The sequence below is a fragment of the Rhodococcus sp. ARP2 genome, assembly GCF_001029585.1.
GTDB lineage: Bacteria > Actinomycetota > Actinomycetes > Mycobacteriales > Mycobacteriaceae > Rhodococcus_F > Rhodococcus_F erythropolis.
Genome location: NZ_LEKE01000001.1, coordinates 114,299 through 171,969, shown reverse-complemented (window position 1 = coordinate 171,969; position 57,671 = coordinate 114,299). Strand labels below are relative to the sequence as shown.

Annotated in this window: 55 protein-coding genes, 1 pseudogene and 1 riboswitch (1 of these 57 cut by a window edge); of the genes and pseudogenes, 28 read left to right on the top strand and 28 right to left on the bottom strand. The window is 63.6% G+C overall.

What is annotated here, in order from left to right; all coding sequences use genetic code 11:
* The 3 genes from crtI to ABX74_RS00865 all read left to right on the top strand — a co-directional run.
* Positions 1 to 858 carry the 3' portion of a phytoene desaturase family protein gene (gene crtI / locus ABX74_RS00875; protein WP_047888006.1) on the top strand. Its footprint begins 735 nt before the window's first position, so only the last 858 of its 1,593 coding nucleotides appear in the window; its start codon lies beyond the left edge, outside the window; the stop codon is at positions 856 to 858.
* Positions 859 to 956: 98 nt separating this feature from the next.
* Positions 957 to 2,534, top strand: a complete 1,578-nt coding sequence (locus ABX74_RS00870) for an alpha-(1->6)-mannopyranosyltransferase A (RefSeq protein WP_139148524.1) — start codon at positions 957 to 959, stop codon at positions 2,532 to 2,534.
* Between the two features lie 10 nt (positions 2,535 to 2,544).
* Positions 2,545 to 3,489, top strand: coding sequence for a phytoene/squalene synthase family protein (locus tag ABX74_RS00865; RefSeq protein WP_047888004.1), 945 nt, complete (start codon positions 2,545 to 2,547; stop codon positions 3,487 to 3,489).
* Positions 3,490 to 3,509: 20 nt separating this feature from the next.
* Here ABX74_RS00865 and ABX74_RS00860 read toward each other — a convergent pair whose 3' ends face one another.
* Positions 3,510 to 3,878 carry an Rv2175c family DNA-binding protein gene (locus ABX74_RS00860; RefSeq protein WP_020969869.1) on the bottom strand — a complete coding sequence of 123 codons (369 nt, stop codon included), beginning with the start codon at positions 3,876 to 3,878 and terminating at the stop codon, positions 3,510 to 3,512.
* Positions 3,879 to 4,226: 348 nt separating this feature from the next.
* Between ABX74_RS00860 and pknB the strand changes: the two genes are divergently transcribed.
* Both pknB and ABX74_RS00845 read left to right on the top strand, forming a co-directional pair.
* Positions 4,227 to 6,290, top strand: coding sequence for a Stk1 family PASTA domain-containing Ser/Thr kinase (gene pknB / locus ABX74_RS00850; protein WP_024487850.1), 2,064 nt, complete (start codon positions 4,227 to 4,229; stop codon positions 6,288 to 6,290).
* A gap of 27 nt (positions 6,291 to 6,317) precedes the next feature.
* Positions 6,318 to 6,746 carry a protein-tyrosine phosphatase family protein gene (locus ABX74_RS00845; RefSeq protein ID WP_047888002.1) on the top strand — a complete coding sequence of 143 codons (429 nt, stop codon included), beginning with the start codon at positions 6,318 to 6,320 and terminating at the stop codon, positions 6,744 to 6,746.
* A gap of 83 nt (positions 6,747 to 6,829) precedes the next feature.
* Here the strand turns inward: ABX74_RS00845 and ABX74_RS00840 are convergent, their stop codons facing one another.
* From ABX74_RS00840 to ABX74_RS00805, 8 genes are all read right to left on the bottom strand, one after another.
* Entirely contained in the window at positions 6,830 to 8,215 is a 1,386-nt protein-coding gene (locus ABX74_RS00840; RefSeq protein ID WP_007730070.1) for a class II 3-deoxy-7-phosphoheptulonate synthase, read from the bottom strand.
* A gap of 90 nt (positions 8,216 to 8,305) precedes the next feature.
* Positions 8,306 to 8,797: a polyadenylate-specific 3'-exoribonuclease AS gene (locus ABX74_RS00835; RefSeq protein WP_003941683.1), complete on the bottom strand. Its 492-nt coding sequence runs from the start codon at positions 8,795 to 8,797 to the stop codon at positions 8,306 to 8,308.
* Between the two features lie 66 nt (positions 8,798 to 8,863).
* Entirely contained in the window at positions 8,864 to 9,670 is an 807-nt protein-coding gene (locus ABX74_RS00830) for a lysophospholipid acyltransferase family protein (RefSeq protein WP_020969874.1), read from the bottom strand.
* Between the two features lie 94 nt (positions 9,671 to 9,764).
* Entirely contained in the window at positions 9,765 to 10,805 is a 1,041-nt protein-coding gene (locus ABX74_RS00825) for an ROK family protein (RefSeq protein WP_020969875.1), read from the bottom strand.
* A 124-nt stretch (positions 10,806 to 10,929) separates the two neighbouring features.
* Positions 10,930 to 11,325: a hypothetical protein gene (locus tag ABX74_RS00820; RefSeq protein ID WP_047888001.1), complete on the bottom strand. Its 396-nt coding sequence runs from the start codon at positions 11,323 to 11,325 to the stop codon at positions 10,930 to 10,932.
* The gene (locus ABX74_RS00815; RefSeq protein WP_021344584.1) at positions 11,322 to 12,590 is read right to left on the bottom strand and encodes an ArsA family ATPase; all 1,269 of its coding nucleotides are present in this window, start codon (positions 12,588 to 12,590) and stop codon (positions 11,322 to 11,324) included. Before ABX74_RS00815 ends, ABX74_RS00820 begins: the two co-directional genes overlap by 4 nt.
* Positions 12,591 to 13,028 (bottom strand): SRPBCC family protein, encoded by a 438-nt coding sequence (locus tag ABX74_RS00810; protein WP_019748898.1) that lies wholly within the window; start codon positions 13,026 to 13,028, stop codon positions 12,591 to 12,593.
* Positions 13,029 to 13,091: 63 nt separating this feature from the next.
* Positions 13,092 to 13,478 carry a polyketide cyclase / dehydrase and lipid transport gene (locus ABX74_RS00805; protein ID WP_047888000.1) on the bottom strand — a complete coding sequence of 129 codons (387 nt, stop codon included), beginning with the start codon at positions 13,476 to 13,478 and terminating at the stop codon, positions 13,092 to 13,094.
* 159 nt (positions 13,479 to 13,637) lie between these two features.
* Between ABX74_RS00805 and ABX74_RS00800 the strand changes: the two genes are divergently transcribed.
* Positions 13,638 to 15,449 (top strand): AMP-dependent synthetase/ligase, encoded by a 1,812-nt coding sequence (locus tag ABX74_RS00800; protein WP_047887999.1) that lies wholly within the window; start codon positions 13,638 to 13,640, stop codon positions 15,447 to 15,449.
* Between the two features lie 85 nt (positions 15,450 to 15,534).
* On the opposite strand, the gene ABX74_RS00795 is transcribed toward ABX74_RS00800, so the two are convergent.
* From ABX74_RS00795 to ABX74_RS00780, 4 genes are all read right to left on the bottom strand, one after another.
* A complete protein-coding gene (locus tag ABX74_RS00795) occupies positions 15,535 to 16,662 on the bottom strand; it encodes a glycosyltransferase family 4 protein (RefSeq protein WP_021334103.1) in 1,128 nt (375 codons plus the stop codon).
* A 106-nt stretch (positions 16,663 to 16,768) separates the two neighbouring features.
* Complete coding sequence (locus ABX74_RS00790; protein ID WP_223257793.1) at positions 16,769 to 18,127, bottom strand: hypothetical protein; 1,359 nt, start codon at positions 18,125 to 18,127, stop codon at positions 16,769 to 16,771.
* 74 nt (positions 18,128 to 18,201) lie between these two features.
* The gene (locus ABX74_RS00785; RefSeq protein ID WP_020969878.1) at positions 18,202 to 19,254 is read right to left on the bottom strand and encodes a C40 family peptidase; all 1,053 of its coding nucleotides are present in this window, start codon (positions 19,252 to 19,254) and stop codon (positions 18,202 to 18,204) included.
* A gap of 324 nt (positions 19,255 to 19,578) precedes the next feature.
* Complete coding sequence (locus ABX74_RS00780; RefSeq protein WP_019748904.1) at positions 19,579 to 20,136, bottom strand: C40 family peptidase; 558 nt, start codon at positions 20,134 to 20,136, stop codon at positions 19,579 to 19,581.
* Between the two features lie 14 nt (positions 20,137 to 20,150).
* A riboswitch (cyclic di-AMP (ydaO/yuaA leader) is annotated at positions 20,151 to 20,329 on the bottom strand.
* A 521-nt stretch (positions 20,330 to 20,850) separates the two neighbouring features.
* On the opposite strand from ABX74_RS00780, the gene ABX74_RS00775 reads away from it, so the two are divergent.
* Together ABX74_RS00775 and ABX74_RS00770 are read left to right on the top strand one after the other, a co-directional pair.
* Positions 20,851 to 22,611, top strand: coding sequence for a DEDD exonuclease domain-containing protein (locus tag ABX74_RS00775; protein ID WP_189637300.1), 1,761 nt, complete (start codon positions 20,851 to 20,853; stop codon positions 22,609 to 22,611).
* Between the two features lie 78 nt (positions 22,612 to 22,689).
* Positions 22,690 to 22,965 carry an Lrp/AsnC family transcriptional regulator gene (locus tag ABX74_RS00770; protein ID WP_003941677.1) on the top strand — a complete coding sequence of 92 codons (276 nt, stop codon included), beginning with the start codon at positions 22,690 to 22,692 and terminating at the stop codon, positions 22,963 to 22,965.
* A gap of 8 nt (positions 22,966 to 22,973) precedes the next feature.
* On the opposite strand, the gene trpD is transcribed toward ABX74_RS00770, so the two are convergent.
* Both trpD and ABX74_RS00760 read right to left on the bottom strand, forming a co-directional pair.
* Entirely contained in the window at positions 22,974 to 24,065 is a 1,092-nt protein-coding gene (trpD, locus tag ABX74_RS00765) for an anthranilate phosphoribosyltransferase (RefSeq protein WP_047887998.1), read from the bottom strand.
* Between the two features lie 139 nt (positions 24,066 to 24,204).
* The gene (locus ABX74_RS00760) at positions 24,205 to 24,693 is read right to left on the bottom strand and encodes a hypothetical protein (protein ID WP_037134446.1); all 489 of its coding nucleotides are present in this window, start codon (positions 24,691 to 24,693) and stop codon (positions 24,205 to 24,207) included.
* Between the two features lie 127 nt (positions 24,694 to 24,820).
* Here ABX74_RS00760 and ABX74_RS00755 point away from each other — a divergent pair, with 127 nt between their 5' ends.
* The 4 genes from ABX74_RS00755 (at position 24,821) to ABX74_RS00740 (ending at position 29,151) form a co-directional block, all read left to right on the top strand.
* A complete protein-coding gene (locus ABX74_RS00755; protein ID WP_020908101.1) occupies positions 24,821 to 25,432 on the top strand; it encodes a heme-copper oxidase subunit III in 612 nt (203 codons plus the stop codon).
* A 64-nt stretch (positions 25,433 to 25,496) separates the two neighbouring features.
* Positions 25,497 to 26,348: a cytochrome c gene (locus ABX74_RS00750; protein WP_020908102.1), complete on the top strand. Its 852-nt coding sequence runs from the start codon at positions 25,497 to 25,499 to the stop codon at positions 26,346 to 26,348.
* The gene (locus tag ABX74_RS00745; protein WP_020908103.1) at positions 26,345 to 27,487 is read left to right on the top strand and encodes a ubiquinol-cytochrome c reductase iron-sulfur subunit; all 1,143 of its coding nucleotides are present in this window, start codon (positions 26,345 to 26,347) and stop codon (positions 27,485 to 27,487) included. Before ABX74_RS00750 ends, ABX74_RS00745 begins: the two co-directional genes overlap by 4 nt.
* Before the next feature lie 59 nt (positions 27,488 to 27,546).
* On the top strand, positions 27,547 to 29,151 hold the full coding sequence (locus ABX74_RS00740; protein ID WP_044480654.1) for a cytochrome b: 1,605 nt from the start codon (positions 27,547 to 27,549) through the stop codon (positions 29,149 to 29,151).
* A gap of 148 nt (positions 29,152 to 29,299) precedes the next feature.
* On the opposite strand, the gene ABX74_RS00735 is transcribed toward ABX74_RS00740, so the two are convergent.
* Entirely contained in the window at positions 29,300 to 29,596 is a 297-nt protein-coding gene (locus ABX74_RS00735; RefSeq protein WP_020908105.1) for an antibiotic biosynthesis monooxygenase family protein, read from the bottom strand.
* A 66-nt stretch (positions 29,597 to 29,662) separates the two neighbouring features.
* Here ABX74_RS00735 and ABX74_RS00730 point away from each other — a divergent pair, with 66 nt between their 5' ends.
* Positions 29,663 to 30,052, top strand: a complete 390-nt coding sequence (locus ABX74_RS00730) for a DUF3224 domain-containing protein (protein WP_047887997.1) — start codon at positions 29,663 to 29,665, stop codon at positions 30,050 to 30,052.
* Between the two features lie 107 nt (positions 30,053 to 30,159).
* Here the strand turns inward: ABX74_RS00730 and ABX74_RS00725 are convergent, their stop codons facing one another.
* Together ABX74_RS00725 and ABX74_RS00720 are read right to left on the bottom strand one after the other, a co-directional pair.
* On the bottom strand, positions 30,160 to 30,576 hold the full coding sequence (locus tag ABX74_RS00725; RefSeq protein ID WP_003941723.1) for a cytochrome c oxidase subunit 4: 417 nt from the start codon (positions 30,574 to 30,576) through the stop codon (positions 30,160 to 30,162).
* A gap of 39 nt (positions 30,577 to 30,615) precedes the next feature.
* The gene (locus ABX74_RS00720) at positions 30,616 to 31,680 is read right to left on the bottom strand and encodes a cytochrome c oxidase subunit II (RefSeq protein WP_019748910.1); all 1,065 of its coding nucleotides are present in this window, start codon (positions 31,678 to 31,680) and stop codon (positions 30,616 to 30,618) included.
* Positions 31,681 to 31,998: 318 nt separating this feature from the next.
* On the opposite strand from ABX74_RS00720, the gene asnB reads away from it, so the two are divergent.
* Positions 31,999 to 33,924, top strand: a complete 1,926-nt coding sequence (gene asnB, locus ABX74_RS00715) for an asparagine synthase (glutamine-hydrolyzing) (RefSeq protein ID WP_019748911.1) — start codon at positions 31,999 to 32,001, stop codon at positions 33,922 to 33,924.
* Between the two features lie 63 nt (positions 33,925 to 33,987).
* On the opposite strand, the gene ABX74_RS00710 is transcribed toward asnB, so the two are convergent.
* The 3 genes from ABX74_RS00710 to ABX74_RS00700 all read right to left on the bottom strand — a co-directional run bounded on the left by ABX74_RS00710 (position 33,988) and on the right by ABX74_RS00700 (position 36,729).
* The gene (locus tag ABX74_RS00710) at positions 33,988 to 34,965 is read right to left on the bottom strand and encodes a carbohydrate kinase family protein (protein ID WP_003941700.1); all 978 of its coding nucleotides are present in this window, start codon (positions 34,963 to 34,965) and stop codon (positions 33,988 to 33,990) included.
* A 196-nt stretch (positions 34,966 to 35,161) separates the two neighbouring features.
* Positions 35,162 to 35,512 (bottom strand): HesB/IscA family protein, encoded by a 351-nt coding sequence (locus ABX74_RS00705; RefSeq protein WP_007730053.1) that lies wholly within the window; start codon positions 35,510 to 35,512, stop codon positions 35,162 to 35,164.
* Positions 35,513 to 35,661: 149 nt separating this feature from the next.
* Positions 35,662 to 36,729 (bottom strand): glycerate kinase, encoded by a 1,068-nt coding sequence (locus ABX74_RS00700; RefSeq protein WP_047887996.1) that lies wholly within the window; start codon positions 36,727 to 36,729, stop codon positions 35,662 to 35,664.
* 134 nt (positions 36,730 to 36,863) lie between these two features.
* Between ABX74_RS00700 and ABX74_RS00695 the strand changes: the two genes are divergently transcribed.
* The 6 genes from ABX74_RS00695 to ABX74_RS00670 all read left to right on the top strand — a co-directional run bounded on the left by ABX74_RS00695 (position 36,864) and on the right by ABX74_RS00670 (position 41,981).
* Positions 36,864 to 37,520: a DUF3043 domain-containing protein gene (locus ABX74_RS00695; protein ID WP_007730051.1), complete on the top strand. Its 657-nt coding sequence runs from the start codon at positions 36,864 to 36,866 to the stop codon at positions 37,518 to 37,520.
* A 2-nt stretch (positions 37,521 to 37,522) separates the two neighbouring features.
* On the top strand, positions 37,523 to 38,110 hold the full coding sequence (gene cobU, locus ABX74_RS00690; protein ID WP_020969887.1) for a bifunctional adenosylcobinamide kinase/adenosylcobinamide-phosphate guanylyltransferase: 588 nt from the start codon (positions 37,523 to 37,525) through the stop codon (positions 38,108 to 38,110).
* A 23-nt stretch (positions 38,111 to 38,133) separates the two neighbouring features.
* Positions 38,134 to 39,279, top strand: coding sequence for a nicotinate-nucleotide--dimethylbenzimidazole phosphoribosyltransferase (gene cobT, locus ABX74_RS00685; protein ID WP_047888022.1), 1,146 nt, complete (start codon positions 38,134 to 38,136; stop codon positions 39,277 to 39,279).
* A gap of 2 nt (positions 39,280 to 39,281) precedes the next feature.
* A complete protein-coding gene (locus ABX74_RS00680; RefSeq protein ID WP_082148435.1) occupies positions 39,282 to 40,049 on the top strand; it encodes an adenosylcobinamide-GDP ribazoletransferase in 768 nt (255 codons plus the stop codon).
* A gap of 9 nt (positions 40,050 to 40,058) precedes the next feature.
* The gene (locus ABX74_RS00675) at positions 40,059 to 41,033 is read left to right on the top strand and encodes a GlxA family transcriptional regulator (RefSeq protein ID WP_047887995.1); all 975 of its coding nucleotides are present in this window, start codon (positions 40,059 to 40,061) and stop codon (positions 41,031 to 41,033) included.
* 126 nt (positions 41,034 to 41,159) lie between these two features.
* On the top strand, positions 41,160 to 41,981 hold the full coding sequence (locus ABX74_RS00670; protein WP_082148434.1) for a dienelactone hydrolase family protein: 822 nt from the start codon (positions 41,160 to 41,162) through the stop codon (positions 41,979 to 41,981).
* Here ABX74_RS00670 and ABX74_RS00665 read toward each other — a convergent pair.
* Together ABX74_RS00665 and gcvT are read right to left on the bottom strand one after the other, a co-directional pair.
* Positions 41,975 to 43,078, bottom strand: coding sequence for a branched-chain amino acid aminotransferase (locus ABX74_RS00665; RefSeq protein WP_003941766.1), 1,104 nt, complete (start codon positions 43,076 to 43,078; stop codon positions 41,975 to 41,977). The genes ABX74_RS00670 and ABX74_RS00665 overlap by 7 nt on opposite strands.
* A gap of 32 nt (positions 43,079 to 43,110) precedes the next feature.
* Positions 43,111 to 44,211, bottom strand: a complete 1,101-nt coding sequence (gene gcvT / locus ABX74_RS00660; RefSeq protein ID WP_047887993.1) for a glycine cleavage system aminomethyltransferase GcvT — start codon at positions 44,209 to 44,211, stop codon at positions 43,111 to 43,113.
* Between the two features lie 159 nt (positions 44,212 to 44,370).
* Between gcvT and ABX74_RS00655 the strand changes: the two genes are divergently transcribed.
* Positions 44,371 to 45,888, top strand: a complete 1,518-nt coding sequence (locus ABX74_RS00655; RefSeq protein ID WP_020908114.1) for a leucyl aminopeptidase — start codon at positions 44,371 to 44,373, stop codon at positions 45,886 to 45,888.
* A 55-nt stretch (positions 45,889 to 45,943) separates the two neighbouring features.
* Here the strand turns inward: ABX74_RS00655 and ABX74_RS00650 are convergent, their stop codons facing one another.
* Positions 45,944 to 46,294, bottom strand: a complete 351-nt coding sequence (locus ABX74_RS00650) for a hypothetical protein (RefSeq protein WP_003941713.1) — start codon at positions 46,292 to 46,294, stop codon at positions 45,944 to 45,946.
* Positions 46,295 to 46,658: 364 nt separating this feature from the next.
* Between ABX74_RS00650 and sucB the strand changes: the two genes are divergently transcribed.
* The 5 genes from sucB (at position 46,659) to ABX74_RS00625 (ending at position 52,100) form a co-directional block, all read left to right on the top strand.
* A complete protein-coding gene (sucB, locus tag ABX74_RS00645; protein WP_047888020.1) occupies positions 46,659 to 48,407 on the top strand; it encodes a 2-oxoglutarate dehydrogenase, E2 component, dihydrolipoamide succinyltransferase in 1,749 nt (582 codons plus the stop codon).
* A 120-nt stretch (positions 48,408 to 48,527) separates the two neighbouring features.
* Complete coding sequence (locus tag ABX74_RS00640; protein ID WP_047887992.1) at positions 48,528 to 49,415, top strand: TIGR01777 family oxidoreductase; 888 nt, start codon at positions 48,528 to 48,530, stop codon at positions 49,413 to 49,415.
* 29 nt (positions 49,416 to 49,444) lie between these two features.
* Positions 49,445 to 50,206 (top strand): lipoyl(octanoyl) transferase LipB, encoded by a 762-nt coding sequence (lipB, locus tag ABX74_RS00635; RefSeq protein ID WP_029538295.1) that lies wholly within the window; start codon positions 49,445 to 49,447, stop codon positions 50,204 to 50,206.
* Between the two features lie 51 nt (positions 50,207 to 50,257).
* On the top strand, positions 50,258 to 51,268 hold the full coding sequence (gene lipA, locus ABX74_RS00630) for a lipoyl synthase (RefSeq protein ID WP_003941610.1): 1,011 nt from the start codon (positions 50,258 to 50,260) through the stop codon (positions 51,266 to 51,268).
* Positions 51,269 to 51,344: 76 nt separating this feature from the next.
* Complete coding sequence (locus ABX74_RS00625; RefSeq protein WP_003941625.1) at positions 51,345 to 52,100, top strand: DUF4191 domain-containing protein; 756 nt, start codon at positions 51,345 to 51,347, stop codon at positions 52,098 to 52,100.
* 72 nt (positions 52,101 to 52,172) lie between these two features.
* Here ABX74_RS00625 and ABX74_RS00620 read toward each other — a convergent pair whose 3' ends face one another.
* Positions 52,173 to 52,646 (bottom strand): RDD family protein, encoded by a 474-nt coding sequence (locus tag ABX74_RS00620; RefSeq protein WP_047887991.1) that lies wholly within the window; start codon positions 52,644 to 52,646, stop codon positions 52,173 to 52,175.
* A 213-nt stretch (positions 52,647 to 52,859) separates the two neighbouring features.
* Between ABX74_RS00620 and glnA the strand changes: the two genes are divergently transcribed.
* A complete protein-coding gene (glnA, locus tag ABX74_RS00615; RefSeq protein ID WP_003941609.1) occupies positions 52,860 to 54,296 on the top strand; it encodes a type I glutamate--ammonia ligase in 1,437 nt (478 codons plus the stop codon).
* Positions 54,297 to 54,440: 144 nt separating this feature from the next.
* Here the strand turns inward: glnA and ABX74_RS00610 are convergent, their stop codons facing one another.
* The gene (locus ABX74_RS00610; protein WP_047887990.1) at positions 54,441 to 55,058 is read right to left on the bottom strand and encodes a YdeI/OmpD-associated family protein; all 618 of its coding nucleotides are present in this window, start codon (positions 55,056 to 55,058) and stop codon (positions 54,441 to 54,443) included.
* 122 nt (positions 55,059 to 55,180) lie between these two features.
* On the bottom strand, positions 55,181 to 56,146 hold the full coding sequence (locus ABX74_RS00605) for a helix-turn-helix transcriptional regulator (RefSeq protein WP_020969896.1): 966 nt from the start codon (positions 56,144 to 56,146) through the stop codon (positions 55,181 to 55,183).
* A 110-nt stretch (positions 56,147 to 56,256) separates the two neighbouring features.
* Between ABX74_RS00605 and ABX74_RS00600 the strand changes: the two genes are divergently transcribed.
* Entirely contained in the window at positions 56,257 to 57,198 is a 942-nt protein-coding gene (locus tag ABX74_RS00600) for an alpha/beta fold hydrolase (RefSeq protein ID WP_047888019.1), read from the top strand.
* Positions 57,199 to 57,284: 86 nt separating this feature from the next.
* Here ABX74_RS00600 and ABX74_RS00595 read toward each other — a convergent pair.
* A pseudogene (locus ABX74_RS00595) lies at positions 57,285 to 57,567 on the bottom strand (ATP-binding protein); the annotation flags it as partial.
* Between the last annotated feature and the right edge of the window lie 104 nt (positions 57,568 to 57,671).

Genomic DNA, 57,671 nt, shown 5'->3' with positions numbered 1-57,671 from the left:
ATCGCCGAGTCGATGGCCGACGCTTTCACCGAGGCCGGCGGAATTCTGCATCTCGGCCGCACGGTCGAACGACTCGAGGCGAGCGACCGTCGCGTGCGTGCCGTACACACACGCGACGGTGAGAGCTACGACTGTGATGTCGCAGTCCTCACCCCCGACATGGCCGTCACGGACTCCCTCTTGCGCCCGCATACGCGATTGCGCACGCGACCGGTGCGTACATCGCCGTCCGCGGTCGTGATTCACGGCACTGTTTCTTCAGCCGTCGCCGACGGATGGCCCGCGCAGCGACACCACATGATCGACTTCGGCGAGGCGTGGAAGCGCACCTTCGCCGAGATCACGGCACGCCGCGGCCGCGGGCAATTGATGAGTGATCCGTCACTGCTCGTCACCCGACCGGCGCAGACCGACCCGAGCCTGGCCTTCTCGCGAGACGGCCGGATCCGTGAACCGCTGTCAGTCCTCGCGCCGTGCCCGAATCTGGACAGTGCGCCGCTCGACTGGGCAGTTCTCGGCCCGGCCTACGTGCGTGAAATCATCCTCACGCTGCAAGAACGTGGCTATACGGGACTGGTCGAGGGGTTCGATATCGATCACGTCGACACCCCGCAGACCTGGCTCGAGAAGGGCATGGCCGCGGGTAGCCCGTTCGCGGCGGCACACACCTTCACCCAGACGGGGCCGTTCCGACGCAAGAACCTCGCCCGCGGCTTCGACAACGTCGTTCTCGCCGGATCGGGAACCGTTCCGGGGGTGGGAGTACCGACCGTTCTGCTGTCCGGCCGGCTCGCCGCCGAACGTATTACCGGTACACGCGAGCGAGCCAGCGCGGTGGGCACTCGTGCGAGCAACTAAACTAGCCCCTCGTAACCGACAATTCATCCACGATTCACCGACTCGGGCGCTGCATGCGCCGATCGACACCGATCTCCTCGGGGGAGGAACCTGCACCGATGACGTCCTCTGCCGCAGCCACTGAAAGACCGTGGCACCTAAGGGCCGCCAATTTCCTTCGGACTCCCGAAGGTCACAGTGCACTGCTCGGTTTCTTCGGCGCAGTCATGATCACGTTCGGCGGATTCGGTGCCGGTAGCGTCCGGCGCCAAGATCCGCTGCTCGAGTCGATGCATCTGTCCTGGCTCCGTTTCGGACACGGATCGATTCTGTCGGCGGCCATCGTCTGGATCGGTGTCCTGTGCATGATCGCTGCCTGGGTTCGACTGGGCCGCTCGACTCTGCGCGGTGACGTCTCGTTGCGCGGCCTGCGCTACGTCGTCCCGGTCTGGACGTTTCCGCTGCTGTTCGCGGTGCCCATGTTCAGCCGTGACGCCTACTCCTACCTGGCACAGGGCGCCTTGTTACGCAACGGCTTCGACCCGTATGCCGTCGGCCCCGTCGTCAATCCGGGAATCCTGCTCGACAACGTCTCCAACGTGTGGACGACGACAACTACCCCGTACGGCCCGGTTCACCTTCTCCTTGCCGACGCCATCGTTCGGCTGACCGGCGAGAACGTCATCGCCGGCACGATGCTGTTGCGGATCACGATGCTGCCCGGACTCGCCCTGATGATGTGGGCCGTTCCCCATCTCGCGACGAAGCTCGGCGGAAACACCTCGATCGCCCTGTGGCTCGCAGTACTCAATCCCCTCGTCCTGATCCACCTGATCGGCGGCGTTCACAACGAGATGCTCATGGTCGGCCTCATGGCCGCGGGCATTGCGCTCGCTCTCGAACGCAAGCACCTGTTCGGAATCGGGCTGATCGCACTCGCCGTCGCGATCAAGGCAACCGCGGGCGTCGCACTTCCCTTCATCGTCTGGATCTGGATGATCCACGAGCGGGAGGACGCGGCCGCGGCCGGGCGAGAACCGGCGTCACCGATCCGATCGTTCGTCAAAACGGCCGGTGCAGGTTTCGCGGTATTCGTGGCGGTACTCGGATCCACCTCACTGATCGCCGGCGTCGGCCTCGGCTGGACGACCGCACTCTCGGGTTCGGCAAAGATCATCAACTGGCTCTCGCTGCCCACGATCGTGGCGCACATCGGAACCATGGCCACCTCCTGGTTCGCCGGTGACCATTTCAACGACATCCTCGAAGTCTCCCGGACCATCTCGGCGGTTGTGTTGATCGCGATCATCGCCGTCGTGTGGTGGCGCTACCGCAAGTCCGAGCGCGACGCCGTCATGGGCATCGTGATCGTGATGGTCGCCATCGTCGTTCTGTCCCCCGCAGCACTCCCCTGGTACTACTCCTGGCCGCTGGCAGTAGCGGCCGGTTTCGCAATGTCGCCGACGACTCTCGCCGTACTGACAGGGCTGTCCACCTGGCTGATGCTGGTGTTCCAGCCTGACGGATCGATCGGCCTCTACACCTTCCCGCATGTGGCTCTGGCCATCGTCGCTGCCGTGATCGCGGCTATGTCCTTGCAGACGGAAGATCCACTCAGACTTCGTGGACGCAAACACGAGAAACCGATCGAAATGACGTCAGCCGCCTCGGCGCCCTCGACGTCAGAATCTGCGTGATCCGCGTGTCATGAACGCATTGTCTGCGTCCTATGAATTCTGCGAGGACGTGACGAGGGAACACGGCCGAACGTACTTTCTGGCCACTCGGTTGCTGCCCGAGCCTCGACGCCGCGCAGTTCACGCTCTCTACGCATTTGCTCGCGTCGTCGACGACGTCGTGGACGAACCCTCGGGTCCACATGAACGAGGCACGGTGCTCGCCGACGTCGAACGTGCAGCCGTCACCGCACTCGACAACCCCACTGCGACAGGTGGCTTGCCGTCGACGGTTCCCCTCGACCTGACACGCGTACTCCCTGCCTTCGCCGATGCTGTGAAGACGTTCGACATTCCGCGTGCATACTTCGACGCCTTCTTCGAGTCCATGCGGATGGACGCCCCCGACACCGCGAAGTTTCGACCCGTCTACAACACGATGGACGAGCTTGCCGAGTACATGTACGGCTCCGCCGTCGTCATCGGTTTGCAGATGCTCCCGATTCTCGGAGTGAGCGTTCCGCAGCAGGAAGCTGTAGTGCCCGCGTCGAATCTCGGTGAGGCGTTTCAGCTGACCAACTTCATCCGCGACGTCGGTGAAGACCTCGACCGGGGACGTCTGTACCTCCCGGCGGGCGAGTTCGCCGCATTCGGGGTCGACATCGAGATGCTCGAGCACGGGCGCAGAACCGGAACGGTGGACGTTCGGGTCAAGCGCGCGCTGGCACACTTCATTGCCGTGACGCGGGGGCGGTATCGGTCCGCCGAATCCGGCATCCCGATGCTCGATCGGCGGGTCCAGCCGTCGATCCGCACGGCTTTCGTGTTGTACGGAGCAATTCTCGACCAGGTCGAGCGCGCCGACTTCCGGATACTGCATCGACGAGTGTCCGTTCCCGGACGCACGCGACTTCGAGTCGCTGCGCCGGGTCTGGTCCGGTCGGCAACCTACGCGGCGAAAAACCGCATGAGGTGAGTTGTCAGAAGGCCGGCATCTCAGAAAGCCATGGCCTGTGCGCGGCGGATGACCTCACGCGCGAGATCACCATGCAGTGCGTCCACCGGGCGCCCCGGCAGGGAATCGTCGGCCAGGAACAACCAGCGGAGGATTTCGATATCGGTGTAGCCGCCGTCGTGCAGCACCGCCAGCAGACCGGGCAACCACTTGACGATCTGGCCGTCCTCACCGAAGAACACTTCGGGGACACCGAGAACGCCATGCCGCTTGACTGCGATGATCTTGTGATCGCGAAGCAACTGGTGAACCTTGCTCACCGGCAACCCGACGTTCTTCGCCACATCCACCAGCTGGAACAGGGAAACCGAAGAATCCAGGACATCATCACAATAAGGAATCGCGCTCACCGCGAGAAGTTTATCCGGTCCGGCGAGCCCGCTGTGTACCGCCCGGTGCAGTGCTCGAAACCGCCGCTCCGCTTGGGTCACAGCGCTCTGTGACGTTCTCGAGACTTCCGCGTCGGTATCGCTGGCTACGATGGACGGGATGCGGCGTATCAGTAACCGGGATTTCGTGAACCGGGATTTCGTGAACCGGGATTTCGTGGTGACCGCGAATCGGCGCCCGTACGGCGGGGGCCACTACTTACATGCTGACAGCTACCGCCCAGAGCACAACCACACAGAGCACAACCACACAGATCGCAACCACACAGATCGCAAGCACGGAGGAATAGTCATTACGGAGGTCGAGGGTTGATCGGCGAAATGCTCGAGCGCCGCTATCGAGTGGACGCACCGATCGCGCGCGGCGGTATGTCGACCGTGTATCGAGGCCTCGATACACGGTTGGATCGACCTGTCGCTATCAAGGTGATGGACCCGCAATTTGCCGGCGATCCAGCGTTCCTGACTCGTTTCGAGTTCGAGGCCCGGGCCGTGGCCAGACTCAAGCATCCGTCCCTTGTGGCCGTCTACGACCAGGGCAGCGATCGCAATCACGTGTTCCTCGTGATGGAACTCGTCGACGGTGGAACTTTGCGCGAACTCCTTCGTGAGCGCGGACCGATGCCGCCTCACGCCGTCGCTGCAGTCGTGGCACCTGTCCTGGACGCGTTGGCGGTGGCGCATCGAGCGGGACTGGTTCACCGTGACGTCAAACCCGAGAACATCTTGATCTCGGACACCGGCGAAGTGAAGATCGCCGACTTCGGATTGGTGCGTGCAGCCGCGGCAGCAACCACCACCTCCAACAGCGTGATCCTCGGCACCGCAGCCTATCTGTCGCCGGAACAGGTGACGTCAGGAATTGCCGACACTCGAAGCGACGTCTACTCGACCGGCGTGTTGATGTTCGAACTTCTCACCGGTACAACACCGTTCACCGGTGATACGTCACTCTCCATCGCCTACCAACGCATCCACGACGATGTCCCGCGCCCCGGTTCACGCATCCCCGGTGTACCGGCACAGTTCGATCGCCTGGTTGCCGAAGCCACTCACCGCGAGCCGGCACATCGTTTCGCCGACGCTGGTGAGATGGCAGCTGCACTTCGCAGTGTGAGCGAACAACTGGAACTTCCGTCATACCGCGTTCCGGCTCCGCGTCGAAGCGCCCAGCACCAGAGCGCGCAGGTTGCCCCGGCTCGGCCACAACCGGCGCCTGCGCCCCCGACGGATGTACACCCGAACTCTGCTGCGCGCCCGAACCCTGGTGCCACGACGGTATTGGCGTCCGGCGTGGCCCCGGCTGCGGCAGCCACTACGGCGCTCGGCACGGGCTCTCCTCCCCCCGGCGGCATTCAGCACACTCGCGCGGTCACCGCACAAACTGCTCGTCCGGCGACGGTCGACGGCGACTCGGATTTCGACGACGGTTCCGATTTCGGCGACGACCAACTGGGACCTGACGATCCGCACGCTCATTTTGTCGAAGCACGACGCAAGTCTCGACGAGCCACCCTGATCTGGCTGCTCGTCATCGCGGTCCTCGCGCTTGCGTTGGGCTTCGGCGGATGGTGGATGGGCTCGGGCCGCTATACAGCTGTTCCCTCGATCGACGGGCTGACCAAGGACACTGCGGTCACCGCTCTGCAGGACGCCGGGCTCTCCCCCGAGGTCCAGGGTCAGTACTCCGACGCCCAACCCATCGACACGGTGATCGGGACAGACCCGGCCTCCGGCTCCAGGGTTACCAAAGGCTCGACCGTCGCGCTGCTGACTTCGCTCGGGCGTCCGACTGTTCCGCCCATTCCGGCCGGCGGCGACGTCTCGGCCCTGGGCGCACAACTCGCCGACCGTACTCTCGTCGCGGTCGACGGCGGGGACACATTCAGCTCCAAGATCCCGATCGGCGGCGTGGCGGCGCTCGACCCGGCGCCGGGAACCGAGGTTGCCGTGGGCTCCTCGGTCAAGGTCATCACGTCCAAAGGGTCACCGCCCGTTGACATTCCCGATGTGAAGGGCATGTCCGAGAACGCTGCGCGCGCCGCCCTCGACAAGGTAGGTATCTCCGTCAGCACCACCAGAACAACGTTCGACGACGCCGTCGAGGGCGGTAGCGTGATCGGCACAGATCCCGCAGTCGGGTCCTCCGTCAACGCCGGCACCTCCGTTGTTCTCCTCATCTCCGACTCCGTCAAGGTTCCCTCGCTGATCGGCCGCTCCGTCTCCTCAGCACGCGAAGAACTCGGCCGCCTCGGCCTCGAGATCACCGTGCGTCAGCTCACCCAGAACGACAGCTCGGTCATCATCAGCCAGAGCGTCAAGAACGACCTCGTTGCCAAGGGCACCGACATCAGCGTCGTCGCAATTCCCTGACAGTCCGCTTCGGCCTAGTCTGAATTCATGGCCACGTGGGAACCCGAGAGCATAGGGATACTCGACTTGCCGTCGGGGAGATCGATTCGGGGTCGAGGACTCCGCAATCCACTTCCTTCCGGGCCTCTCCCCACCTTCGGTGTCTACCTGACCGGTAAAGAACCTCCCGCCACCGAGTGGAATTCGGTGTGGGTCCGCTGGCGAGATTTCTGGTTGCCGAGCGATCCCGACGCGCTGCGCAGCGCCTTGCACGAAGTGTGGGTGCGTTCGGAAACCGAAAGAGTCGAGATCGCGTGCGGTGGCGGATTCGGCCGCACCGGAACAGCTTTGGCCGCTCTTGCCATTATGGACGGAGTGCCGAGTAAGGACGCCACCGCGTACGTTCGCGCACGCTACTCACCTCGCGCCGTCGAAATGCCCTGGCAGCGCCGATTCGTCACACGATTCATGACATAGCGAACGCCCCCACCTGCGCGAGCGGGTGAGGGCGTTTGCCGAAAATCAGTGCCGGTGCGAATCAGCTTCGGCGAAGCAGGGTTTCAGCCTCGCAGCATCTCGGCCACGAGGAACGCGAGCTCCAACGACTGTTGGGTGTTCAATCGGGGGTCGCACGCCGTCTCGTAGCGACCACCGAGATCGAGGTCGGAGATGTCCTGTGCGCCGCCGAGGCACTCGGTGACGTTCTCACCGGTCAGCTCGACGTGGATACCACCCGGATGCGTGCCGAGGCCGTTATGGACCTCGAAGAAGCCCTGAACCTCGTCGACGATGCGATCGAAGTGGCGCGTCTTGTACCCGGTGGAGGCTTCGTGGGTGTTGCCGTGCATCGGATCGCACTGCCAGATGACCTGGTGGCCGGTGGCCTGGACCTTCTCGATGATCGCCGGCAGCAGGTCGCGGACCTTGCCGTTGCCCATGCGCGAGATCAGAGTCAGTCGACCCGGCTTGTTGGTGGGGTCGAGACGCTCGACATATTCCACCGCCATTTCCGGCGTGGTGCTCGGACCGATCTTGAGGCCGATCGGGTTGGAGACCAACTCGGCGAAGGCGATGTGCGCGCCGTCGAGCTGACGGGTGCGGTCACCGATCCAGAGGAAGTGGGCCGACAGGTCGTAGAGCTTGGGGTGGTCGCTGTCGTTGTCGAGACGCAGCATCGCGCGCTCGTAGTCCAGAACCAGGGCCTCGTGGCTGGCAAAGATCTGTGCCTGGTGCAGGCTCGGATCGGTGACGCCACACGCGTTCATGAACTGCAGGCCGCGGTCGATCTCGGCTGCCAGTTGCTCGTAGCGTGCGCCCGCCGGCGAAGCTGCGACGAACTCGCGGTTCCAGTCGTGCACCTTGTGCAAATCGGCCATACCGGCGCCGGTGAGCGCGCGAACCAGGTTCATCGCGGCGCTGGCGTTGGCGTATGCGCGCACCAGACGCGAAGGATCGTGCGCACGGACTGCCTCGTCGGCGACGAGCGAATTGATCATGTCGCCGCGGTACGACTTGAGCCCCAGCGAGTCGATGTCGGCAGAACGCGGCTTGGCGTACTGGCCGGCGATGCGAGCAACCTTGACGACCGGCATCGAGGAACCGTAGGTGAGCACGACGGCCATCTGCAGCAACGTGCGAATGTTTCCCTTGATGTGCGGCTCGGTGTTGTCCGCAAATGTCTCGGCGCAGTCACCGCCCTGGAGCAGGAATGCTTCACCACGCGCGACCTGCGCGAGACGCTCTTGCAGCGCCTCGACCTCGCTGGCCACCGTGATGGGAGGCACGCTCTCGAGCACAGTCCGCATGGCGGCCGCCTGGTCAGCGGGCCACGAGGGCTGCTGAGCAGCGGGCTTCGCAAGTGCCTCGTCGAGCTGCTTACGCAGTCCGGCAGGCAGCGGCGGGAGTTCGGGCAAGCGGTCGATCGGCACGTCGACAGTCCAGTTCACCTCTACAGGATATTCGCTCGCCCGTCGGCGCGTCACACAGGCTCTCGATCGCAGCCCAATCGGGACACTTCTCGCGCACCGAAACCTGAGTCAGCGAAGTGAACGTGCTGCCGAAATCGCGTCGAACTTCACGAGGTTGTGCCTGGCGTCGGCAAGTGCGTCGTGTGCGTCGGCGGGCGCTGACGGGAGGGCAGGACTGCCGTTGTCTTCCCAGAACTGTCGGAGTTCGCGGGTGTACCGCGGCATCGACTGCGGTAGTTCGGTCATATCGCCCCACAACTGGCACAGCGCGACGTGGTCGTATGCGGCTACCCACGCCCAGAGCTCCGGAACGACCATCGGCCGCGGAACGAAGAATTTCAGAAGATCGTCGCGGATCTTCTCGCGTGATTTCCACAGCGGCGACGAAGGCTGCGGCAACTTCGGCAGCACGTTCTTGCGCACCCAACTACCGGCACGGGCGGGATCGAACTCCGTCGAGACCGCGTAATACTCTCGGCCGTCCTCGCAGACAACGCCGATGGACACGAGATCGATGGTTCGACCGTCTTCGATGAATTCACAGTCGTAGAAGTAGCGCACGTCCGAAAACTATGCCGCACGCGCAGGCTCTGGAGCCAATGCGCGTGCGGCAGGTGTGGGAAATCTCTAGCTGGCCTGTGCGTCCGGGAGCGAATCCTTGTCGGTCTTCGCGGACTCCTTCGACTCGGCCGAGACCACGAGATCAACAACCGACTCGCCGCCTTCCGCCGGAACATCGACGGCAGCTTCGGGTTTCGTGGGCGCCTGGTTCTTGAGGCTCGCCGCGTAGATGTCCACGTACTCCTGACCGGAGAGTTTCATCAGCTTGTACATCACTTCGTCGGTCACAGCCCGCTCGACGAAGCGGTTTCCGCCCATGCCTTCGAAGCGGGAGAAATCGATGGGTTCACCGACGATCACGGTGACCTTCGCGGGGCGCCACATCCGTGAGCCGATCGGATTCATCTTGTCGGTACCGACCATCGCAACCGGGATCACCTTGACGCCCGATTCGAGCGCGAGGCGCGCCATTCCGGTCTTGCCCTTGTAGAGACGACCGTCAGGCGAACGCGTTCCTTCGGGGTAGATACCCAGCAGACTGCCCGAACCGAGAACCTTGAGACCGGCGTTGAGCGCATCCTGCGCCGCGTCCGCGCCGGTTCGGTCGATGGGGACCTGTCCGACCGCGGTGAAGAACCACTTCTGGAAGGCGCCCTTCAGGCCGGAACCGGTGAAGTACTCGCTCTTGGCAAGGAAGGTGATACGGCGGTTGACGCGAAGCGGAAGGTAGAACGAGTCCAGAACCGCCTGGTGATTGCTGGCCAGAATGGCCGCGCCGTCAGTCGGAATGTTCTCGTGACCTTTGACCGTCGGACGCCCGAGCAGCCAGAGAATCGGCCCCAGCAACACATACTTGAAGAGCCAATACCACACGGCGTCCCTCCCATTCACAGCTGAATTTCGCTGAGTACGACCTTACTGCCGACCGGTAACCCCCGCTACACACGCCCCTGGAGGATCGACCCGATCACAGTCCGGCAGACGTGGTTCCAGCGCCGTCGACCCCACCGAGATCCTGAGGCACGACCGAACGCGCCAATGCGGCGGCGCCCACCATGCCCGCAGCTTCGCCGAGTTGAGCCGAACGGATTCGTGCCAGCGGGCGGTGCTTCGCGCCGGTCAACAATGTCGCGTACTGCTCACGGGCGTCGTCGAGAAACAGTGGGGCAGAACTCGCGACGCCGCCTGCGATCACGACCAGATCGGGATCGTAGACGTCCCCGACCATCGCCAATCCGACGGCCAGCCAACGGGTGAACTCGGCAATGGTTGCCAGAGCGAGTGGGTCACCGTCCTGCGCGGCGTTGGCGATCCGGCGACCGGTGAGGGAACCCGGATCCACCGCTACTTCGCGCGCCAGAACCGTCGACGCAGCCGGGTCGGCGGCCAGCAGTTCGATTGCCGTGTCCACGAGCGCCGTTCCGCTGCAATAGCGCTCCCAACACCCACGCTTGCCACACGCACACTGACGCCCGCCTGGCACGACCTGGATGTGGCCGAGTTCGGGGGCGACGCCGTGACTGCCCCGGTACAGCTCACCGTTGATCAGCAGCGCGCCGCCGATTCCGGTCCCGATTGCCACCATCACGACATTGCGGCCACCTGCGGCCGCGCCGAATCGGTGCTCCGCGAACGCCGCTGCATTGGCGTCGTGCTCGAGAACGACCGGCAATCCGAGCCGCTTGCTCAAGTCACTGCCCACCGGCGCGTCCACCCAGGGCAAGTGCGGCGCGAACCGAACCGAGCTTCGATCGGAGGTGATGAAACCGGCGACCGCCAACCCCACGGCAGATACCTCGTGCCGGGTGACCAGTTCGCGTACGACGCGATCGAGGCCGTCTTCGAGAGCGCGTGCGGACTGCGGGGTCGGGGCTTGAATCATCTCGAGCACTTGTCCGTCGACGTCCACGACGGAGGCCCTGATGCTCGTTCCGCCGACGTCGATGCCGACCGTCAAGATGTCGTCCATGGTGGAGTCGGAGACCGCTTTCAAGCGGCGCGCGCTCATCGCGCCAATTCCCGCGCGAGCGGCGCCCGCTGGAGTGCGCACCCTGTATCGGTGCCTCGTGCGTCGGTGACCATTGTGTCGATTGTGCTCATCTCGGGCCGTCAGCTCTACCCGGGGTACTAAGTCAGTCCTTGACCGTCACGTTGATCGGGACAAATGCCGCCGTTCGAGTTCGCTCGGCACCTGGCGTCGTCGCTCCGGTGTCCGGTCCGCGATCCGGGCCGGACGGCCCCCCGAGAAACTCGTCGAGAATCTCGCGAAGCAATGCGAGGAACGCGGCTGCGTGACCCGCGAGAAACGCCAGTAGTTCGTGGTGCTCACCGCGAACCAGTGCAGCGAGAGCGCACACCGGGCACCAACTGCAGCCAGTGAACACCGGCTGCGTGTCCGCTGACGCCGAGTCACCCGCAACGTCGGCCGTCGCTGCTGCAGCCTTTTGCAAGACCGGTTCCAGGCGCGTCAGAACGGTATCCGCCAGCGCGCGAAATTCCGCGACGAGGCGCTCGTGCTCTTCGCTCATACTGGCCACACCGCGGGATCCGGGCTGAACCGGATGATCAGGTAACTGCCGTCCAACTCCGCCCCGTTCACGACACAACGACGCAGCACCGACGCCAAACGAACTCTGCGTCGTACGCCGTCTGCTCCCACCAGCACATCGTCCTCCACCCGGCCCAACGACAACGACGACGGATCCACGAGCGGAAGGTACATCCGCATCACGTACACCGAATCGACTCCGGCCCCCGACTCCAACGACACCACGATGTTGTCCGCGGTGTCGACAGCGTCGATTGTGTCGACGGTGTCCGAATCCGTGCCCGTTCCACCCTCGAACGTGGCCGCGATCTCGCCCAGAGCCGCCAACCCTACCGGTTCGGCGCAGGCGCGCTCGACCGTTGTGACGGACATTCCATCAGTCGATCCACGCAATTCGTCGACGACGAGTGCCTGTGACGCCCTGATCGAAGCGAGCCATTGTGCCGCCGGCGAATCGTCGACACCCTTCCCGGCCGACGAGTTGAACTGCGGGACAATGTTGTTGACCATAATCCCGTCGACTCGCAATCCGGCCAGAGCCAGACCGGACAGCGTCCGGCGAGTCGCCGCGGCCGACACGCCATCGGCCGACGTCACAACGCGCACGCTGGTGTTCTCCCGATCCGAGAGGTGAACGGCGATTCGATCCACCGACGCGAGCACGCGTTCGATGACGGACACGAGTAGCAACACTCGCATGTCCGAGCCTGTCACGGCGACCATCCGCCTGTGCCGCGGCCACAATCGCTCGAGATACTCCGACACCATCGACGGCGACCCGAGGATCCGCAGCGCTTCGGCTGCGGCCGGACAGTCCACGATCACGAGGTCGTAGTCACCGCTGCTCGAGATATCGACGATCTCGGAGAGTCCGAGTATGTCTTGGATCCCCAGGGATCCCGTCAACTCTTCCGGTTCCAACCCTTCGAACGACGAACCGTGTTCGTGATCTCCCGCTCCGAAATTTCCTGCAGCATCGATCAATCCCGACAGTCCTCGGAACTTTTCCTCGAGGAGCTCGGAAGTGTCGAGTTGCCGGACGTCGAGGCGCTCGGTGAGAGGTGTAGTCGTTCGCAGCGCCGGCACGCCCACGACATCCGCGAGAGAACCTGCCTGATCGATCGACACCAAAAGCACTCGTGCCCCGTCGGACGCAGCCGACACAGCCGTCGCCGAGGCAAGCGTCGTCGTGCCTGCTCCGCCTTTACCGACGAACAGTTGGACGCGAGATCGTTGCTCCGGCACTCAGCCCTCGACTCGCTTCTTCAGTTCTTTCAGAGCTGTGTCGGTAATGATCTTCTCGGCCTTGCGCTTGAAGAGACCGATCATCGGGATCGTCAGGTCGACCGTCAACTCGTAGGTGACAGAGGTGGTGCCGTTCGGGCCGGGCTCGAGTGTGTACGAACCGAATTGGGACTTCTGGATCTCACCCGAGATCAGCTCCCAGCTCACCGCCATACCGTCCGGCGCCCACGAATACTGCAGTTCGTAGGTGTCCTTCACCATCCCCGCGTCGAGGACAAAACGCACTCGGTCCGCGCGGCCGCCCTGCCCCGGCGCCGTCACCTCGACGGACTTCGCCGCGGCCACCCATTCGGGGTACTGCGCGAAATCGGCGATGACGTCCATCACGGCGTCGGCAGGGGCGTCGATGCTGATCAACCCCTTGGTCTTCTCGGCCATACGACTGCGCTACCTTCCTTCGTCAAAAGTCCAGAACCTGCACAACGAGCACTACTTCGATTATCAGTCCGGTGCTACCCCGGCGGCACGTCCCGCTTCGAGTTCGCGCTTGAGCTGGAAGGACATGACCTTGCCGTCGACCCGACGCTCTCGGTTCATCCCGGCGAGGTCGAGGTTCGCCAGATCCGACGGTGATACGCCGACCGGTTCACAGTGCAGGAAGTAGTGCGCGATCGTCCCGTCCATGACCGGTTCGAGCCACACCTCCATGGTGCCGACCAGCTGACCGGACACTCCCCAACGGAATCCTGCGGGACCGCGATCTTCCCGGACTTCGAGCGCAAGATCACTGAACCAGCGACGCCACCGCGCGCGCGAGGACAACAGTTCGGCGACCCGCTCGGGCGGGGCGGCGATGAAAGTCTGGTCTGCGACCTGAATGCTGCTCACCGAAGTAGCTTCACATATCGCGTCGGCGAAGCGTCGGGGGGTGTCGCACCACTACATACCGGACAGACTGTAAGCCTGGCCACAACTGCGTCGGACATGCGACTACAGTAGGAGACGAAAACCCTACTCGTCAGTATTTCGCAGTGTCGGAGGTATTTCGTGCCTGAGTTCAGCGCACCCCAGACGTTCACCATTCCCGAGGATGCCTCCGCGGTCGACTCGGTCTTCGCCTTCGCGAAGACGAAGCCGGCGGCGGTTGTCTACAAGCGCAAAGTCGGAAATGCATGGGTCGATGTCACTGCAGGCGATTTCGCCGCCCAGGTGACTGCAGTCGCCAAGGGCCTCATCGCGATCGGCGTCAAGCAGGGCGACCGCGTCGGCCTCATGTCGGCGACGCGTTTCGAATGGCCGCTCGTCGACTACGCCATCTGGGCAGCCGGTGGCGTGACGGTTCCGATCTACGAAACCTCCGCAGCCGAGCAGGTTCGTTGGATTCTCGAGGACTCAGAAGCAATCGACCTCATCGTCGAGAACGACACGCACGCCGCGACCGTGAAGGACGTCGCTGCAGCCGCACCCGCGCTGCGCACGGTCTACCAGATCGATGCCGCGGCGGGCGGTAAGGGTGTCGTCGAGGAATTGACCGCACTGGGCGCCGACATCTCCGACGAGGACGTCCACGCCCGCGTCGCTGCACTGAAGGCCTCCGATCCCGCGACCCTGATCTACACCTCGGGCACCACTGGCCGACCCAAGGGCTGCCAGCTGACGCACTCCAACCTCATTGCGGAGTCGAAGGGCATCCTCGACTCCAACCTCGGGACGCTGCTCAAGACTCCCGGCGTTCGCACCCTGATGTTCTTGCCGCTCGCGCACGTTCTCGCTCGCGCAGTCAGCATCGCGTCGTTCGATGCCGGTGCAGCGCTTGGACACACGAGCGACATCCCGAACCTCGTTCCGACGTTCGGCGAGTTCAAGCCCGACTTCATCCTCTCGGTGCCGCGCGTATTCGAGAAGGTCTACAACAGCGCACGCGCCAAGGCGCACGGTGACGGCAAGGGCAAGATCTTCGACGCGGCCGCAGACACCGCGGTCGCGTGGAGCGAGGCTCAGGACAAGGGCGGCGCGGGCATCGTTCTCAAGGCCAAGCACGCCCTCTTCGACAAGCTCGTGTACTCGAAGCTGCGCGCTGCACTCGGTGGACAGTGCCAGCTGGCCATTTCCGGTGGTGCACCCCTGGGCGCTCGACTCGGCCACTTCTTCCGCGGTATCGGCGTCACGATCTACGAGGGCTACGGACTGACCGAGACCACCGCAGCGTTCGCCGTCAACACCATCGGCGCACAGAAGGTCGGCTCTGTCGGAAAGCCGTTGGCCGGCAACTCCGTTCGCATTGCCGAAGACGGCGAAATCCTCCTCTCGGGACCGGTGGTCTTCACCGGCTACTGGCGCAACGAGAAGGCGACCGCCGAGTCGATCGAGAACGGCTGGTTCCACACCGGAGACCTGGGCACCGTCGACAAGGACGGCTACATCACGATCACCGGTCGCAAGAAGGAAATCATCGTCACGGCAGGCGGCAAGAACGTCTCCCCCGCTCAGCTCGAAGATTCCCTTCGCGCACACCCCCTGATCAGCCAGGCCATCGTGGTCGGCGACCAGAAGCCTTTCATCGGCGCTCTCATCACCATCGACGCCGAGGCACTTCCCGCCTGGAACGAGCGCAACAACAAGGCCGCGGGAACCACAGCTGCCGACCTGGTTTCGGACGGCGAACTGGTCGGTGAAATCCAGGACGCCATCGACGAGGCCAACAAGCTCGTCTCACACGCCGAGGCGATCAAGAAGTTCCGCATTCTTCCGGTCGACTTCTCCGAGGACACAGGCGAACTCACGCCCACGATGAAGCTCAAGCGCAACGTCGTGCACGAGAGCTTTGCCGCCGACATCGAAAAGATCTACGCCAAGTAGGTTTTCGGCAAGCAGCTTCTCGCAGCCGCAACGAACGGCCCGCACCGAATTCGGTGCGGGCCGTTTGCGTTCGAGTCCCGGTGGCTCAGCCGAGCAGATTACGCAGCTTCGAAGCGAGCGTGTCCCACTTCCAGTCTTCGGCAACCCACGCCCGGCCGGCGGCTCCCATCGCGGCCGCTCGATCACGATCGGACAGCACCTCGATCACGGATTCGGCGACGTCGCGAACAGAGGTGCCGTCGACCACGAGCCCGGTCTTGTTCTGCTGCACGGTTTCCGGAGCGCCACCACTGCGGCCGGCGATGACCGGAACGCCGGTCGCCGAGGCCTCGAGGTAGACGATTCCCAGTCCTTCGACATCCAATCCCGCGCCTCGCGTGCGACACGGCATGGCAAACACGTCGGCAATCGTGTGGTGAGCCGCCAACTCTGCGGCGGGCACCGTGCCGGTGAAGACGACGTGATCGTCCATCCCGGTCTTACGTGTCAATTGACGGAGGTGGTCCTCGTACGGTCCACCGCCGACTATCACCAGTACCGCCCCGTCGACGCTCTTGCGAATGGTCGGCAGCGCCTTGATGAGCATGTCCTGCCCCTTGCGTGGCACGAGCCGCGACAGGCACAGGATCGTGGGCCGCTCCCCCAGCCCGTATCGCTTGCGCAGTTCTGCGCGGGCGACCGAGTCCGGGTGGAACACCGACGTGTCCACTCCGGACGGAAGGTGCTCGAGCGCCGCTTGCGGGCCGAAAGCCGCCGAGAACCGTCCACGGGTGTATTTGCTGACAAACGTCACCGCATCCGTGTGATCGCCGATCACACGCAACGACTGCCGCGCACCGGGAATCATCGACCACCCGACCTCGTGGCCGTGAGTACTCGCGATCACTCGGCTCGCTCCGGCGCGTCGAACAACCGGCGCCAACAGCGCCAAGGGCGCTGCCGCACCGAACCACACCGACTCACAGTCGTGCTTCTTGACCAGCTTCGCGGCCCGACGAGCAACAAAGGGCGACGGCAGCATCAGTGTCGTCGGGTGCCGAACGACCTCGAAAGGCTGTGCCGCATCGAACTTCTTGTGCGAGTCGCCCCGCCACCGCGGTGCGTACACCACCAACTTGTCCGCCGGCAGGTGCCCGGCAAACGTGTGGAGATAAGACTGGATACCTCCGGGGCGAGGAGGAAAATCGTTGGTCACCAAGAGGGTCCGGCGCATCCGTCCACCGTAGGGCACGCTGTGCTTGGAGTCGTGACAAGGGCACGCAGTGCTTCGAGACTTGCGAAGCTCACCTCGCCGAGTCGAACGTCCAGCCGCAAACCGCTCAGCCCAGATGGCTGTTGGTCCAGTCGACCCATCCGACTCGCAGTTCCTCGGTTCCGACGCCGAGGACCGCTCGGATCCGCGAGTCGAGGTCTTCGGCCGTCATCTTTCCGGAGGCGAGGGCGCGAAAGAGGTCGGTCAGCTTCGCCTCGCCGAATCGATCAGCGATATACGCGTTGATAGACCACGCCGATTCGTACGCCAGTGAACTCACGACCGGGACACCGCCGAACTGTGTGTCGTCCGGAAACTCTGTCGGAGTATCGCCGGAGCGGACCGCTGCTGCCAGAGTCGGCGCGATCTCACCCCAGGCCCGCGAGGATCCACGATTTCCCGCGTATTCGGCGAACCCTTCCAACACCCACATCGGCGACCCGTCACGGGTTTTCGATCGGGCGGCTATGTGCATGAGCTCGTGGCGCAACACCGTTCGCCTGGTGATGTCGGTCAGCCTCGAAGCCGCGGCAGGTGAGAAGACCACCCGCTGGCCGCTCACGTCGGAAGACCCGTCCGCCGTTGCATCCGCGACCGACACTGCGGCAATCGAAGCGCCGTCGTGATGGGAGCCGACCAGTGCGGTGAACTCCTCCGCGGACCCCGCCACCATGAGCACCGCGCGCTCGGACCACCACGGCCCCCACAACTGCGTCGTGTTCTCGATGGCTGAGTCCACATCGGCCGCCAAAGCGTCGACGAACGCCTGCTGACCCGGGTGACCGATCACGAGTGCATTGCCCGCGGTATTTTCGGCGACGGCCAGCGGCCCGAAGTCCCAAGGGCCGTTCCAGGATTCGCCCGCCGTTCGGGCTCCGTCCAGTCCGACGATCGACCCGTCCGCAAGAACCGACCACTGATCGCCGCGTTTCGCGAGCGTCATGGACACTGCCTTGCGAGTGGGCAATGCGTCAACGCCGTCGAGGGCGTATCGCAACAGGACCTGCGCATTCCAGACCTCGACGTCTCCGTCCGGTGCACCGGTTCGCGGCGCCGGTGTCAGGCCGCCGCTGGGAATCTCGTATCCCCAGTCGGCAAAGTCGAGCGCTCCCGCAGCGGTGGCTCGTCGAACTTCCGCTTCGAGCACACCGGGTGCCGCAGCACTGTCGACGAACTTCGCCAGCCCCGACGGATCGTCGGACATCTGCGCCGCAGCCCATGCATCGAGAAATGCTTGTACCTGCGCGGTGCGTTCGGCGTCCTGTTCACTGGCCACATTTTCGTCGGAATCGGACCTGTTCGTCAGGAAGATCGTCAAACCGAGCACGAGCACCACGGCAACGCCGAGCGCCACGAGGGCTGGATACTCCCAACGGCGTGGTCGATCTGCGCCGACGTCGGGCGTCGTCATCGGTTCAGTCGGCACGGTGCCGAGTGTAGGAGAACTCGACTCGACGCTTCACGGCGGCTGGCCACACGCCGCTCGGGCGCAGCAAGCCGTCAGTAACGACGCGCAGTGGAGAACTCCATGCCTGCCATCGACTGAACCTTCACCGGTACGCCGAACGTCGACGCATGCAGAATGTTTCCGTCGCCGGCGTAGATACCGACATGCGAGTTGTCGCTGTAGAAAGTCACGACGTCACCGGGCTGTAGTTGGTCCCTCGACACCGGTACGCCGCCCTGCGCCTGCGCCTGGCTCGAACGCGGCAGAGTCTTCCCGATTTGCTTGTAGGCCCATACGACCAGACCTGAGCAGTCGAACTCGTTCGGGCCGGTCGCGCCCCAGACATACGGGTCACCGATCCGCGTGAGGCCTGCCTGCAGAGCAGCAGCACCCGAACCAGGCGTCAAGTTAGCTAGAATTTTGCTGAGATCGACGTCCGGCGGGAATGGCGTACCGCTCAGTTGGTTACGCTCGTCGTCGGTGAGGCTCTGGAAAGCTTTGGTCACGTCGGCGATCTGCGTCTGCAGTTCACTCTGCTTGCGCTGCAAATCGTCACTGAGTGCGCGGGCTTGATCGGCGGCGGTCCGCGCTTCTTCGGCCGAACGCTTCGATGCTTCCGAGGCGGCACGCGCTTCGGCAGTGGCTTGGTTGAACTGTGAGACCTGCACTGCCGCGTCGTTGGAAATCACGTCCAGCGCGGACATCTGATCGAGCAACTGCTGCGGCGAGTCGCTCACCATCAACGCAAAGAGGCGATTGGTCCGCGCACCCTGGTAATTCGCTGTGGCAATACGGTTTACCGCCGGAGCGAACTCGGCGACACGTGCCGAAGCCGCGTCGAGAAGACCCTGATCGGCTGCCGAACGCGCGTCCGCATCATTCGCGACCGCCAGCTTCGCGTCGAGGTCGATCTGTGCGTTGTGCAGCGCTTCGTTGGTCTGCTCGGATACCCGGGAGAGTTCACCGAGCTTGTCGAGCGCCTCGGTGGGGTTGGTGATGACGGGGTCGGCACCGGCCTGCATCGAAGGCCCTGCGACGAGTCCGAACGCCAGCACTCCCACTGTCAATGCGGCGCGTACTCGACTGTTGTTTTTCGATGAAACCACGGAATGCAACTCTCCGTCTCGGTGAAGCGACGTCGACCGGGACCGGTCGACGATCTGTTAGCTGGCTGTCAACTATCCACAGTACCTGTCTCGGCCGCGCAATGTCTCGATAAGGTTACGGAACGGCATACGTTTGTGTCTACTCGCCGGTAGGCGTGTCGGGGTGAAGTACCGGGCGAATTGTCGCGAAACGAAAATGTGGGCCTCGAATCAAAGATTCGAGGCCCACATTCGAAGATCCGGAGCTCCCCCGAGCTCCGCCGCCTTGCAGCGGCGGATCGTTCCGACCGTCTACCGGAGACAGCCGTCGAGCGTGTTCAGAAATCAGTAACGGCGAGCACCGTCGTACGGCATCGAGGACACCGGTGCGAGCTTCACGGGCTGACCAGCGGTCGACGCGTGGATGACATTGCCGTTGCCAGCGTAGATGCCCGAGTGCGATCCGCCGTAGAAGGAGATCACGTCGCCGACCTGAAGATCGGACTGTGAAACGGCAACGCCGGCTGCGGCCTGGTCGTAGCTCGTGCGAGGCAGGTTCAGACCAGCCTGCTTGTATGCCCACTGGACCAGACCGGAGCAGTCGAATGCGTCCGGGCCCGATGCGCCGTACACGTACGGGGAGCCCAGCTTGCTCTCTGCGGCGCGAACTGCCTGCTCACCAACACTGGAGATGGGAGCGGCCGGAGCGGCCGGTGCGATGTCGGTGATGCCCGGGATGACCGGCAACTGAGGAATAGAAACGCCCGGAACCTCGAAGGTGCCGACGCCGGGGATGGTGATGGGGTCTGCCGAGGCAGGTGCAGCGGTTGCAGCAAATGCTCCGACTGCGAGCGCGCCGGCTACTGCCAACTGCGCTGAACGCTTGAAACTCTGTGACGCCACTTAAGGGGTGCTCCATTTCTTCCATTCATCCGCCGACCGAGTTAGCTGACGGGTTCGGGCTGGGAAGATCAGCCCTACCCGCGTGGTCCGCAGCGATCATGCGTGCTGCACCCCAGGCGGGATTCACCCCAGTGGAAACTTGGGTTCCCGGTTCGGGTTCCTCGCGGAGATCCCGATTAGGCGGTTCCTGACGATGCCGGTCCTGTTTGGTCCGGCAAGACTTCGTTAGGTCTCAGGAAGGTTACGAAATGATCGCGACGATGTCGACCGCTTCGTGACAATCGCGCCCGATTCGCCGGAAATCATGCTGCCGCGCCCGCGATACGCCGGACGGGTCACGAAGAGATAACAACAGGTCTGTTCGGCGAGGCTCACCTGGCCCGCAAACCTGCGCTTGCTACCCACTGGCAAGGGTCACCAAACCCGACAATCCGATCTTCCATGCAGTTCAACGCCGATTACTTGAAACTAGAACCCGTTTCGATCAATCAGGCGGTTTCGGCGACTGATCGCCGTAGCAACACCCTCACGAATCGCCCTACCGGTAAGTAGGTAGGAGTCCGCATTCGCGAGTTCCCACCGCAAGTGTGATCCTCGTCTCTCGTACTTTTGTCGGGGGTCAATCCGTTGCTTTCCCAATGGAAGTCGGAGTGAGCCGGGTTCCGCGTATGCACTCTCGAATTCGTGTCGGGGGGTCCTTCTACTGTCTGCGGTGTGAGTCCCGCCTCGGCCCGAGAATTTCCGTCTCCGTCCCCGTTCTCCGACGGGGAGAAGTTCGACGTCGGGCGGCAACTGAGCTTCGACGAGCTGGACACACCGCTGAGCGAAACGACGTTCGTCGTCGTCGACCTCGAGACCACAGGTGGAAGCGCCGACCAGGACTCCATCACCGAGATCGGCGCCGTCAAGATCCGCGGTGGCGAAGTGCTCGGTGAAATGGCAACACTCGTCGACCCCGGCCGATCGATTCCGCCGTACATCGTCGAACTGACCGGAATCACCACCGCCATGCTGATCGGCGCACCTCCCATCGAACGTGTCCTACCCGCTTTTCTCGAATTCGCCGAGGGTGCGGTGCTGGTGGCACACAACGCGCCCTTCGACATCGGCTTCCTCAAAGCAGCGGCGTCACGCAGCGCACGCCCGTGGCCGTCGTTCCGTGTGCTGTGCACTGTGAAGCTCGCCAGACGCGTGCTCACCCGCGACGAGGCGCCTTCGGTCAAACTCTCCGCACTCGCCCATCTCTTCCAGGTGACCACCCAACCGACGCACCGCGCGCTCGACGACGCGCGTGCGACCGTCGACGTCCTACACGGGTTGATCGACAGAGTCGGGAACCAAGGCGTCCACAGTTACAGCGAACTCGTCGACTACCTGCCCAACATTTCCTCACATCAGCGGGCAAAACGGTCCTTCGCCGCAAACCTGCCGCGAAGCCCGGGTGTCTACCTTTTCCGAGGCCCTTCGGACGAAGCCCTCTATATAGGAACTGCTACCGACCTTCGACGCCGCGTCCGCAACTACTTCACCGGTTCGGAGACCCGCGGCCGGATGAAGGAAATGGTCGCGCTCGCCACCCGTGTGGACCACGTCGAGTGCGCCCATGCGCTCGAGGCAGGGGTGCGTGAACTACGCCTACTGAGCGCGCATGCACCCCCGTACAACCGTCGCTCCAAATTCCCCAAAAGAGGATGGTGGATCACTCTCACCGACGAGGCGTTTCCCAGACTGTCCGTGGTTCGCACGCCTACGGCCGATTCGATCGGCCCGTTCACCTCTCGCGGCGACGCAGTCGAAGTCGCCGACACCGTCGCAGAGTTCAGCCGCCTACGCACGTGCACCAAACGGCTCGGGCGCGGCGCCGTTCACGGCCCTGACTGCCCCGCTCGCGAACTGGGGGCGTGTCCCGCCTCCTGGGCACCGGAACTCACTGCGGAGGACTACGCGGCCGCCCCTGAGACTGTGCGTGGATTCTTCCGGGGAACCAACGACGCTCCCCTCCAACAAATGCAGGCGCGAATAGACGAGCTGTCCGCACACGCGTTGTTCGAGAATGCTGCTCGTCTGCGTGACCGAACGGTCGCAGTCTCTACCGCAGTGCGGCGCACTCAGCGACTCGCAGCAGTCGCGGCGATCGAACAACTAATTCTCGCCCGTCCCACCGGGGACGGCGGCTGGGAGCTGTCGGTGATCCGTTCCGGACGTCTCGCGTCCGCCGGGCTCGCCAGACGTGGAACTCACCCGATGCCCGTCGTCGACGCCATCACCGCGGCCGCCGAAACCGTCCTACCGGACGACGCACCGTTCCGCGGCGCGTCACCCGAAGAACTGGGCCTGATCGCACGGTGGCTCGCATCGGACGGTGTCCGAATCGTGTCGGCGACATCCGGCTACGTCGAACCTGCGGGCGGCGCCGGCAAGTGGGAAGCCTGGTGCCGACTCGCGCGGGCCGGTACCGAATCCGAACATCGATGACGTAACGACGGAGCGGCACCCCTAAGCTCGATCGAAACCACCGGGTCATCACAACCCACCGGGAAATCGAGGAGAGAAATGATCAACGCCATCGTCATGATTCACGCCGAGTCCGCTCGGATCCCGGAAACCGCGCAGGCCGTCGCCGACCTGTCCGGAGTGACGGAGGTCTACTCGTGCGCAGGTGACGTCGACTTGATCGCCATCGTGAAGGTACGTGACCACGCCCAGATCGCCGACGTGGTCACCGGAGGAATCAACAAGGTGCCCGGCGTTCTCCGAACCGCCACACACATCGCCTTCCAGTCATTCTCCAGCGCAGACGTCGAGGCCGGTTTCTCGCTGGGCGAGTAGCTCGTCGATCAGGCTTGGTCGGCCAGTTCGGCGGTGAGTGCCGCCCACTTGTGAAGCAGTTCAGCGCCGGCGCCGCTGTCGATCGCGGCAGCGGCTGCAGTCATCCCGGCGGAGATCGCACCCTCGAGATCGTCACCGACACCGTTGAACGCCGCGATGGCCGCTCCCGCGTTCAGCAAGACCGCGTCCCGGACCGGCCCCTTCTGTCCGGAAAGCAGCGTTCGGGCGACGGTGGCGTTGAATTCGGCGTCTCCTCCGCGCAACTCTTCGAGAGGAACGCGGTCGATTCCGAGGTCGCGCGGATCCAGCGTGACAGTTCGCACACTTCCACCGCCGACGATGTGAACCGTCGAAGTCGTCGAAGTGGTCAGTTCGTCGAGTCCGTCGTCTCCACGCACCACCAACGCCGAATTACCGCGCTGCGCAAGGACTCCCGCGACGACCGAGATCAGCTTCGGAAATGCGCACCCGATCAGCCCGGTACGCGGACGAGCCGGATTGGTCAGTGGACCGAGCACGTTGAATGCCGTCGGGATGCCGATTTCCTTGCGAGGCACCGCCGCAAAGCGCAGTGCGGGATGGAAGACCGGCGCGAAACAAAAACCGATTCCGACCTCTTCGACGCACCTCGCAACCTGCTCCGGCCCGAGGTTGATGCGAACGCCAAGCGCCTCGAGCACATCGGCGCCACCACTCTTGGACGAAGCAGCGCGGTTGCCGTGCTTGACAACTCGCACACCGGACGCGGCAACCACGATGGAGGCCATCGTCGAGATGTTGACCGTGTTGGAGCGGTCACCACCCGTGCCGACGATGTCGACGACGTCGGAATCGACCGGCACGCGCCGGGAGTGTTCGAGCATCGCGCCGGCGAGCCCTTCCAACTCCGCGGGGGTTTCGCCCTTCATCTTCAGCCCGACGCCGAAAGCGGCGATCTGAGCGGAAGTGGCATTGTCCGACATGATCTCGCCCATCGCCCACCGACTGTCGGCTTCCGACAAGTCACTGCCGTCCGTGAGCAGACCGAGAATCATCGGCCACGACCGCACCACTGCACTCGAATCGACGTTCACGGCGTTGGATGCGTCGGTGCCGGCCATAGTGCCTTGGTCCCCTGTCGTTCATGTGGGCTGGATTTCGAACTGTCGTTTCGTTCTGTCATTCTGTGCTGCCATTTTGTGCTGCCGATGACCCTCGCAGCCTAGTCAGTGAGGTAGCAAGGAAACCGAATAGGGCCGCTCAGGTCTTTCGGCGACCGCGTTTGGGCGTCGCCTCCGCAAGAATCGGGGGCTGGAGCGCGTCCCACCCGGCGACCGAACCACCGAGTCGCTGCGCCAGACCGGCCATTCGTGATCGCTCCTGGGAGCAATGCAGGGCGTCGAGGATTTGGACACGCTCGAAGATGACGCGAACCGAATTCTCGACCGCCTGAGTCACGTCCTCGGGCCGACTCGCGCCTCGCACATATCCGTCCTGAGCGACGATGTTCTCGGCATCGGCAACCGAGTCCTCCGGAAGGTCGAGATGGTGCCGCAGAACCACTTCGGACTCCGCCCGAAACTCCGGCTCGGTGGAGCCGGCACGTTCGAGAGCGGTCGAACTCGCCTCGGCGTCGTCGAAGCCCTCGGCAACGACGACCAGATCCGACCGCCCCGCGTCGAGCGGCGTCGGAATCTTCGTGCCGAAAATTCTCAGGAACCACGGTCTACTCTTGTGTGTAGCTGCCATCGCGCCAGCATATTCCGACCACGCCACCAGCGCGTTCGCCGCCCGATCCCGCGAACTCGAGCCGAGCGACGCGCCGATGGTGGACCCGAGTGGTCGTCTCTTACGACGAAGCGTCATACTTCTGTCTGTGACGAGCGCAGTAGGGACTTCAGGATCGGCAATCACCCAACGCGTGCACTCGCTGAACCGGCCGAATATGGTCAGCGTTGGCACCATCGTGTGGTTGTCAAGTGAGCTCATGTTCTTCGCAGGGCTCTTTGCCATGTACTTCGTGGCACGAGCTCAGGCGAACGGAAATTGGCCGCCGGAGCCAACCGAATTGAACCTGTATCTGGCCGTGCCGGTGACCTTGGTGCTTATCGCATCTTCGTTCACCTGCCAGATGGGTGTCTTCGCGGCTGAGCGTGGCGACGTCTTCGGACTTCGTCGCTGGTACACCATCACCTTGATCATGGGGGCGTTCTTCGTCTCCGGCCAGGGTTACGAGTACTACCACCTTGTGCACGAGGGCACCACGATTTCGAGCAGCGTGTACGGCTCGGTGTTCTACATGACCACCGGCTTCCACGGTCTGCACGTCATCGGCGGTCTCATCGCCTTCGTCTTCTTGATCGCACGTACCCGGGTCAGCAAGTTCACGCCCGCCCAGGCCACCGCCGCGATCGTTGTTTCGTACTACTGGCACTTTGTCGACATCGTGTGGATCGCGCTGTTTGCCACGATTTATTTCATCCGTTAATCAGCTGTACGCCCCAGGCAGCCCCTGACGTCCAGTTCCGTCCCGACATACCAAAGGGATACAGATGAGTTCATCCCCCCCTCCCGCATCCGATAACTCAGCGAATGCCGCGAAGTCGCGTCGCCAGCGGAAAATCCGCCGGCGCGTTACCGGCGCGCTCGTATTGATGATGGGATTGATCAGCGCAGGTTTCCTCGCTTCGGCGTTGACACCAGCTCCGCAGGTTGCGACCGCCAGCGACGATTCAGCAGCCCTGATTCGTGAAGGCAAGCAGCTCTACGACACGTCATGCATCACGTGCCACGGCGCGAACTTGCAGGGCGTGCAGGACCGCGGTCCCAGCCTCATCGGCGTCGGCGAAGCAGCCGTGTACTTCCAGGTCTCCTCTGGTCGTATGCCCGCAGCTCGCAACGAGGCCCAGGCTGCACGCAAGGACCCCAAGTTCGATGCTGCGCAGACCGACGCCCTCGGCGCTTTCATCCAGGCCAACGGCGGCGGCCCGACGCTCATCCGCGACGAGAACGGCGAAATCGCCCAGTCCTCGCTGCGCGGTGGCGACATCGGACGCGGCAGTGAGCTCTTCCGGCTCAACTGCGCGTCGTGCCACAACTTCACCGGCCGCGGTGGCGCACTGTCCTCGGGCAAGTACGCCCCGGTCCTGGATCCGGCCAGCGAGCAGCAGATCTACGCTGCCATGGTTACCGGCCCCCAGAACATGCCGAAGTTCTCGGATCGTCAGCTGACGATCGAGGAGAAGAAGGACATCATCGCCTACGTCAAGTCGTCGGGCGAGTCGAAGGACCCCGGTGGGTACGGGCTCGGTGGCCTCGGTCCGGCCTCTGAGGGTCTCGCCATGTGGGCCGTCGGAATCATCGCTGTCGTCGGTGCAGCATTGTGGATCGGAGCAAGGTCATGAGCGACGCTGGCCAGCATGGCGGCGATACGCCTAAGAAGTACACAGATGAAGAGCTCGACGCGATGTCACGCGACGACCTGGTCAAGCTGGGTACCAATCTCGATGGCGTCGATGTCGTCTACCGCCGTGATCGTTGGTCGGTAAAGGGCACCAGGGCGGAAAAGCGCGCCGAGCGCAACGTCGCCTTCTGGTTCGGCCTCGCCGGCGTTTCGGCGATCGCATTCATCGCGATCTACCTGTTCTGGCCCTGGGAGTATGCAGGTGCCGGTGACGAGAACTACGGCAAGTACAGCCTGTACACCCCGCTGATCGGCTTGACCATGGGTCTGGCGATCCTCGGCGTCGGCATCGGTGCCGTTCAGTTCACCAAGAAGTTCATCCCCGAAGAGGTCTCGATCCAGGACCGCCACGACGGTGGATCCACCGAGGTCGATCGTCGCACGATCGTCGCCGAGCTCGGCGACACCCTCGATACGTCCACCCTCCCCCGCCGCAAGGCCATCAAGCGCAGCTTGATGTTCGGCGGTGGCGCTCTCGGCGTCATGATGGTCATGCCTCTCGGTGGACTCATCAAGAACCCGTGGGCCAAGGGCGACGACTCACCCCTGTGGGTGTCCGGCTGGACCCCGAACTACCCGGGCGAGACCATCTACCTGCGTCGTGACACCGGCCGTCCCGAGGACATCGTCCTCGTTCGCCCGGAAGATCTCGATGCCGGTTCGATGGAAACGGTCTTCCCGTTCCGCGAGTCCGACCGTGGCGACGAGCACGCTCTGCTCGCAGCACTGCGCGGCATTCGTAACTCGGTGATGCTCATCCGCCTCCGCACGGAAGACACCGCGCGTGTCACCAAGCGCAAGGGCCAGGAGAGCTTCAACTACGGCGATTACTTCGCGTACTCGAAGATCTGCACCCACCTGGGTTGCCCCACCTCGCTCTACGAACAGCAGAGCAACCGTATTCTGTGCCCCTGCCACCAGTCGCAGTTCGACGCACTGACCTACGGCAAGCCGATCTTCGGTCCCGCTGCTCGCGCACTTCCGCAGTTGCCTATTACAGTGAACGAAGAGGGCTTCCTGGTCGCCGACGGTGACTTCATCGAAGCACTCGGCCCGGCATTTTGGGAGCGTCGACCGTGACCACAACAACAACCAAACCGTCCAAGATCAGCGCGGCAGCGGCTGGACAAGCGGAGGCTATGGACTCCCGCTACCACCTCGCCGCAGGCATGCGCCGGCAGATCAACAAGGTCTTCCCGACGCACTGGTCCTTCATGCTCGGCGAGATCGCGCTCTACAGCTTCGTGATCCTGCTGATCTCCGGTGTGTTCCTGACACTGTTCTTCGATCCGTCGATGGCACACGTCGTCTACCAGGGCGCGTACCAGCCGCTTCGCGGTGTCACGATGTCTCGCGCCTACGAGACGACCCTGAACATCTCCTTCGAGGTGCGCGGCGGTCTCTTCGTTCGCCAGATTCACCACTGGGCTGCACTGATGTTCGCGGCGTCGATCATCGTTCACCTCGCTCGCATCTTCTTCACCGGCGCATTCCGTCGTCCGCGTGAAGCGAACTGGGTCATCGGCTGCCTGCTGCTCATCCTGGCGATGTTCGAAGGCTTCTTCGGTTACACCATCCCCGACGACCTGCTCTCGGGCACCGGCCTCCGCGCCGCCTTCGGTGGTATCACGATGAGTATCCCGATCGTCGGTACCTGGATGCACTGGCTGATCTTCGACGGCGACTTCCCCGGCGACCTCATCATCCCGCGTCTCTACGTCGCTCACGTGCTGCTGTTCCCGGGCATCATCCTGGCTCTGATCGCCGGCCACCTCGCGTTGGTCTGGTACCAGAAGCACACGCAGTTCCCCGGCCCCGGCCGTACGGAACAGAACGTAGTCGGCGTCCGCATCCTCCCGGTCTTCGCGATGAAGGGTGGCGCGTTCTTCGCCATGACCTTCGGCGTGCTCGCACTGCTCGGTGGTCTGTTCCAGATCAACCCCGTGTGGAACATCGGTCCTTACAACCCGTCACAGGTCTCGGCAGGTTCCCAGCCCGATATCTACATGATGTGGACGGACGGCCTTGCTCGACTGTGGCCGGCGTGGGAGATCTACCTGTTCGGCCGCTACACGATCCCCGCTGTGTTCGCCGTCGCCCTGATCATGGGCCTCGTCTTCGCACTGTTGATCGCGTACCCGTGGATCGAGAAGCGTCTCACCGGAGACGACGCTCACCACAACATCCTGCAGCGCCCGCGCGACGTGCCGGTCCGTACCGCTATCGGTGCGATGTCCATCGCGTTCTACCTGGTGCTCACGATCTCCTGCATCAACGACATCATCGCGTACCACCTCCACATCTCGCTGAACGCAATGACGTGGATCGGCCGTATCGGCATGGTCATCCTTCCGCCCATCGCGTACTTCGTGACGTACCGGTTCTGCATCGGCCTGCAGCGCAGTGACCGTGCAGTCCTCGAACACGGCATCGAGACCGGCATCATCAAGCGGATGCCGAACGGCCAGTACATCGAGATCCACCAGCCGCTCGGCCCCGTCGACGAGCACGGACACCCGATCCCGCTCGAGTACCAGGGTGCCGCTGTCCCGAAGAAGATGAACAAGCTCGGCCTCGCCGGCAAGCCCGGTAGCGGTAGCCTCATCACCGCTGACCCAGTCGAGGAGAGCGAGGCTCTCGAAGCCGCTCATCACGAAGCTGAGCACGAGCAGCTTCAGATCCTTCTGGACTACCAGAACCGAACCAACGGCAAGTCCGATGGTTCCAGTGGAGAACTCCACTAAGAACGACAGTTGACCAGTGAGGCCCCGAACCGGATTCCGGTTCGGGGCCTCACTCGTTCTCTGAGCGATTCAGCATGACAACCTCCATTGGGTCACCACTCCCCCGGTTCGACGTCTGAGCGCCGACAACAGCGGGCACGACGCCTTGCTAGACCTCGAGCACAGTTGAATAGTGCTCCACCGTCGGGAACGGCTCGTAGAAGTGGTGGAGAAGTTCTCGCCACTTCTCGTATCCCGTGGACTGACGGAACCCGATGGTGTGTGACTCCACGTCTTCCCACTCGACGAGCAAGAGATACCGCTCCGGCGATTCCAGGCAGTGCGAGAGTCGCAGCCTGATGAATCCGGGGACCTCGGAGATGATGGTTCGGGCCACATCGAACGCGGCCTCGAATCGCGCTGACTGCGACGGATCGACCTGCAGGACGGCATGTTCGAGGATCATCTACGGAGTGTTGCACGTTCTCGGTAGTCCCCTCGAGGCGTTGCCGCCTGGTGAGATACTCGGACCATGACATCCCATGCACGCGGCACCTTCGAGATCGATCTCCGCCCCGCCGATCCTGAGCACTCCGGACGCGTCGGGCGCTTCGAGTTCGACAAGACGTTCATCGGCGGCGTCGAAGGAACATCGACCGGACTCATGCTGTCCGCGGGCGATCCGACAACCGGTGAAGCGGGCTACGTCGCTTTGGAGTTTGTCACCGGGCAGGTCGACGAAGCTGTGGGATCGTTCGCCCTGCAGCAGTTCGGTCAGATGATCAACGGAACGCAGAAGCTGCTGTACGAGATCGTGCCGGGGTCCGGAACCGGCGAGCTGAAGGGCATCTCGGGCACTCTCGAGCTAGAGATCGTCGACGGTCTGCACCGCTACAACCTCGAATACTCGCTCCACGATTGACAAAGAGCGGTTGGGTAATCGGCACCCTCGTACCGCAACTCGCAGATACGACAACAGAGGCGCCGTACCCGGGTGGGTGCGGCGCCTCTGTTCGAGTGCGGGTGAAACTAGTGCTTCTCAGGTCCGGTGTAGTACTCGAACACCAGGCCTGCGGCTGCGGCGAGCACACAGACAACTGCGACTGCGATGAGCCACGGCTGGAAGTACGCCAGCGACACTGCCGCGAGTGCAGCTGCGGCGGCAAGCAGGATCGGCCAGAAGCTACCCGGGCTGAAGAAGCCCAGTTCTCCTGCACCATCCGAGATTTCTGCGTCGTCGTAGTCCTCGGGACGGGTGTCCAGACGACGGGCAACGAAGCGGAAGTAGGTACCCACGATGAGCGTCAGACCTGCAGACAGGACGATGGCCGTCAGTCCGGCCCACTCGATACCTGTGCGTGACAGAGCGGTGAACACTCCGTAGATGATCGCGACGAGAATGAAGAACATCGTCAGGATCTCGAAGAGCTTGGCTTCGATCTTCATATCAGCACTTGTCCTTGTTCAGTGAAGAGGCTGGCCGGCTCAGTTGCCTGCAGTGGCGACGGTTGCCTGACGGTACTCGCGGTCGGTGTTGAACGGCGTGGTCGACGTAGCCACCGGCGACTGACCGATTGCCTGCAGGGCCTCGGCGGTCGTCAGACCACCCTTGCCCTCCGCGTCACCCTTGCGCAGTTCGATGTACTTGGCGAAGTCCTCGGGCGAAACCGCACGAACCTCGAAGTTCATCATCGCGTGGAACGTGCCACACATTTCTGCACAACGCCCGACGAACGCGCCTTCCTTCTCGATCTCACTGATCTGGAAGATGTTGTCCGAGTGGTTCTCCTTGGGGTTCGGGAGAACGTCGCGCTTGAACAGGAACTCAGGCACCCAGAAAGCGTGGATGACGTCCGAGGAAGCGAGTTCGAACTGGATCCGCTTGCCGGTGGGCAGAACGAGGATCGGGATCTCCTGGCTGGAGCCGACAGTCTCGATCTTGTCGTAGTGCAGGTAGCTCAGGTCCTCGGTGCTGTTGCCGTGGATCGGGCCGGGAACTTCTTCGCCGTGATCGTTGACAGTGGAGCCCTCGGCCTTGGCAGCCTCTTCGGCTTCGACGTCGATGCCGTTGTACTTGGCACTGCCGTCACCGAACTCGATGGAGCGGTAGCCGAACTTCCAGTTCCACTGGAATGCCGTGACGTCTACGACGACGTCAGGGTTGTCCGTCTTGTCCAGAACATGGTTCTGGACGATGACGGTGAAGTAGAAGAGAACCGCGATGATGACGAAGGGAACTGCCGTGTAACCGAGTTCGAGAGGCACGTTGTATGCCGTCTGACGCGGGAATTCCGGCGAGTCCTTCTTCTTGCGGTGGAAGATGACGGCCCAGAAGACCAGCCCCCACACCAGCACACCCATGACGAGGGCGGCTACAACCGACCACGTCCACAGCTCACGCATGCGCGTCGCCTCCGGGGTGATGCCCGAAGGCCACCCGAAACGAAGCACTTCGTTGTCGATGGAGCAACCCGACAGCAGCAAGGCAGCAATGCCCAGAGATACTGCCAGCCCCGCTCGCCGAAGGATCCGACCTTGCGCCACGTTCACGCCTTCCTGATCGCCACAAAATTCAACTAGGGCATGCCCGGAGGGAAGGCCCAATTACTACGCAGCGTAGACCAAAGCCGGGCGCTATCCATCCTCGGGTCCTCGCCCGTGTCGCGGCGGACGTCACACAGCTCTCTCAGGTGCTGCTCAGGAACGGCTCAGGTCGTTTCGGCGACGCACATCACGTCGATTCGTTCCGCCGCGATCGGCAGGGACGTCGATCTGCGGCATACTTTCGACAAGAGTTCGTTGACCTCTCCCCGACACTCGTGTCCGGGAGCCTTCTCTACAAAATTCTGAATCGAGGAACCGGACGCTGTGTGTGGACTGCTCGGGCTACTGACATCTGGCGGAACCAGCGAGGACGCCGTCTCGCGGGTCGACCAGGCGATGCATTGCCTTCGTCACCGCGGGCCGGACGAACACGGGACGTGGAACGACGACCACCTCGTCTTCGGGTTCAACCGCCTGGCGATCATCGACATCGCTCATTCCCACCAGCCGCTGCGTTGGGGCCCGCCGGAGAACCCGGAGCGTTATGCGCTCACGTTCAACGGCGAGATCTACAACTACCTGGAGATCCGCGCCGAACTGGTCAAGGACCACGACGCCAAGTTCTTCACCGAGGGCGACTCCGAGGCCATCGTCGCTGCATTCCACTACTGGGGTGAGGATGCGGTCCGGCGCCTACGCGGAATGTTCGCGTTCGCGATCTGGGACACCGACACACGCGAGCTGTTCATCGCGCGCGATCCGTTCGGGATCAAGCCGCTGTTCATTGCTACCGGCGCCGGCGGCACCGCGTTCGGCAGTGAGAAGAAGAGCCTGCTCGAACTCACCGATCTGATCGGCATCGGTACCGAGCTGGATCCGCGCGCCATCGAGCACTACACCGTTCTGCAGTACGTACCGGAGCCGGAAACACTGCACAAGGAGATCCGACGCCTGGAGTCGGGCAGCTTCGCCCGGGTGCGTCCGGGCGAGGAACCCACGTTCACGAGGTACTTCACGCCGAAGTTCCCGGCCAAGCCTTTTGCACCTGGCACCGAGAAGGCGCGCTACCAGGAAATCGCCGAGGCACTCGAGGATTCGGTCGCCAAGCACATGCGCGCCGACGTCACCGTCGGTTCGTTCTTGTCCGGCGGTATCGACTCCACGGCGATCGCGGCACTGGCGATGCGCCACAACCCCAACCTGATCACCTTCACGACCGGTTTCGAACGTGAGGGCTATTCCGAGGTCGACGTCGCTGCAGAATCTGCCGCGGCGATCGGCGCGAAGCACGTCGTCAAGGTGGTCTCCCCCGCCGAGTTCGCCGCTGCCATTCCCGAGATCGTCTGGTACCTCGACGACCCGGTAGCCGATCCGGCATTGATTCCGCTGTGGTTCATCGCGAAGGAAGCCCGCAAGCACGTCAAGGTCGTGCTGTCCGGCGAGGGTGCCGACGAGCTGTTCGGCGGCTACACGATTTACCGTGAGCCGTTGTCGCTCAAGCCTTTCGAGTACCTCCCCAAGGGATTGCGTCGGGCTGCAGGCAAGTTGTCCGAACGCATCCCGGACGGTACTCGCGGCAAGAGTCTGCTCAATCGCGGCTCGTTGACCCTCGAGGAGCGCTACTACGGCAATGCTCGTAGCTTCAACGACGCTCAACTCCGCGCCGTCCTTCGCGATTTCCGCCCCGAGTGGACTCACCAGGATGTCACCGCGCCGATCTACGCGCAGTCACGGGACTGGGATCCGGTTGCCCGGATGCAGCATCTCGACCTGTTCACCTGGCTGCGCGGCGACATCCTCGTCAAGGCCGACAAGATGACGATGGCCAACTCGCTGGAACTGCGTGTGCCGTTCCTCGATCCCGAGGTCTTCGACGTAGCGTCACGCGTACCGCTCGATCAGAAGATCACGAAGGACACAACCAAGTACGCACTGCGCCAGGCCCTGGAAGGCATTGTGCCGCACCATGTTCTGCACCGTGCGAAGCTCGGATTCCCGGTTCCCCTACGCCATTGGCTGCGCGGCACCGAACTCTTCGACTGGGCACATCTGCAGATCGAGGAGTCGGGTACCGACCACATCTTCGACAAGCAGGCCGTCGTGAAGATGCTCAACGATCACCGCGAGGGCGTGTCCGACCACAGCCGACGCCTGTGGACCGTGCTGACGTTCATGGTCTGGCACGGGATCTTCGTGGAGAAGCGCATCGTGCCGCAGATCCAGGAACCGGTGTACCCGGTCAACATCTAGGCCTTCGGCCCCGTGAGTGGTCAGGGAGTCTCCGGACTCCTCAACCACTCACGGGGCGGAGCCCTACTTCGGCAGGATCGTCGCGATCTCGTCCGCAGCCGCACTGCCGTATGCGTCGGTAAGGCGCTTGAGGGCCTCGTCGCGATTGAACACCCACTCCTGCGTTCCCACGGTCTCGAGGATCAGCACAGCGACCAAAGATCCCAGCTGTGCGGCGCGCTCGAAGCTCAGGCCAGCGCCGTGTGCGAGCAGGAACCCGGCGCGGAAGCCGTCGCCAACGCCCGTCGGATCCACCTTGCCGGTCTCGGGCACTACGTCGACGCGCACCCAATTACCTTCGGCGTCAACAATTTCCACACCCTTGGAGCCGAGGGTGGTGACACGGATGCCGACCTGCGCGCGGATCTCTTCCTCGCTCAGACCAGTCTTCTGCTGAAGCAGACCCCACTCGTACTCGTTGGTGAACAAGTACTTCGCACCGTGGATGAGCGCCTTGGCCTCGTCACCGGACAGGCGAGCAAGCTGCTGCGACGGATCCGCTGCGAACGGGATTCCGAGCAGACGGCATTCGTCGGTATGGCGAACCATGGCCTCGGGGTCGTTGGCGCCGATCAGCACCAACTCGACTGCGCCCGCAGTCTTGGCCACTGCCGCGAGTTCGATCTCGCGGGCCTCGCTCATCGCACCGGGGTAGAACGACGCGATCTGCGCCATGTCCTCGTCGGTGGTGCACACGAAACGCGCCGTATGTGCCTTGTCCGAGATACGGACCGCACTGCAGTCGACGCCGTTGTCCTCGAGCCACGTGCGGTACTCGGCGAAGTCGGCACCGACTGCGCCGACGAGTAGCGGGGACCCACCGAGCACGCCCATGGCGTAAGCGATGTTGCCGCCGACACCACCGCGGCGAATCACGAGATCGTCCACCAGGAAACTCAGCGAAACGTGGGCGAGCTGATCGGCGAGGAGCTGATCGGCGAAGCGGCCGGGGAAGCGCATCAAGTGGTCGGTGGCGATGGAACCGGTTACCGCAATAGTCACGGATCGTGGCCTTTCAGCGAAGTGAGTACAAGAATGAAAGAGGAGCAAAAGTTCACGTTACCGCCCGTAGCGCCGTCATCGGCGCCCGAGCCGTCAGATCGGAACGGTCTGCAGGCGAGTCACCACAAACAACTGACGCGAAACCGAATGTCGGTTCCGCGTCAGTTGTTTGTGAATTGAGTTGTGATCGACAGACTCAGTTGAACGAGTCACCGCAGGCGCAGGAACCTGTTGCATTGGGGTTGTCGATCGAGAAGCCCTGCTGCTCGATGGTGTCGAGGAAGTCGATGGACGCACCTTCGACGTACGGCGCGCTCATCCGGTCGACAACCAGGTTGACGCCGTTGAAGTCGACGGTGAGGTCACCGTCGAGCGTGCGGTCGTCGAAGAACAGCTGGTACTTCAGTCCGGCACAGCCGCCGGGCTGCACTGCGATACGCAGCGCGAGGTCGTCGCGACCCTCCTGATCGAAGAGTGCCTTCGCCTTGGCGGATGCGGCCTCGGTCATCTTGACGCCGTGGGTGGCGGTCTCGTTCTGCACAGTCATGGGCTCTCCCTAATGTTCGTACCAACCCGTGAACGCTTCAACGGTACGCCGCTGCCGACTTATTCCCGCCAGTCCTTACCGGGTGCGATTCGTCTTCATCCTATCCGGTCTTCCCGACACGGCAACGGCGCGTCGACGCTTGTGGATCCTCAGCTCCGGGCGCCGCGCCAGATGTTCCACTCCCGTGCCGTGTGTTCGGCGAGTCCCTCGAGACACGCCGACGCTTCCTCCATCGCACGTTCCACCGACCCGGCGAACTCCGTCACCGATTTTGTCGCGACTATCGAGGTGGACGCAAAGTCCGCCGCGTCGAGCGTCACCTGACCGGCAAAGACGAGCGTCGGAACTCCGTGCGCCGCCCCGGCCGAAGCAAGCGTCGTGACGAGTTTGCCGCGCAGAGATTGGTGGTCGAACTTGCCTTCACCCGTGATCACCAGGTCAGCGGAAGCCAATAGCGCCGCCTGGCCGGTGCGATCGGCAACGACGTCGGCCCCCGATCGCCGCTGTGCACCGAGGGCGAACAGCGCAGCACCGATACCACCCGCGGCGCCGGCACCCGGAAAATCCGACACTCGTTTTCCGGTGGCGGACTCCAACTGTTCGGCCCATCTCGCGTTTCTCGCTTCGAGGACAGCTACGGCATCGGCGTCGGCGCCCTTTTGCGGGCCGAACACCGCGGCCGCACCGTGCTCGCCGAGAAGTACGTGTTCGACGTCGGTGGCCGCGACCAACGCAATGCCCGCCGTAGCCGCCCTTGCAGCCTCCAAGCCGCCCAGCGCCTCCACCAGCCCACGTCCCCCGTCGGTGCAGCAACTCCCACCGAGTCCGACGACAATCGTCTTCACGCCTGCCTCGAGCGCGACAGCGATCAGTTCTCCGACACCGCGACTGTGCGCGGCGAGTGCGCTGTCCCGTGTCGGCGGACCTCCGAGCAGACCGAGCCCGACAGCCTCGGCGGACTCGAGGTACGCCGTGTCCGAATCCAACAGCCACGCGGCGTCGACGCCCGCGGTCAGTGGCCCGGGCACCCGTGCGGTCCGGATGTCGCCCCCAGCCGTGGCCAAGACGTCGACGAAACCCGGCCCACCGTCGGATTGTGGCGCGGTGACGACGTCGTCTTCGGGTCGGCCACGTCGCCAACCGGCAGAAATGGACTCAGCCGCCTCGACGGCCGTCAACGTCTCACCAAACGAATCTGGAGCAACTATTACCCGCATAGCCGAAGTCTAAGAGTCCCGAATGACCCCGATGTTTCACGATCTCGCGCGTTTCAGTGCCTCGGGCGATCGGGTTTTTCAGAAAGACCGAGGTCGGTTTCCCAGACCGTGCACTTATCCAATAGCCTGGAGGTGTGAAATTGCTACGCCGCGGTGACTCAGACAACTCCGACAAACGTGACGTCGAGGGCACTGAGGCATCCTCGGCCTCCGAAGAGGCGCCCATCGAGCAGGTGGGCAAGGGCCGCCCCACACCCAAGCGTCGTGACGCCGAGGCGAAGAGGCGTGGCCCCGTTGCCCCTGCCCCGCTGACCGCGAAGGAAGCCCGCGCCCGCCGTAAGGCGACCCGCGGCTCCAAGGAGGACCGCAAGGCCGAAGCCGCCGAGCGTCGCGCATCGTCGGCAGACCGCCGCGCCCGCATGCTCGCCGGCGAGGACAAGTACCTGCTCCCCCGCGACAAGGGACCGGTTCGCGCCTACGTCCGTGATTTCATCGACGCTCGCCGCAACCTCGTCGGGCTGTTCATGCCGCTCGCATTGATCCTCATCATGACGATGTTCGTCACGCCTGCGCTCCAGCAGATCGTCACGCTGGCAATGCTCGTGATGATGCTCTTCATGGTCGGTGAAGGCATCTGGCTCGGTCGCATGATCAACAACCGCGTCGCCGAGCGCTTCCCCGACAGCACCGACGGCGGATTCAAGCTCGGCTGGTACGCGTTCGTTCGCGCGTCGCAGATCCGTAAGCTGCGCGCACCGAAGCCTCGTGTGGGGCCGGGCGACGCAATCTGAGCGTGACGAACACGTATAGAACTTTGGTCCTCGGCGGCGCGCGGTCTGGTAAGTCCGCGCACGCCGAGGATTTGGTTTGTGCAGGCCACTTACCCGAAAGTTCGGCACCGATCCGGTACCTGGCGACAGCCAGACGTGATGTCTCCGACGCAGACTGGGAAAGCCGGATCGACCAGCACCGCAACAGACGGCCTTCCCATTGGTCGACTGTCGAAACCGCAGCTGCCGGTGACCTCGCGGCGCAACTCGAAAGCGATTCACACACAGCGACGTTGGTCGACGATCTGGGAACGTGGCTGACCACGGAACTCGATCGGCAAGGCGCCTGGGACGCTCCGCGCGGCACCGTCACTCCCGCTGCGGACAGCCTGGTCGCCAGTGTCGAGAACTATCGCGGACACCTGGTGCTGGTAAGCCCCGAAGTGGGTTTGGCCGTCATCCCCGAGACACGGTCGGGACGACTGTTCCGCGACGAGATCGGCACTCTCAACGCTCGTATCGCCGCGGTGTGCGATCGTGTCGTACTAGTGGTTGCAGGGTTACCGCTCATCTTGAAAGATACTGCTGCACAACCGGAAGGCACGATGTGAGTACCGAGGCCAATCCAGGGGCCATTTCAGGGGCGAATCCAGATGCCAACCCTGACGTCGCGCCAGTCAGTAGCGCCGACTTCGAACCCGTCACCCCGCCCGACCGCGAGGTGCGTGCGCAGGCCGATGCGCGTCAGCGTGATCTGACCAAGCCGGCAGGTTCGCTGGGCCGACTGGAGACTCTCGCCGACTGGGCATCAGCCTGCCAAGGAGTTTGTCCCCCACACGCTTTCGCTCGGCCTCGCGTCGTCGTCTTCGCGGGTGATCACGGAATCGCCCGCAACGGCGTCTCCGCCTATCCGCCGGAAGTGACCGCACAGATGGTCGCCAACTTCCTCGGGGGCGGCGCGGCAGTCAACGTCCTCGCCGAGGTTGCCGGCGCCACGGTACGCGTCGTCGACATCGCAGTGGACGGCGATACCGATCCGTCCGTCTCGAACCACAAGGTGCGCAGGTCTTCCGGGTCCATCGACCGCGAAGACGCCATGTCGAACGAGGAAACCCTTCAGGCCATCGCCGCCGGCCGAGCGATCGCGGACGAGGAAATCGACGGGAGCGCAGATCTTCTCATCGCCGGCGACATGGGCATCGGCAACACGACGCCCGCAACCGTACTCATCGCAGCCCTGACGGATAGTGAACCCGTCGCGGTCGTGGGTCGAGGTACCGGTATCGACGACGCCGGGTGGATCCGCAAGACCGCAGCGATTCGCGACGCTCTCCGTCGCGCCCGTCCGCACGTTCGCGACACAGTCGCGCTGCTGCGCACGTCTTCGGGTGCCGACCTCGCCGCGATGGCCGGCTTTCTGGCCCAGGCAGCTTCGCGTCGTACGCCGGTGATCCTCGACGGCGTAGTGGTCACCGCAGCCGCCATGGTTGCCGACGAACTGGCTTTCGGCGCACGTGAATGGTGGGTCGCCGGACACCGCTCCACCGAACCCGCCCACACCATCGCATTGACCCGAATGGGTCTCGACCCGATCGTCGAGTTCGACATGCGTCTCGGCGAAGGTTCAGGTGCAGTCACAGCGCTCCCGATTCTTCAGGGCGCAGTGGCAATCCTGGGCAAGATGGCGACATTCTCCGAAGCCGGTGTCAGCACTCAGGGCAGCGCACCTGCCGACGAACCGGAGTCGATCGACCTGACCAAGACCGATACGGCGGAGTGAGCATGGCGGGCCCGCTGTCCGGAGTGCCTCTGGCCTTCTCGTGGCTGACGGTCCTTCCGGTTCGTGGTCCCTCCGACATCGACCGAACTGCCGGTCGTCGCGCCATCGCGGCAGCTCCGCTCACCGGGATCGCACTCGGCATTGCCGCGACGTTTCTGCTCTGGGGCACAACCAGTATCGGCCTGAATCCCTATCTCGCAGGCTTGCTGACGGTCGGTGCGCTCGCTCTCGCGACACGCGGGATGCACGTGGACGGACTGGCAGACTCCGTCGACGGACTGGGTTGTTACGGTCCACCGGAGCGCGCCCGCGAGGTCATGCACAGCGGCGGTGCCGGACCGTTCGGGGTCGCGGCACTGTTCATCTTCCTTGGGCTGCAATCGGTCTCCTTCGGCGTCCTCGCTGTTGCCGACTCCCCCACGCAGTGGATCGCCGTTCTCGTATCTGTCGCTGCGGGTCGTGTGGCCGTCGTTTTTGCCTGCCGCCGAGGTATTCTCGCGTCTGGCCCGAACGGATTCGGTGCGCTCGTCGCCGATTCACAACCGCTCTGGGCCGCAATCGTATGGTCGGTTCCGCTGATCGCCACTTCCGCCTTTGCCACCGACCGGTGGTGGCTCGGCCCTCTCGTGACCGCGTCGGCGCTACTGATCAGTGTGCTGTGCGTGCGTCACTGCGTCCGTAGATTCGGTGGACTCAACGGAGACGTTCTCGGATTCGCGCTCGAACTCACTGTGACGCTTACGGCCGTCGGCCTCACTCTCGGACTGTGATCCGACGTCGTGCGAGTAGGTGTCCTTGCGTACGAAGGTTGCCTGGCGGCCGAAATCTTCGTTTTCACCGACCTTCTCCTGATCGCGAATCGGGTCGCTGATGGAGCGTCCGCTGACCCCTTCGAGGTATCGGTCATCGCAGCGTCGGGCACGCCCGTAGTTGCGGCAGGTGGATTTTCGCTCGGGGTACAGGAGGGGCATCACGACATCGATCACCTGGTTGTGCCGGGGTTCGACCTCGTGCCGTCCGAAGACCCTACGACGCGTTTGTCGCTGTGGGACAGAGAAATCGAGTTCATCCGTGCGTGCGAGGCGCGCGGCGTTCGGGTGTCGTCGGTCTGCGTCGGCGCGTATCTGCTGGGCGAGGCGGGACTGCTCGACGGACGCCGATGTACGACGTCGTGGCTGTACGGTGCGGACCTCGCGAGTCGTTACCCCGGTGCGACGGTTCGAACCGACTCGTTGATCGTCCAGGACGCCGGCGTCACCACCACTGCGGCGTTCACTGCCGCGCTCGACCTCGCAACAGCACTCGTGCGCGAGCATCTCGGCGACAATATTGCGCGAACGACTGCGAGAATTACTCTGGCGCCGGAAAATCGAACCAGTCAATCTCCGTACATCGTCGACTCGATGCTGCCCGTCAATCACACACAGTTCGCCGACGACGTCGGAAGTTGGTTGGTCGAACGGATGGCGGAGCCTTACGACTTGAATCTGCTGTCGGATGCTTTTCACCTCAGCACCCGAACCATGCTTCGGAAGTTCAAGGACGAGACCGGGGAATCGCCGCGCAGTTATCTGCAGCGTGCACGGATCCGAAAAGCGAAACGGTTGTTGGAATCGACCGACTGGTCTCTCGGAAAGATCCTGGGGCACATCGGCTATCAGGATCCTGGAACCTTCCGTCGCCTGTTCACCGACCGCGTCGGCATCAGCCCGGCCGACTATCGAAAGCGATTCCGCAAAGGCGGCGCCGGATAGGCCGTGCGTGGCGAGCCCGCCCGAAAACGTGGCGAACCGCCCTCTTCTGTAGTTGATCCCGCGCCGAAAGACTGTGCGGAGGAATTGTTTCGACTACTGAGAGGGCTCACCGTGCCGAACCGGAGCATGACCGAAGACGATCCGCTCGAAGACTTCGACCGTCGAACGATCACCATCGACGCAGTGGCGAAGTCCGTGTACGTGGCCGGCGCCGGTCCCGCAGTTATCGTCATGCCGGAGATGCCGGGCATCAGCCCGCATGTAGCGCGATTCGCCCGCTGGGTGCGCGACGCCGGTTTCACTGTCTTCGTTCCGTCACTGTTCGGGCGCGCCGGAGCGGTCCCCACAGTGGACGAGGGGCTGACGGTGTTCAAGAGAGCCTGCGTCAGTGCGGAGTTCCGCGCCCTCGCTGTCGACGAACCGAGTCCGGCGGTCCGTTGGCTGCGTGCACTCGCCACTTCGGCGCATGAGGAGTGCCGCGGTCCTGGCGTTGGCGTGATCGGGATGTGCTTCACCGGCAACTTCGCGTTGTCGATGATGCTCGAACCCTCGGTCATCGCGCCGGTTCTCGCCCAACCGTCGTTACCGCTCGACCGACCGGACGAAACCGACAGCGGGCCCGAAGAACTCGAAGCCGTGCGCTCGAGACTCGAGGCCGAAGACCTCACGGTGCTTGCATACCGGTTTCAAGGTGACCCGTTCTGCCGCGCACAGCGATTCGCGGCCTACTCGAAGGCCATGGGCGAGCGCTTCGTCGGAAAGGTGCTGCCCGACGAAGCGGCCAACGCGACAACGTCACCGTTCTTCGAACACGTCATTGCCAATCCACACAGCGTGGTGACGGCTCATCTCGTCGACGAGGCGGGATCGCCCACCACCGTCGCTCGAGACGAGATTCTGCAGTTCTTCCGCGAGCGGTTGCTCGCGGAACGAACCAGCGATCAGTGAAGCTTGGTCATCCAACCGTGGGTGTCGGCGAAGGTGCCGCGCTGAATGCCCGTGAGGGTGTCGCGCAGTGCCATCGTCACTTCACCCGGCTCGCCGTCGGCGATGGTGAACTCGCCCTCGGCGGACTTGACGCGTCCGACGGGGGTGATGACTGCTGCTGTGCCGCAAGCGAAGACCTCGGTGATTTCACCGCTCTTGCACTTGGTGCGCCATTCGTCGGTGCTGATCTTGCGCTCCTCGACGGCGAAACCGGAATCGGCGGCAAGGGCGAGCAACGAGTTGCGCGTGATGCCCGGCAGCAACGAACCGGACAGCGACGGCGTCACGAGGCGAGCGTCGGGGCCGGAGCCGAAGACGAAGAACAGGTTCATTCCACCCATTTCCTCGACGTACGTGCGCTCGATGGCGTCGAGCCAGACCACCTGGTCGCAACCCTCGTCGGCAGCTTGCGCCTGGGCGAGGAGCGAAGCGGCGTAGTTGCCGGCGAACTTGGCCGCGCCGGTACCGCCAGGGGCCGCGCGAACGTATTCGGTGGACAGCCACACACTGACCGGCTTGACGCCGCGCGGGAAGTACGCACCGGCGGGTGAGGCGATCAGCAGGTAGCGGTACTCGTCGGCGGGACGGACACCGAGTCCGGCTTCGGTGGAGAACATGAACGGACGGAGGTAGAGCGCGTCCTCGCCACCGGCTGCGGGAACCCAGTCGAGATCGACGTCGATCAGTTCGGTGATGGAATCGATGAACATCTGCGACGGGAGCTCCGGCATGGCCAGACGGCGCGCAGATGCTGCGAAACGCTCGGCGTTGGCCTCGACGCGGAACGAGCTGATCTCGCCACCCGGCTGACGGTATGCCTTGAGGCCCTCGAAGATGGCCTGTCCGTAATGCAAAACCATTGCGGCCGGATCGAGCTCGATGTTTCCGTACGGCAACACCTGGGCGTCGTGCCAGCCCTTGCCCGCGGTGTAGTCGATCGAGACCATGTGGTCGGTGAAGTGCCGCCCGAAGCCGGGCGCCGCCAAAATGTCACGGCGCTCGGCGTCGGACTTCGGGGACGAGCTCTGAACACGAACGAAATCGGCGGCACCTGTCATGGGCGCAATCCTATCGAACGTGAAAAAGCTCTCTACTTGGTGTTGGTCTCCACGAACGGAGGAGACACCACGACGCACCGAAGAGCACGACCACGGACGTCGACTTCGATCTCGTCGCCGGCCGAGACATTGGCACCGGAATCGAGGAGCGCCAACGCAATTCCCACTTTGAGCGAAGGCGAAAACGTCCCCGAGGTGGTCTCGCCGATTGCCTCGCCGTCACGCAGAACACCGAGGCCGGCACGAAGCACGCCGCGATCGAGAGCCTTGATCCCCCAGAGTTTGCGAGCCGGGCCGGCAGCCTTCTCGTCGGTCAAGGTCTCTTTGCCCCAGAATGTCGGCTTCTTCCAACCGATCGCCCATCCGCAGCGCGCTTCGAGCGGAGAAATCTCGAGCGAAAGCTCATGCCCGTGCAGCGGATAACCCATCTCGGTACGAAGAGTGTCACGGGCGCCGAGTCCGGCGGCCTGCCCACCCTCGGCGCGCACTGCCTCGAGAAGCGCACGGAACAACGGCTCGCTGTCCTCCCACCGCGGCAGGAGTTCGTAGCCGACCTCACCGGTGTAACCGCTGCGGCACACACGAACAGGCACGCCGTTCCATTCCGCATCTTCGTACGCCATGTACTCGATCTCGGTGGGAAGTCCCAGCGCCGTCAGAACCGCCACCGATTTCGGACCCTGCACAGCCAGCACACCGTAGGCACGATGCTGATCCTCGACGGTGATTCCGTCCGGTGCGAGGGCGACCAGAGCCGCAACGACGTCCGCGGTATTGGCCGCGTTCGGGACGAGGAAGATCTCGTCGTCGCTGACGTAGTACGCGATGAGGTCGTCGATGACACCACCGGACTCGTTGCAGCACAACGTGTACTGAGCCTTACCCGGCCCGATCTTGTTCAGATCGTTGGTCAGTGCGGAGTTCACGAATTCTGCGGCGCCCGCGCCACGCACGACGGCCTTGCCGAGGTGACTGACGTCGAAGAGTCCGACACTCTCACGCACAGAGGTGTGTTCGGCCACGACGCCGGCGTACGAAACCGGCATCTGCCATCCCCCGAACGGCGCGAACGTCGCGCCGAGTTCGACGTGGACGGGGTGGATCGGGCCCTGCAACAGTTGTTCGTCGGTCATGGCCCACAACCTATCGGACTTCGCCGATCGAAACATGTCCGCAGCGAGAGCTCACCCGGCCGCGACGATCGCCCCGTCCGCAAACGGCAAAGGGCCTAACATCGACTCAGGCATCCGCCAGAACCGGACGCATCGCACACTCACCTCACAGGAGACACCTTGAGCACTCGCACAGCCCGATCGTTGGGACCCGACCTCGTTCTCGCCGGCACAGTCGCCAAGCGCGCAGAGATATTGGTCGTCGGTCTGACGTCGGGTCCGGACGGCCCCGAGATCGCACTCAGCGAAGGCATCGTCGCCGAAGACGTGCTCGCCGAGATCCTCGACAGCCTCATCGCCGTCGGCGCCACCGGCAAGCCCGAGCAGCTCACCCGCGTCCCGGCACCGAGCGCGCTGTCGGTCACCAGCGTCCTCGCCGTCGGACTCGGCTCCGCCGACAAGCTCGACAGTGAGCAGATCCGCAAGTCCGCGGGCGCTGCAGCGCGCTCACTGTCCGGCATCGACACCGTCGCAACCACGCTCTCGATCCTCGATCTCGGCGCAGCCGCCGAGGGATTTGCGTTGGGCGCGTACAGCTTCACCGAATTCAAGTCGTCCATGACGGCTCCCGGTCCTGATTCGCAGCCACTGGCCCGCGTCGAACTTCTGGTGCCATCGCCGCGCACCAAGGAGACCAAGGCAACGCTGGCACGGTCGGCAGCGATCGCCGAGGCCGTCGCCACCGCACGCGAGTTCGTCAACACTCCCCCGAGCCACCTCTACCCCGCCGAGTTCGCCGCGCGCGCCAAGGCACTGGGCGTCGAGGCCGGGCTCACCGTCCAGGTGCTCGACGAGAAGGCACTCGAGAAGGGTGGCTACGGCGGAATCATCGGCGTCGGCAAGGGCTCGTCACGCCAGCCGCGTCTCGTCCGCCTCGAATACGCGTCGAAGAAGCGTGGAGCCCGCAAGGTCGCACTGGTGGGCAAGGGCATCACCTTCGACACCGGCGGAATCTCCATCAAGCCTGCCGCCGGGATGGAGAACATGACCTCGGACATGGGCGGCGCCGCAGCCGTCATCTCCACCGTCGTGCTCGCCGCCAAGCTCGGTCTGCCCGTCAACGTCGTCGCATACGTCCCGATGGCCGAGAACATGCCGTCCGCAACCGCGCAGCGTCCCGGCGACGTGCTGACCCAGTACGGCGGAATCACCATCGAGGTCGTCAACACCGACGCCGAGGGCCGTTTGATCCTGGCCGACGCTATGGTTCGCGCGGGTGAGGACAACCCCGACTACATGATCGACACCGCAACCCTCACCGGTGCGCAGATGGTGGCGCTCGGCAACCGCACCCCCGGCGTCATGGGCACGGACGAGTTCCGTGACCGCGTCGCCTCCATCTCGCAGAGCGTCGGCGAGAACGGTTGGGCCATGCCGCTGCCCGAGGAACTGCGCGGAGATCTCGACTCCAAGGTCGCCGACATGGCCAATGTCACCCCGCACCGCTGGGGCGGCATGCTGGTCGCCGCTCACTACCTCAAGGAATTCGTTCCCGAGGGTGTCCAGTGGGCGCACATCGACGTCGCGGGTCCGGCGTACAACACGTCAGGGCCGTGGGGTTACACCGGCAAGGGCGGCACCGGCGTTCCGGTTCGCACGATGATCTCGGTCCTGGAGGACATCGCGGTAAACGGCTGACCACTTGCTGTGCGCCTTTATTAACCCCCCGCGGTTAATAAAGGCGCACAGCAGTTCAGGCGCCGTCGCGCAATTCCTGCTCTCGGGCCCGCTTGCGTTCGATTCGCTTACGCTCGTCGTGATCGCGCATACGCTGCGGATATCCCGTTTTTCGGACGTCATAGACGGGGATCTTCAGGTCTTGTCCCAATTTGCGGGCACCACGCTCGCCGCCGACACGACGACGAGTCCACTCCCCGTCCTTCGCGACGAGGACAACGGTCACCTCGGTCACCGTCGTCTGCGGTTCCACATATGCCTCGACGCCTTCGTGCGAGTGCGCCCAATTCGCCAGATGATCCGCATCACTCTGCGCTGCGGCCTGAGCCGCACTCGGCGGACGCTTGAAACGATCGAACAGTCCCACGGTCGTACCCTCCTCGGTACCGACGCCGCGGATGCACCCCGGCGATATGTCAAGTTTGCCAGGCGATGTCCGTTGTGCCTGCGCACGACATACCGTTTGGTCCGCTTACGACGTTACAGCCGGACCCCCAACGCATACCTACTCGCCAGTAGCCGACACACCCGAAACGGACGGCATCCCCCTCATCGGACACGCCCGGCGTATCAATGGAAAGATGAACGACGGTGACGCCGCGCCCGCGCGTCGACATCGGCAAAATAGCTACAAGTAGCCGCACGTCGCGCGCCACTCGAGCACAATGCATTACGACCACAAGTCGACAAAATTCAACAACCCGAACACAACTGTCGAGGAGTCAAAAGACATGGCCTTCTCCGTCCAGATGCCAGCCCTAGGTGAGAGCGTCACCGAGGGAACTGTCACACGGTGGCTCAAGCAGGAAGGAGACACGGTCGAAGTCGACGAACCCTTGCTCGAAGTCTCCACGGACAAGGTCGACACCGAGATTCCGTCTCCCGTCGCCGGCGTCCTGACCAAGATCGTCGCGCAGGAAGACGACACCGTGGAAATCGGTGGCGAGCTCGCCCAGATCGGTGAAGCCGGCGAAGCCGCAGCACCCGAGGCAGAGGCACCCGCCCCCGCCGCAGAGGAAGCTCCCGCCGAGGAAGCCCCGGCTGCCGAAGCTCCCGCCGAAGAAGCTCCCGCCGCCGAGGCACCCGCTGCTTCCGGCGGTTCCGCTGAAGGCACCGCCGTGACGATGCCCGCCCTCGGCGAGTCCGTCACCGAAGGCACCGTCACCCGCTGGCTCAAGGCCGTCGGCGACGAGGTTGCCGTCGACGAGGCGCTGCTCGAAGTCTCGACCGACAAGGTCGACACCGAAATCCCGTCCCCCGTCGCCGGAATCCTGCTCGAGATCAATGCGCAGGAAGACGACACCGTCGAGATCGGTGGCCAGCTGGCCGTCGTCGGATCCGGCGCACCCGCCGCGGCTCCGGCACCCAAGGCCGCTCCCGCAGCACCGGCCGCTCCGCCGGCACCCAAGGCTGAAGCACCGAAGGCAGAAGCACCGAAGGCTGAGGCACCCAAGCCTGCTGCCGCACCGGCCGCACCCGCTCCGAAGCCTGCTGCAGCTCCCGCACCGGCGGCCGCACCCGCAGCTTCCGGCGACAGCAGCCCGTACGTCACCCCGCTCGTGCGCAAGCTCGCCACGGACAACGGCGTCGACCTCGCGACCGTCACCGGCACCGGCGTCGGCGGCCGCATCCGCAAGCAGGATGTGCTCGCCGCTGCGGAGGCCAAGAAGGCTCCCGCCGCCGCTGCTCCTGCTGCAGCACCCGCGGCCGCACCGGCCGCCACCGCAGCCGCAGGCGTCCGACCGGAACTGGCACACCTGCGCGGAACCACGCAGAAGGCCAACCGTATTCGGCAGATCACGGCCACCAAGACGCGTGAGTCGCTGCAGAACACCGCTCAGCTCACGCAGACCTTCGAGGTGGATGTCACCAAGATCGTCGCCCTGCGGGCCCGCGCCAAGGCCGGCTTCATCGAGCGCGAAGGCGTCAACCTGACGTTCCTTCCGTTCTTCGCCAAGGCAGTCGTCGAGGCGCTGAAGTCACACCCGAACATCAACGCCAGCTACGACGAGGCTGCCAAGCAGATCACCTACTACGACGCTGAGCACCTCGGCATCGCAGTGGACACCGATCAGGGCTTGCTCTCCCCCGTCATCCACAACGCCGGCGATCTCGGCCTTGCCGGTTTGGCTCGCGCCATCGCCGACATCGCGAAGCGTGCACGCTCGGGTGGCCTGAAGCCGGACGAGCTCTCGGGTGGAACCTTCACCATCACCAACATCGGCAGCCAGGGCGCGCTGTTCGACACCCCGATCCTGGTACCGCCGCAGGCGGCCATGCTCGGAACCGGCGCGATCGTCAAGCGCCCGATGGTGGTCACCGACGAGAACGGCAACGAGTCCATCGGCGTTCGCTCGATGATCTACTTGCCGCTGACCTACGATCACCGTCTGGTCGACGGCGCCGACGCCGGCCGATTCCTCACCACTGTGAAGCAGCGGTTGGAAGAAGCCTCGTTCGAAGCTGATCTGGGCCTGTAAGCAACTGCTCGGCCGACCGGGGCGTCATCTCCATCAGGAGGTGGCGCCCCGGCTTTTTCAGTACGGTCGGATATACACGGTCGGATATCGAAGCAGGCTGAATCGAAGGAGGCTTTCCGAATGCGAGTAGTCATCGCCGGCTCGTCCGGTTTGATCGGAACGGCCTTGGTGTCATCGTTGCGCTCCGACAACCACGACGTCGTACGTCTCGTGCGACGCTCGACCGCTGGACCCGACGAATCGCGTTGGGACCCGGACCACGACCGTCTGGACCTCTCCGTCCTGCAAGGCGCTGACGCCGTCGTGAACCTCTGCGGCGTCGGCATCGGCGACAAACGGTGGTCGGGTTCCTACAAGCAGGCGATCCGTGACAGCCGCATCGTCGCGACCGATGTCCTGGCCGAAGCTGTCGCAAGTCAGAAGGTTCCCGTACTCGCCAACGCGAGCGCCGTCGGCTACTACGGCGACACCGGCGACAAGATCGTCGACGAGGATTCGCCGGCAGGCACCGACTTTCTCGCCACGACGTGTCGCGATTGGGAAATTGCCACCGAGCCCGCACCCAAGGCGGGAGCCCGCGTGGTCAATCTGCGCTCGGGCGTCGTGATTTCACCCCACGGCGGCATGCTCGGTCGGCTTCGGCGCCTATATTCGTTCGGTCTCGGCGGGCGACTGGGCAACGGTCGCCAGTACTTTCCGTGGATCTCACTCGAGGACGAGTGCGACGCGATCAAGTTCGCGCTCACGAATTCCGAAATCTCCGGTCCCGTCAACCTGACCGGTCCGGCACCTGTCACCAACGCCCAGTTCAACGACGCCATGTCCCGTGCGGTCCACCGACCGGCTCCCTGGATCGTTCCCGGGTTCGCGCTTGAAGCGTTGATCGGAGAATTCGCCAAGAGTGGCATCCTCGGTGGCCAGCGCGCCATTCCCGCGGCCTTGGAAAAGGCGGGATTCTCCTTCCGCCACAACACGATCGGGGAAGCGCTGGCGGCCGCACTCGGATGATTCCGAAGTCGGGCGTAATCTCTACGTCCATGAGCAGCGCTGACGTTTCCGCCCGGTTCTCGAAACTGCCGATCGCCGTCGAGCAACTCGGTTTGATCGACTACAACGCCGCGTGGGACCGCCAGCGTGAGCTCGCGGCAGCGCGGGCAGACGACATCGGACCGGACACGCTACTGCTCCTCGAACACCCGCCGGTGTACACGGCAGGACGACGCACGGAACCCGAAGACCGTCCCGTCGACGGCACACCTGTCATCGACGTCGACCGCGGCGGGAAGATCACCTGGCACGGCCCCGGCCAGCTGGTCGGATATCCGATCGTGAAACTGGCCGAGCCCATCGACGTGGTGCGATATGTCCGACGCATCGAGGAAGCACTGATCACGGTGTGCACGGACCTCGGCCTGAACTGCGGGCGCATCGACGGCCGCTCCGGCGTCTGGCTGCCTGCCGAACTCGCAAACGGGCAATGGAAGCCCGAGCGCAAGGTTTCTGCCATCGGCGTGCGCGTCCAACGGGGCGTGGCACTGCACGGCTTCTCCCTGAACTGCAATTCGGTCCTGACCGGATTCGACAACATCATTCCCTGCGGCATCCGTGACGCCGGGGTGACGACGCTGTCGCATGAACTCGGTCGCGACGTCACCGTGGACGAAGTCACTCCCGCTGTGACCGAGGCAGTGATCGCTGCTCTCGACGGAACCATGCCCGTCACCGAACGGAACGTCGAGCGCGTCACCTTCGAAAGCGCCTCGCCTACTCCGACTTTTACTACCGTTCAGTACAGCTGACGGGCTCGCCCGAACCCCGTTGCAGTAATCACCGGGCGTAGGATCACTGTCGTGACTATCGCCCCAGAAGGACGTAAGCTGCTCCGTCTCGAGATCCGAAACGCGGAGACGCCCATCGAACGCAAACCCAACTGGATCAAGACCCGCGCAAAGATGGGCCCCGAGTACACGGAACTCAAGGGCCTGGTCAAGCGTGAAGGTTTGCACACCGTCTGCGAGGAAGCAGGCTGCCCCAACATCTACGAGTGCTGGGAAGACCGCGAAGCCACATTCCTGATCGGCGGCGAGCAGTGCACACGCCGCTGCGACTTCTGCCAGATCGACACCGGCAAGCCCGAAGCCCTCGACCGCGACGAGCCCCGTCGCGTCGCGGAAAGCGTTCAGGCCATGGGGCTTCGGTACTCCACGATCACCGGCGTCGCCCGCGACGACCTCCCCGACGGCGGCGCCTGGCTCTATGCCGAGACCGTCCGCAAGATCCACGAACTCAACCCGGGCACCGGCGTCGAGAACCTGGTTCCGGACTTCAACGGCAAGCCGGAACTGCTCGACGAGGTCTTCGCCTCACGCCCCGAGGTGCTCGCACACAACCTCGAGACCGTCCCCCGCATCTTCAAGCGGATCCGTCCGGCATTCCGGTACCAGCGCAGCCTCGACGTCATCACCGCAGCACGCGACTACGGACTGGTCACCAAGTCCAACCTGATCCTCGGTATGGGCGAAACCCCTGAAGAGGTCACCGAGGCGATGGCAGATCTCCACGCCGCCGGTTGCGACATCCTCACCATCACCCAGTACCTGCGCCCCTCGCCCCGGCACCACCCCGTCGAGCGGTGGGTCAAGCCCGAGGAGTTCGTCGCACACTCCAAGGCTGCAGAAGAGATGGGCTTCGCCGGCGTCATGGCCGGTCCGTTGGTTCGCTCGTCGTACCGCGCCGGCCGCCTGTATGCGCAGGCCATGGCACATCACGGCCGTGAACTGCCCGAGGCGCAGCGTCATCTGACCGAGGGCGGAGACGCTTCCCAGGAAGCCAGCTCACTCATGGCGCGCCTGAATCGCTGATCCACTTTTTGCTGTGCGCCTTTATTAACCGCGGGCGGTTAGTAAAGGCGCACAGCAATGGACGTATCCTGGGTACATGGCGAACGGCAGCAAATCCGGTAAGGGCAAACCCACCAAAGAGGCAAAGGCTGCAGCGAAGGCTGCCCGCAAGCAGGCTTCCAAGGAACGTAGAACTCAGCTCTGGCAGGCATTCCAGATGCAGCGCAAGGACGACAAGCTCCTCCTTCCGCTGATGATCGGCACCCTCGTCGGTGCTGCTCTGGTCTTCTTCCTGGTCGGTCTCATCTGGGGCCTTCAGTGGTTCCTGCTGCCGATCGGCATCGTTCTCGGTCTCCTCGGCGCGTTCATCATCTTCGGTCGCCGCGTCCAGAAATCGGTGTACAAGAAGGCTGAAGGCCAGGCCGGTGCCGCTGCGTGGGCACTCGACAACATGCAGGGCGCGTGGCGCGTCACGAATGCCGTCGCCGGCACCACCCAGCTCGATGCCGTTCACCGCGTCGTCGGACGGCCGGGTGTCATCCTCGTCGCCGAGGGTTCGCCGCAACGCGTCAAGGGCCTCCTCGCGCAGGAGAAGAAGAAGACTGCCCGCCTCATCGGCGACACCCCGATCTACGACATCATCATCGGCAACGACGAGGGCCAGGTTCCGCTCTCGCAGCTCCAGCGCTACTTGAACAAGTTGCCCCGCAACATCGACACCAAGCGCATGGACAACATCGAAGGGCGCCTCGCTGCGCTCAGCGCACGCGGCGGCGGAGCAGCGCTTCCCAAGGGCCCGATGCCCGGAGGCGCGAAGATGAAGGGAATGCAGCGAACCATTCGTCGTCGCTGACACTCCCCCACAGCAAAACGAAAGACCCGGGCCCATACGGACCCGGGTCTTTCTTCGTTCGAGAAGTTTGTGTCAGCGCGACTTCACGAGCAAAGTGCCGGTCGCGCGGTCCTGCATACCGCGACCGTCGATGTCGGTGATGGTCGCGGGAATGACGAACACCAACAGCGCCTGACGCCCCAACGCGCGCACGAAGCCCACACGGATCGGGCCTTCGATTCGCGCAACCTGAAGTCCGAGGACGAACTGCCCCGGGGTGAAGTTGAACAGCGCCACGGTGACGACACCGACGGCGAACCACACCATCAGTGTGACCGTCGAGGTCATACCGTCGAAGAAGTCTCCGGTGATGAGCGAGGCCACTCCCACGGCCATGACCCAATCCACCAACAGTGCGGCGATACGACGACCCGAACCGACCAGCGAACCCGGCCCCTCCTGAGGGAAACCGAGGAACTCGCCACGGTACGACTGCTCACGGCCGTCCGCGCTCTTCGGCAAAGCTGCTTGCGGCCCAGAGAGCCAAGTTCCGGTGATACGTGCCATGCTGTCCAGGATAGGCGTCGCAGCACCGTAGTCCAGATTTGCCGGGTTTTAACTGTGTGGCCGGTCACATGGACTTCGGAAATCCCCAGGATGCTGCGACGCGTAACACTGCCGAAACAAAGGGTTGACGAGCGGGCAACACCAGCTCCCTACCGTCTGCCTCGACGGATTCAACCGACATCACTTGGCTGAAGCGACTTAAGGAGCACAAGCGTGGCGTTCACCACGGCCGAAGAGGTCATCAAGTACATCGCGGACGAGAACATCGAGTACGTCGACATTCGGTTCAGCGACCTGCCCGGCGTCCAGCAGCACTTCTCGATCCCGGCGTCTGCTTTCAACCAGGACGTGTTCGAGGACGGCCTCGCATTCGACGGATCTTCGGTCCGCGGATTCCAGTCGATCCACGAGTCCGACATGATGTTGCTTCCCGACGTCACCACGGCGCAGATCGACCCCTTCCGCAAGGCGAAGACCCTCAACATCAACTTCTTCGTGCACGACCCGTTCACCCGTGAGTCCTACAGCCGCGACCCGCGCAACGTTGCCCGCAAGGCCGAGGAGTACTTGGTCAGCACCGGCATCGCGGACACCGCATTCTTCGGCGCCGAGGCCGAGTTCTACATCTTCGACTCGGTTCGCTACGACTCCGGCATGAACTCCGCTTTCTACGAGCTGGATTCCATCTCCGGTTCCTGGAACACCGGCGCTGAGACCAACGCCGACGGCTCCCCGAACCTCGGCTACAAGGTTCGCGCCAAGGGCGGCTACTTCCCCGTCGCTCCGTACGACCACTACGTGGACCTGCGCGACGAAATCTCCACCAACCTGACCAACGCGGGCTTCGAGCTCGAGCGCGGCCACCACGAGGTCGGCACCGGCGGACAGCAGGAGATCAACTACAAGTTCAACACGCTGCTCGCAGCCGCTGACGACCTGCAGCTGTTCAAGTACATCGTCAAGAACACCTGCTGGCAGCACGGCAAGTCCGCGACCTTCATGCCGAAGCCGCTCTTCGGTGACAACGGCTCGGGCATGCACGTCCACCAGTCCCTGTGGAAGGACGGCAAGCCCCTCTTCCACGACGAGTCCGGCTACGCAGGCCTCTCGGACATGGCTCGCCACTACATCGGCGGCATCCTGCACCACGCTCCGTCGCTGTTGGCCTTCACCAACCCGACGATCAACTCGTACCACCGTCTGGTGCCGGGCTACGAAGCCCCCATCAACCTCGTGTACAGCCAGCGCAACCGCTCGGCAGCTGTCCGTATCCCGATCACGGGCAACAACCCGAAGGCAAAGCGTCTCGAGTTCCGCGCACCCGACTCCTCGGGTAACCCGTACCTCAACTTCGCTGCACAGATGATGGCCGGCCTGGACGGCATCAAGAACAAGATCGAGCCGATGGCTCCGGTCGACAAGGACCTCTACGAGCTTCCCCCGGAGGAGGCTCGCAACATCCCGCAGGCTCCGACCAGCCTCGAGACGGTCATCAACCGCCTCGAAGCCGATCACGAGTACCTGACCGAGGGTGGCGTCTTCACCACCGACCTGATCGAGACCTGGATCTCGCTCAAGCGCGAGCAGGAAATCGCTCCGGTCAACCTGCGTCCGCACCCGTACGAGTTCGAGCTCTACTACGACGTGTGATCCGCATCCTGACGTAAGTCAGACCTGCGAGTACCGAGTCCACCCGTCCCGCTTCTGCGGGGCGGGTGGACTTGTTTCGGTCCGAGGGAGACCCCTCGGGCAGATGATGACCGGCCTTCATTCCGGACGCGGTCGAATCGCGGATCAGCCGCGAGCACGTTCGCCGATGGCCGCATTGTTGACGATATGGGCGATTCGACCTGCCCGTGTTGCGTCTCGAGCGGCACAGACTATCCACCACAGCATCTGTTTGCGGGCGCTGGGCGGAAAACTGTCCCAGTTGCTTCGAGCTTGCGGGTCCAGGTCCAGCGCCGCCTGCAAGTCAGATGGTTCCTCGAGGTCTTCGACTTGGTCGAGAATCGTCCACCAACCAGTGGATTTCGCGGCAGCAATGGCACCACGACCAGCAGCGGTCATGAGGCCACGCGCCTCCATATCCGCTGCGCGTTCGCGGTTGAGTCGGGTCCAGGAACTCTTGCGTCTACGCGGCGTGAACAGTTGCAAATTGCGCTCTTCGTCGAAGATGGTGTTGGTGGAATCGATCCAACCAAAGCAGATGGCTTCCTCAACGGCCTGAGGGTAGGGGCAGCGTGGTCGGCTGGTGGTGGTGCGCCAAGAGCACAACCACACACCTCGGCCTGACGTGTGATTGTCCGTCAGCCAAGTTCGCCACTGTTCCCGAGTCTCGGCGTGGATGATCGGGTAGTCGAACTTCCACGTCGGGGGGTGGATGGAAGCCGGCGATGATTTCGAATTGGTCACTTACTCTCCAAGCTCACAGGGGAACGGATACGTGTCTCGATAGACGAGGGGCCTGCGCGGGGAACACGTCCCCGCGGCAACCTGGACATGAATGGTTCTGTCGCACAATCCTCTTCTGACTGTCATGGTGGCGAGACCCTGAGGTGAAGGGCGAGCCGACTGACGGTGTCGGCAAGCTCGGTTGGTTCGATGACGACCACTGGGGCGGTGAGCGCAATGCGCGCAACCGTCATGGCGAGCCTGCCGAGATCTTCGCTGCGGATCTCGACAAGGCAGCGGTCCGCTGCCACCTCGATCGGTGTGTGGTCTATCCATCTGAGTACGCCCTCGAGGTCGGCGAACGTAGCTTCGATGGCGAGTTTTGCATCGTGGTGACGGGGTGGCGAGCCGACTGATCTCGCGACGAAGGCTGCCGCGTCACCGCCCGGGATCTCGCGTGGCGTGAAATGACTGCCTGCCAGCCAGGGCTCCGAGAGCCGGTCCAGTCGAAATGTTCGCCAATCCGCACGATGGTGGTCCCATGCTACGAGGTACCAACGACGTCCCGCCGTGACAAGGCGGTGCGGCTCGACGAGCCGTCTGCTGCTCTCGCCGTCACCTCGCCGGTAGTCGAAACGAACGTGCTCGTGGTCGCGACATGCCGCAGCGAGCACACTGAGTGCTTCGGGGTCGACGATGTCGTCATCTGCCCGCCGCATGGAACTGACGCTCGAATGCAGTGCCGACACACGTCGGCGTAGTCGATGGGGCAGGAGTGCTTCGATCTTGGTCAGCGCGCGCAGCGATGTTTCTTCGATGCCTCCGATGGCGGCCTCGGCGGCGTAGCGCAGTCCGACGGCTACCGCCACGGACTCGTCATCGTCGAGGATCAGGGGCGGCACGTGTGCCCCCGTTGCAAGTCGGTAGCCCCCGTACTTTCCGGACGTGGAATCGACCGGATAACCGAGGTCGCGTAGGCGATCGATGTCGCGGCGCACCGTCCGCTGCGTGACATCGAGTCGTGCGGCAAGTTCGGCACAGTGCCAGAAGCGATGGGTCTGAAGGAGCGAGAGCAATTGCAGTGCTCGGCCTGTGGGATCGTTCCGCATTTCTTCAGATTGCCAGCGATCTAGGACTTTATGTGTCCACGATGCTCCCTAACGTCGGAGCAACCGGTCGATCCAGACACGAGATCGGTACTCAACTCAAAGGAGCATCCGTGAATCCATCCGACTTCCCCAGGCCCGTCCTCATCCAAGTCAACGGCGTGGAACTCGAAGTCTTCGAAGCAGGGCGACACAATGCCGGGAAACCCATCGTGTTGTGTCACGGATGGCCAGAGCACGCCTATTCCTGGCGACACCAGGTGCCCGCCCTTGTCGAGGCGGGCTACCACGTCATCGTCCCGAACCAACGCGGCTACGGCAATTCATCACGCCCGACCGAAGTGACGGACTATGACATTGAACATTTGGCGGGTGATCTCATCGCACTTCTCGATCACTACGGCTACGACGATGCCACCTTTGTCGGTCACGATTGGGGTGCCTTTGTCGTGTGGGGCCTTACCCTGTTGCACCCGGACCGGGTAAACAAAGTGATCAACCTGAGCCTGCCCTACCAGGATCGCGGAGAGCAGCCCTGGATTGAGTTCATGGAAGCCGTGCTCGGCGGTGATTTCTACTTCGTCCATTTCAATCGACTGCCGGGCGTCGCGGACGCGGTGTTCGAAGACAACACCTTCCGGTTCCTCCGCAACCTGTACCGGAAGAACGAACCCCTCAGGGAGCCTCAGCCGGGTATGGCGCTGATCGATCTCGCCAGAGCAGAGACACCACTCGGTGAGCCTCTGATGAGCGATAGCGAATTGGCCGTTTTCGTCTCCGCCTTCGAATCGACAGGATTCACGGGCAGTGTGAACTGGTACAGGAACCTTGACCGCAACTGGCATTTGCTGGCGGAGGTGGACCCGATTATCCAACAGCCCGCACTCATGATCTACGGCAACCGTGACGCGATCGTGAGGGCTGAGAACCTGACAGAGTTCGTGCCCAATGTGGAAGTAGTCAATCTCGACTGCGGTCACTGGATCCAGCAAGAAAGACCCGAAGAGACCAACCAAGCGATCTTGAACTGGCTGGAGCGGCAGGATGCCACATAGTTTCAAGGCTAGGTGCGGGTCTCAGTGAAAATGTCAGTCTCATTCAAGTCCGATAGGGGGCGTGATCCGGACCCACCTTGTGTGTATCAAGCGGATTGCTGAGCTCGGATGTGGACGAGTCGGTAAGAGTCGGTGGCGGTTTCGATGATGTTGCCGCCGCAAGGTGAGCCGATCCACGATGGCGGCGCAAAGTCGTGGTTCGGTGAACGTTGTCGTCCAGCCGGAGAACGACGCGTTGGAGGCGATGGCGACGGAGTTCTTTTCCTCCCGTTCGGTCAACACCTGAAAAAGCAGCTCGGCGCCTCGTTTGTCGAGTTCCATGTAACCGAGTTCGTCGATGCCGAGCAGATCCACTCGGCCGTAGCGGGCGGTCCCGACCACCCACTGCCAGTTGGCCCAGGCCCAACCAGTTCCGGCATGGCCTGGATGGACGTTGTCGCCTGCTGCATCGACAAGAGCCTCTCGCCACATTT

Bases quoted from the DNA above. Each gene is read 5' to 3' on its own strand.
- ABX74_RS00870 (WP_139148524.1), top strand. From the start codon at position 957: ATGACGTCCTCTGCCGCAGCCACTGAAAGACCGTGGCACCTAAGGGCC.
- ABX74_RS00865 (WP_047888004.1), top strand. From the start codon at position 2,545: ATGAACGCATTGTCTGCGTCCTATGAATTCTGCGAGGACGTGACGAGG.
- ABX74_RS00845 (WP_047888002.1), top strand. From the start codon at position 6,318: ATGGCCACGTGGGAACCCGAGAGCATAGGGATACTCGACTTGCCGTCG.
- ABX74_RS00825 (WP_020969875.1), bottom strand. From the start codon at position 10,805: ATGAGCGCGCGCCGCTTGAAAGCGGTCTCCGACTCCACCATGGACGAC.
- ABX74_RS00820 (WP_047888001.1), bottom strand. From the start codon at position 11,325: ATGAGCGAAGAGCACGAGCGCCTCGTCGCGGAATTTCGCGCGCTGGCG.
- ABX74_RS00810 (WP_019748898.1), bottom strand. From the start codon at position 13,028: ATGGCCGAGAAGACCAAGGGGTTGATCAGCATCGACGCCCCTGCCGAC.
- ABX74_RS00795 (WP_021334103.1), bottom strand. From the start codon at position 16,662: ATGCGCCGGACCCTCTTGGTGACCAACGATTTTCCTCCTCGCCCCGGA.
- ABX74_RS00770 (WP_003941677.1), top strand. From the start codon at position 22,690: ATGATCAACGCCATCGTCATGATTCACGCCGAGTCCGCTCGGATCCCG.
- trpD (WP_047887998.1), bottom strand. From the start codon at position 24,065: ATGGCCGGCACCGACGCATCCAACGCCGTGAACGTCGATTCGAGTGCA.
- ABX74_RS00760 (WP_037134446.1), bottom strand. From the start codon at position 24,693: ATGGCAGCTACACACAAGAGTAGACCGTGGTTCCTGAGAATTTTCGGC.
- ABX74_RS00750 (WP_020908102.1), top strand. From the start codon at position 25,497: ATGAGTTCATCCCCCCCTCCCGCATCCGATAACTCAGCGAATGCCGCG.
- ABX74_RS00745 (WP_020908103.1), top strand. From the start codon at position 26,345: ATGAGCGACGCTGGCCAGCATGGCGGCGATACGCCTAAGAAGTACACA.
- ABX74_RS00740 (WP_044480654.1), top strand. From the start codon at position 27,547: ATGGACTCCCGCTACCACCTCGCCGCAGGCATGCGCCGGCAGATCAAC.
- ABX74_RS00735 (WP_020908105.1), bottom strand. From the start codon at position 29,596: ATGATCCTCGAACATGCCGTCCTGCAGGTCGATCCGTCGCAGTCAGCG.
- ABX74_RS00730 (WP_047887997.1), top strand. From the start codon at position 29,663: ATGACATCCCATGCACGCGGCACCTTCGAGATCGATCTCCGCCCCGCC.
- ABX74_RS00725 (WP_003941723.1), bottom strand. From the start codon at position 30,576: ATGAAGATCGAAGCCAAGCTCTTCGAGATCCTGACGATGTTCTTCATT.
- ABX74_RS00705 (WP_007730053.1), bottom strand. From the start codon at position 35,512: ATGACTGTGCAGAACGAGACCGCCACCCACGGCGTCAAGATGACCGAG.
- ABX74_RS00700 (WP_047887996.1), bottom strand. From the start codon at position 36,729: ATGCGGGTAATAGTTGCTCCAGATTCGTTTGGTGAGACGTTGACGGCC.
- ABX74_RS00680 (WP_082148435.1), top strand. From the start codon at position 39,282: ATGGCGGGCCCGCTGTCCGGAGTGCCTCTGGCCTTCTCGTGGCTGACG.
- ABX74_RS00670 (WP_082148434.1), top strand. From the start codon at position 41,160: ATGACCGAAGACGATCCGCTCGAAGACTTCGACCGTCGAACGATCACC.
- ABX74_RS00665 (WP_003941766.1), bottom strand. From the start codon at position 43,078: ATGACAGGTGCCGCCGATTTCGTTCGTGTTCAGAGCTCGTCCCCGAAG.
- gcvT (WP_047887993.1), bottom strand. From the start codon at position 44,211: ATGACCGACGAACAACTGTTGCAGGGCCCGATCCACCCCGTCCACGTC.
- sucB (WP_047888020.1), top strand. From the start codon at position 46,659: ATGGCCTTCTCCGTCCAGATGCCAGCCCTAGGTGAGAGCGTCACCGAG.
- ABX74_RS00640 (WP_047887992.1), top strand. From the start codon at position 48,528: ATGCGAGTAGTCATCGCCGGCTCGTCCGGTTTGATCGGAACGGCCTTG.
- lipB (WP_029538295.1), top strand. From the start codon at position 49,445: ATGAGCAGCGCTGACGTTTCCGCCCGGTTCTCGAAACTGCCGATCGCC.
- ABX74_RS00625 (WP_003941625.1), top strand. From the start codon at position 51,345: ATGGCGAACGGCAGCAAATCCGGTAAGGGCAAACCCACCAAAGAGGCA.
- ABX74_RS00620 (WP_047887991.1), bottom strand. From the start codon at position 52,646: ATGGCACGTATCACCGGAACTTGGCTCTCTGGGCCGCAAGCAGCTTTG.
- ABX74_RS00605 (WP_020969896.1), bottom strand. From the start codon at position 56,146: ATGCGGAACGATCCCACAGGCCGAGCACTGCAATTGCTCTCGCTCCTT.